Origin of the sequence: Borrelia parkeri, assembly GCF_023035815.1 — a bacterium.
Classification (GTDB): domain Bacteria; phylum Spirochaetota; class Spirochaetia; order Borreliales; family Borreliaceae; genus Borrelia; species Borrelia parkeri.
On sequence record NZ_CP073164.1, the window covers coordinates 57,672 to 115,342 of the forward strand.

Below are 57,671 nucleotides of genomic sequence, written 5' to 3' on the forward strand. Positions count from 1 at the left end.
GATCAATCAATTTTTTCATATCCATGTAATATGCTGATTTAAAAAGCAAAGCATTTTCCCTACTAAGATATGGCATTGGATAATACGTTGTAGCATTACCATAAACCCTAGCTTCAACAGGTTCAACAATAGGCATAAGAGATGTTGTTGCATTTTGAATATAAGATATACTCTGAGTTGGTGCAACGGCTAACCTATAAGAATGATAAAGCCCATGCATTTGGACATCACGCTTAAGGCTCTCCCAATCACTCTTTAGAGGAATCTTAAGTCCACTAAATATCTGTTTTATAACATCTGTTTTAGGAGTGAAATCTTCACTCAAATACATATCAAAATAATTTCCATTATAATATTCACTCTTATTGAAATCTTTAAAAGCACAGCCTCTATCTCTTGCAATATTCATACTACTCTTAAGGGAATAAAAATTTAATAACATAAAAAAGGTACGAACAAAATCCAAAGCCTCAGCACTCTCATAAGAGATTTTATTTTTAATCAAAAAACCATGTAAATTCATAACACCAAGACCAACGGCATGATAATCATTATTTGCCTTCCTTATACTTGGAGCATTTTTAATATCAGCCTTATCAACAACCGATGTCAATGCCCTCATGGCAATATCAACGGTATACTCAAAATCACTATTAATTACATTAACAATATTGAGTGAACCTAAGATACAACTGATATCATATCCAAGCAAATCCTCCTCACCATAATCACCAATAACTGATGGTGTTTGAATCTGAAAAATCTCTGTACAAAGATTAGACATCTTAATTTTTCCAAGACCTTTTAGTGGATTATTTAAATTACATGCTGTTTGGTACATTATATAAGGATATCCAGATTCAAATTGCAGCCTAGCAATACGAATCAACATATCTCTAGCAGAAATCTCTTTTTTCAAAATACGAGGATCACTTGCAAACAAGTCGTATTCTAAGTCAAAATCGATCTCATTCATAAAACGACCAGTTACCTTATAAAGAGAATATGGTGCGAAAGCATAATAATTTTTACCTTGTTTTGCAATATCAAAAAATTTATCTGGAATTATTACTCCTAATGATAATGTTTGAACACGGCTCTTCTCATCAGCATTAATCTTCTTAGTATCCAAGAAATCTTCTATATCATAATGAAAGATATTTAAGTATACAGCACCAGCACCTTTTCGCTGTCCCATCTGATCTGCATAATTAAATCCATCTTCCAAAAGCTTCATAACGGGAATAATTCCTTTTGCAATATTAGGAATACCCCGTATCTCCTCACCCCTAGCCCTAATATTTGAAAGATTTAAAGCCACTCCTCCACCAATTTTTGAAAGCTGCATGGCAGAAGAGACATTAAAAGTAATACTATTAAGAGAGTCTCCCACTTCCAACAAGAAACATGATACAAGCTCACCTCGTACCTTCTTACCAGCATTTAAAAATGTAGGTGTTGCAGGCTGATAGCGTTGTTTGATCATCTCTAAAGCAAGTTTTAAAGCAAAATCAAAACATCCATCTGCTAAAAAGAGACTAACTGCAATTATTCTATCCTCATAAGATTCAAGATAAGTATTCCCATCATTCATCTTAAGTGCATAATCTTTATAAAACTTCGAAGCACTCATATAAGACTTAAACTGAAAATTCTCAAGACTTACAAGATTATATATTTCAAGTATCTGCTCTTCAGAATAGTTTTCATAAAAATTTTCATAAAAATTATTATCAATTAAATAATGCATTCTCTCATTTGGATTTTCAAATTTTAAAGACTTAGAATTGACTTCACTTAAAAAAACACTCAAAGCCTCAAGATCTTTTTCTAATCTGTAAAATCCATCCTTTAAAACCATAATTTCATTATTTAACTCTAAGTGTTTCATTTTTAATCCTTTCTACAAAATTCTCAACATCATGTGATGTTCCTGAAAGTTCAAATCTTAATATTTCGCAAACATTATATTCATTTTTTATTAAATTAACAGCATTGCAAAATGAATCACCCCAATTTCTGTTTCCAGAACCAGCAACTCCAACCATAAGCTTAAAATTATGCTTTAAAAATTTCTCTACCTCAGGTGGAACTTTTCCAAAAGAAAACGTATATGTAAGTAACACATAAGGCCTACTTACGATCTCATCACCTGTAACTACATGAAAAATATCTTTAAGGCCCGTTTTTGCAATAAAACGCGACACATTCCCTGTCTTTGAAGCATAAACTACTAAAATATACTTAACTCCTTTCATAACAAATCATAAATTAAGTTTTTCTTTTAACCGATTTAAACTCTTATCATGTAAATTCAGTTTGGTTAAATCTAATACTTTCCGAATCTCACATACCTCTTCACTTGAGAGCATAACGCCCCCCAAAATATGTCTCTTAAAACTAGCAGTTGCTAAGGGCACTACTAACTTAACAATATCTAATAGGACATTAGCATACTCTCTTATCTCTTTTTGTGCATGTCCTGATGATCTAAGCTTAATAAAATGAAATAAATTATTAAGATCAATTTGCCAGTACCATTCAGTATACAAACTTAAAGGCAGAGTTATTCTTGCAAGCTCCCTGGATACATCATTCTTGATCATATCATTATAAATCTTGTAAGAAGTCTTATAACTCTCATCTAGACCACCTAAAGAGGATAAAGCAATATCATCATCAACAGGCTCATCTGAACGTCCCTGTTTATTAGTAATACTTTGTTTCTTAAAATCTTCCCTGCAAGGAACATAAAACTCTTCTCTCATCAAACTATAACGGCCTGAGACTTCATTAATTCTTGATGTTCTATGTCTCATCCACTGTCTTGCTACAAAGATTGGCGCTTTAACATGAAAAGTAAAAACCACTTGCTCAAGTGGACTTGTATGCTCATTTCTTACCAAATAGTCAATAAGACCAGCATTATCCCTTTTTGCCTTAGAATCTCTATAAGAAACTCTAGCAGAATTTACTATTCGCTCATCACTACCCATATAGTCAACAAGTCTTAAAAAACCTTTATCTAAAACTTTGTATTCCTTATCTAAAATCCCTTCTGCAGCCTCTACATGATCGTGCATATACCCATCCTAATTAAAATTTCTATTTTTTATAAAGTTGTCACCAGAACTTCCGGGTGACTAGATTCTCATATAAGATTTAAGAATAACATTACAATTATTCTGCAATAATTCACGTTATTCTATAAATATCTTAACTATCAAACAACACATCTCATTACACAAAATTAACTTCCCCTTAATAAAAATTAAAAAAACAATTAAAACCAAAGTTAGTAAAACAAATGTTAACACAAAACTACCTAATATTAAATAAGCATTTTTTACGATATAAAGGTACTTAACCACAAATACATCCTCTAATAAGCTAAATTTTAAATAAATAAGCTAAATACTAAATAAATATGCTAAACATTAAATTATTAAATATTGAACTTAAATGAAAAATGAACTTTTAGATATATACTTCTGCACTTGGGGAGGTCAAAATTGCAAAGAACAGCTTTTTTACTACCGTTATTTATAACATCTTGCTTCTTAAGTGATAGTATTATAAATATTAAACCTAAGCTTGAGCAAGCAATCATGCATAATGACAAATCAAAAAAACATTTAAAAGAAGATGAAAAAGAAGATGATGAACATGAAGAATTAACAAAAGAAGAGGCCTCTTTTGAAATACTTGAAGGGACTACTGAAAAATGCATGTGTCCAATCTGCAGTTGGTTTTTGTGTGGATGCCCACCAAAATGCCAAATCACTTGGATGAAAATTAAAGCCAAAGAAATTATTGGGGATAATCAAAAACCACTGGAAGCTTTAAAAGGGAAACTTAGATACTCATATTCAGTATCACCTATCAAATATAATGATAATTACAGTAAGTACGTCATGCCTTTAATATTATTTGAAAGCATGGACGAGAATATTGAAGTAACCTCTTTTAAGTTAATAAATCACACTAACCTAGACTTTAACAACAAAAACGTTTTGGGTGGATTTATTCAAGGTATACCTAAGGTAGAAAAATCATCTGAAGCGGGATACAAAAACGTATATCCTTATGGAATATTAAATGCAATAACTCCAACTGGTGGGGATGAGTTAATATCTGCTTTTACTGCTCTTTACCAAAATGGTAAATGGAACCTTATGAAAGGAGAGATAAAAGTTAAAGACACAAAAACAAACAACGAGACAACCCACAAAATACTCTTAAGTGGTAAATTATTTAATGAATTTCTAAAATCAGTTGTATCTAAACATCAAGGGACCACAACTGCAAATACCAAATTTAGAGTTCCAATTAACAATTAGATTAAAAAACAATAGTTAATTAAATTAAAGTTCATTACTTAAGGTTGAAAAATAAATTTTAAAAAATTCACTTAAAGACAACCTTAAGTAATATATCTGTAATACCCCTGTAACAACTTTTAATAACCTTTAACTATTTTTAAATACCTTTTTGGAAGTTAATTTAATTAAAAAAAGTTAAATAAATTTGTTTTATAAATCAAAATAATTTATTATATAAATCGATAAAATAAAAACATATTTAAAATATGTACTCTAAAAATAAAAGGGGGTAAATATGAAGAGAATAATTATTTTATTACCAATCTTCATAACATGTCATGTGTCGCAAGATCAATATGACAAACCAAATCTTAAATACGCCATTAAATCAGGCTCTACACGCTCTGTTAAGACAAACACTGACACAGAAGACGAATATGACTACCAACCAGAACCACTGCAAATATCTGAGGGAACCTTAGATGTATGTCTCTCTGGTCACGCAATAACACCTAGTAATCACACCTGCCATCTCACTTGGATGAAAAGCAATGTACAAGATATAATTGGAGAAAACGGAAAACCATCATCAGTATTTCAAGGCAAATTTAAATACTCATATGCAGTAGCTCCTATTAAGAATAATGAAAACTACTCTAAGTATGTCATGCCTTTAATACTATTTGAAAGCTTAGTTGAGTATGTTAAAATAGTGTCATTTAAACTCACAAACCACAAAAAACTAAATTTAGATTTTCGCAATGGAAACATGCAAGGAACAAGAGATAAAATAGCTAATCAGCTGGAGATCTCAACTAGAAGATTAGGATATAAAAATATAAGTATTTATGGAGAACTATATGCATTCTTTCCAAATGGAGGAGATGGACTCATAACTGCTTTTTCACAGCATTACAAAAATGGTGATTGGTTCTTCATATCAGGCGAATTAACTATCGAAGACACATTAAGTAAAGAAACAACCACCCACACAATCTTGCTAGATGCTCAATTATTCAATGAATTCCTAAAAGAAGTTATAGCAAAGCATCCAAAAACTAAAACTGCAAATAGCAAATTTAGAGTACCCGTTAGTTAGCGGTACTCATTCACAATAATTAACCTTTAAGTCTAATTAATTTTTAGTAATCATGGTAATCAAAAAAATTAAAAATTACTTGCGTGAAGATTATTTAAATTATATTATTTACATGTATTAATATGACTTAAATCACTATGTATTTACTAACATAGTAGCAAGCATTTAGATAAAATCTTAATGTAAAAATACTTAAAGATAATAATTAAGGAGAATAATAAAATACTAATAAGTGATAAAAATTTAATTTGAAAGGATGTATAAATGAAAAAGATAATTATTTTATTAACCCTACTACTTATAACCTGTAAAATATCCCAACCTAATAAACCATCCATGGCAGAAGAAGACGAAACGGATGAGAATGAGACCAGTTTAGAAAACGATTACAAAGAATCTATTCCTCCCAAAAGAGAGCGTATCCACAGCATACACCGAGCATTTGAACTATTTGAAGACTACTTAACTAATATTTGTCTCCAACCACCTCACATGCCATTAAAATGTAGAGTACAAGTCTGCGGTTTTAGTTGGATAAAAATTAAAAGCAAACATATCGTAGGAACAGATAAAAACATAATACCAGAATTAAAGAATAAAATTAAATACTCATATGCAGTAGCACCGATTAAGTATAATGATGGATACAATTCAAACATTACACCTCTCATATTACTTGAAATTTTTGATACAAACATTAAAATTATATCATTTAAACTTACAAATCATCCCAACCTAGAATTAGATCTTGGCAAAAAAACACATGATGCTAATGTTATTGGCATAATTCAAAGTTATTATAATGAGACTCGAAATTCAATTTTAAGAGAGGCAAAAAACAAAATTAAATCTTACGGAGGTAAAGATGTATACCTTTATGGCATAATGAACATGCCTACATTTAAGGAACCTCAAGTCATTGGCAGCGATAAATTAATATCCATTTTTGGCAATCTTTTTAAAAATCAACAAGGAGAAAGCTTGCAAGCAGAAATCACTATTAAAGACAAAACAAATAATCAAGAGCAAACCTACCAAATACTTTTAAGTAGTAAAATATTTAATGAATTTATAAAAACAATTCTATCAAGACACAAAGGGATAACCAATGTTAATCCCAAATTCAAAGTTCCTGGAGAGGATAAATAATAAAACTTTAAGTAGCACTCAGTAATACTACTTAAGAAATATTACTGAGGATAAATTTTTATCTTCAGTAATGAGATTTATAGATTTCAAGATTTATTTTAAACAGAAACGGTAAATATAAAATAAAACTCAAGTTACAATGCAACAATTTAATTAAACAAATCTAATTAATTAAATAAATCTAATACTCATGCAAAACATCATATATTTCTCTTTTTAAGGATGTAAATATGTTTGAACAATTAGCCATTTTAAGTGACAGATATGCACCCCTGTAACCATTATCACCACCACAAGATATTTTCAAAAATTTTAAATATTCTCTCTGCTTAGTAGCAAGTTGGACTTCAAAACCATCCCTTTTAGGATGTCCACCTGCAAGCTCATATATAGCATCCAGTATGTCATCTCGTACTCTTAATGTCACAACTATATCAGCAACTGCCTCTTTAATCTTAGAAGAACTAAGAACAACTAAAAACTCATAAAATTCATCATCACTGTAAGTACGTACATTTGGAATACCTTCTGCAATTGTAGGATCTGTTAATGCACTTCTTAAAAATCTAACTGCTATTTTTTCTTCTCCTGAAAGATTAAAATCTGTCATTAAATTTTCTAATGAAGGATGGTCAAAGGCAAGACCAATGTCAAGATCACTGCTGGCAATATCATCAAAATTATAACCTATCCCCAAATTATTGACATATTCTTCATCCTCGCAACAACAAAATAGAACCATCAATAAAATCAAAATGTTGAATGCTTTCATATTTCAATATCTCCCTTATATATGAAAAACATATCTCATTAATAATTTATTAAAAATAAAAATAATGTTTTATTTTTTAAACCAAATAAAATAATTGTCAAATTTATAAAATAGAGAAACAACCTACATGATACTAAAAATCCAAATGAAACTTGGAATAAAGATCGAAACAAAGATTTAAATCAAATTTTAAACTTTTTAAATTTACACAACACCCGAGGTATTACCCGTTGCAAGAGTGGGAGCTCCACTGGCATTAACATAAGTTATGCTACCAACCCCATGTGTATGACTTTCAAATAATTTACCATTAATATATACATTGCCTTTAAACTCAATACTATTAGCCTCAATAACTAGAGATTTAAAAGAGATCCTGGTATGATCACCATCACATATCACATTTTTAGAATTAAACGAAGCATCCTCACATACCACATCCAATTCTTTTGCACTGATGCTCAATTTCTGTACATCAATACCTGCATACTCAAGACTTACTGCATTTAAGATATAAAAATAATGTTTATCGAAATAATTATTATCTTTCTCATTAAAGATATTTATGCCACTTTGAAGCAAGATTACCCTATCATCTTCCTTAAGTTCAAGTTTTAAATTTGAGATATTGCGACTCTTAATCCTTAAGTCCTCATATTCTTCAATTACAACAATTCCTTCTTGGGAATTAAAATCAAATTCCTTAATAATTCCAATTCGACAAATAAATACATTATCACGTAAATATTTCTTAGCAGCCTCAAGTGCCAAATCATTACTTAAACTTCCTATCCTTCTAGAAATTTCATAAGTTTTGCTCATAAATTTATCCTACCTATAAAATATTAGATTCATCATAAAGCTTCAATTTTAATGTGCAATCACCCACATTGCTTAAATTAGCACTAGTCTCTTGCACAAAAGCCCTAACAACTTTCCCATACCTATCTATAAATTCAACCCCATCTCCAACCTTAATCTTATCTGTAAAGAGCAGTGTAGTATTCCAAAAATTAATGGCAGATTGGCCCACAAATTTCACTTCTCTTTGAGGAATAAATACAAGTGCATAATCTTCAAGCTTCTTATAAACTCTTTGGTCACATAGTTTATCAAAATTAATAAAAACAAATTTAGTATCAACCTTAAAGTCTAACTCCCCAACATCAACAAAAATCAAATGCACATAGTTTTCAATAAGTTTTTCTATAAATTCCTTCAAAGTAGGAGCATAAAAACTCTCACCTATTATACGATTGCGAGCATGAGGGCCTATGTTAATAATGGCTTGACCTGGAAATGCCAAATTTATTGCCTCTTCTAAAGATTTGCCTATGTAATTTTTAGTATCAAGTTTTTTATTTAAAAACGTATCTTGGGACAGAAGATAAACTTCATACTGACAAATAAAATCACCATTGTCAAAATCAAAATCAATAGGCGCACCCAGATATCCAGCCATAACAAATCTATAATCCAAATCATCCTCATGCGCAAATTTTTTATAGTATATTTTAACAATATCTCCATGCCTTAAAGACTTATTAAAATTTAAAGGCATATTAAACAATTGCAATCGTGCCTTTTTACATTGCAGAGCACTCACAAGGAAATATTCATTACTAATTACAATATTAATAATAGGGGCCCCATGTTTTGTTTCTATAACAAACTTTGGTTTCCGATTTTTAATCTCACCCCCAGCACTATAAAATTCTAGTTTAAAATCATATTGAAATAATAACATAACTCCCTTGATCAACTCCTAAAGGTTAATATTAGTAAACCTAACTACTAACCTCAAGCATAAATAGAATACATAGTAATATTAATTCTCATCTTCCATGTACTCAGATCTAAAACTAACTGGCTTCTCACCAAGTGGCCTAACAATAGGTCTTACAAAATTTTGCCTTATATCACTCCCCGGTCTCTTAAGGCTTGGTCTTGTACTACTTGGTCTAATATTACTTTTCTTAACACCACTTGGTCTTACATTTTTTGCTCTCTGGCTGTCTGGTCTTGAACCTGTCTGTCTTGAACTTGGCTGTCTTGAACTTGGCTGTCTTTGACCCGCCTGTCTTTGACCCGCCTGTCTTGAACTTGGCTGTCTTTGACCCGCCTGTCTTTGACGTCCTAAACTCTCATCATTACTCCTAGGAATAGGTCTTCTCTCTGAACTCTCACCACTCTCTTTAATTACTGGTTCCTCATCATCATAAGACTCTTTAACCATATCACTTGGTCTTGTTTGTCTTAAACCTACTTGTCTCTCATACTCATTCCTGGTAATGGGCCTTTGAGAACCATATCTTTGACCTGCTTGTCTTGAACTTGGCTGTCTTTGACCCGCATGTCTTTGACTTGCTTGTTTTTGACCATTCAAACTACCATTTGAAACACCTAATTTTACACCAAGCTTTTGTGTAATATAATTTTCCACAAACTCAATCTCTCTAAGCTGCAGTTTAATGAATAACTTGGTATAATCTGGATTTTTAATCCAAGTCTTATTACTAAAACTCAAAACTCTATGCCTATATTTATCAAACGCATTTTCCATAGGGATTTCTATTGCCTGTTTAAACCTATTATCAGTCTCAGTAAAAACATCATCATCAAAATACTGTCCATACTCTCTTAAAAATTCATCTTCTACCTGTAAAAAAATATCATCCCTTATCATATTTACAAGACATCTGTAATATCCCTCAAGCTCTGATATTCTTTGTAAAATTTTTTTAGATTTCACATTTTTATTAACGTCATCAACATTAACTAAAACACCATCTAAAACCTCATAACTTGCCTCATAAGCTTCCTCAATTTCCCTATCAAAATTCCAATTGACAAAATCAAAAGGCCTTAAAGGTGCCGCATGAAGATTTAAAAATAAAAATAATGAAAATAATAATACAATATACCTAAATTTAACCATAAACATTCTCCTAAATATAAATTATTATATAATAATATTCTAACCTTTATATGTTAAAAAATTAAAAGTTTTCACTATTTTAATTTGTAAACTAACATTAAGCTCATCTACAAATGCAGTACCTTTAATGCTTAAAGAATTAATAATAGCAGTTTCATGAAATCCTATTGATGCACCATAAATGCTATAAAAAATACCTGCTTTAAATCTTTCCCTAAACTGCATCTTTATAAAATTAGAATCAAATTCTAAAGCACTATTTGCAAAAGGCGTTCTCTTGAGACTATCAACTAAAACTTTATCATAAACAGCAGACAAAATCGCATTGGAAATAGTAATTATCTCCGGGTTTGCCGTAACATTATAACTTACAAATTCACTACGCCTGGTATTCAGATTAATAATGGGGCACTGGCTACTAACACTACTTAAATTTTCCTCAATAGCTCCTGATTTTGGAAATATAAAAAATAATTGCGGAACATATACAAGACCCTTAAAATCAGGTCGAGGAAAGAGTACTATAAAATTAGATGAACTTGCACGACTTAAAATATGATTTACAACTTCCCAAATAAGTAATTTTACATCCTTTACCATATTAAATATCCCCTAAATATCTTTAAAATCCTTTAAGGCATTCGTGAAATTTCACTGCCCATCTTATAGTCCTGCATATTATCTTGCAAAGAAACACCTTGCATGTTAAACATTATAGCGTCTCTTAAACCATTAATGGCCCTCTCCATATTAGTAAAATACATACCCAAAGGCTCTATAATACTCCTCTCTAAATCTATGCCACAAGCCCAACTTAAAAATTCCCTTACCTCTTCTACAAGCATATGCATATCATCACCACGCACATCATTAATTAGTCCGAAACTGTCTGGTCTTAAATCACCTGTAACTCGCCTTTGAGCATCAATTAAGTTTGAATCTATATCTACATTCATACCTGAACTTATACCTGAACTTATACTTGCATTTACGCTCGAATCTAAATTTAAGCATGCATCACAAAGACGCTGTTTTACTCGCTCATCCAAACTCATTCCCGTACCCAAAAACTCAGAAAAATTCTCTCTTCCCCCTACATCATTCTTAAGGGAAGATAAACCATCTCTCAAACCATCTCTCTTAAATAAATCATAAACAACAGATACAGCTTCCGAATTAGCATCAAATTGCCTATTAGTTCCCTTTAGAGAACTTGCAAGTTTAACTGTATCAAAAAGAGCATCAGGTGTACTCTCAACCTTAGATAATAACGATTTAAAACTACAAGTCTTACGAATAAAATCATTCATGTCCACTTGATTATCAAACTTACCCGTGCTTGCAAGCATGTCCTCAATCCTCTTCCTCTCAAAATCACTATAAGTTACATCATTAATTGTGCCCTTGCTTGCAACACTATTCTCTTTTAACTTAAAATTATTAGAAAAATTATTAGAAACTACCATAGAATCTTCATCAAAATCGCTTAAAGATTTAAAAATTTTTAAGTCTAGCATATTTCTATCTAAATTCAAAAGTGAACCTGCACCTGCACCTGCACCACCAAAGTAAGGCAAACTTAACTCATCCTCAGGCTTAAGCTTAGACGGCAACTTTAAATCTGAAAACATAACCCCAATTGAATTATTGTCTCTCTCTACACTTTTTACATCTCCTTTAAAATCTGAAACTTGACTTAAAGCTTTACGTGTCTTAAGTTCTTGCAAACCAATATCAATTCTTGGTAACTCAACTAATAACTCACTCATAAACCTATCATTTAAAATATCTTCAGATTTAAAACCACTAACTATCCCAGGCTCATTTAATACAGAGGTCATCTGTTCCTCTAAAAACTTATTACTTCCTGCAAATTTTAAATGTTCTTCTAAATCACTACTTAAATCGAAATCATAAAATAAATCCTGCATCACATTAGCAAGTTTATCTAAACTCATACACAAAATCTCCTATAAATTTGCAATTAAAAAGTTTTCATACATTTCCTTCTTAAGCTTAAAATTAGCAATCTTATTAATTTCTAAAAGTTCAGCATATTTAAATCGCTTAACCTCAGCAAAAGTGCAAACTCCCATTAAAACGGGAAAATAATATTTGCAATCCTCACTCCTTAAATACCTTAAATAACTAAAATACTCACTTAAAATTGCACTACGATTCATAAACCGTCCTTCAAATTTAATGTCCTTAATTCAAAATAATCCTTAAAATGCTACTTACCACCAGACACCAAATCATTATAATTCCACCTATCATCAATATGTGGATACTTAACAAAAGTTCCACCAGGATCCTGAAAACTCTCAACATACACTAAACTGGGTTCTTTAAATCCTTCTATCTTTTCTACCAAAGCATACTGAACAGCAAAAAAAATGGTGGGAAGCTGATATTTATATAAAAATGAATGCTCCCTATTAGTACTAATAATTTCGTAAAATTCATCAAAAAAAGATTGTGATATCATTAATGTGCTTATTCGCTTAAGAATAGGCAAACTATTAAGTTCTCGTCTTAAAGTCTCTTGACTTGCATCAAATCCTAAAATAGAATCCCAATCATACATAGGAATATCCCTTAAAACATATTCATAAGTCTTATGATTAGTCAAAATCTTTAATTTATATCTCACAAATTACCCCCTCTCAATTTCGCAATTAATTGCGTGAATTATAAAATTTACAGTATCATTATTATTTGCATAAGTCCTACTAGGCACTTCAGAAAAAAATGCACTATTAGAAATAATCTTAAGCCCCATCTGATCATTAAACACTAATGGCCTAAGCTTATCCTTTTTGGAAGTTGAATAGTAAAACTGTTCATTACTAAGTTTAGTTAAAATTCTATAATCAAATGAACCCTTGGTAAGCTCTAAACTAAATATATGAATAATAGTTCTAGGATCCCTAAAGCTTGGAATAGGAACATTCTTCTCTTCAGTGCTGGCAGTAGCCATAACATTAGGAGATGTTGAATATTGTAACTTTCCCCTATCTATGAGCATACCTGCAAAACTAAAAAATACTAAATCCAATGAATAATAATCTTTCATTAGACAGCCTCCTTTCTTAAATAATCATTAATATCATCACTACTTATATTTAAAACCACACTCTTAAAACTATCATTATATTTAATACGAATGGATAAACTTAAGCCCAAAGCATTATCTGCCTTAAGTCCAAATTTAATATCACCAAAAGATACAATAAGTCCACGTTCTTTAAACTCTTTAAATAAACATTCAAGACCTGCGGTGTAAGCATTGGGTCTCCCATCAGCAAATTTTAACTGACTAAGCTTACTATTTTGCCTATTATTACGGTTCCAAATACGAATCAGCTCACGTGTTGATTCATTTTTTAAAAGATAATACGTAAAGGACTCATCAATTGGCCCACCTGAACAGTCTACCCCTTCTTTGAAAGCCAAAACACCATCTCTACCAGTCTCATTAAGAAGAGAATAAAAATTAATATTACTGCCTCTTAAATGACTAATTAAAGTCGCATCATAAATTGGTTTGGCTCTTAATGTCATTCCATAAGGATTAGTTGCATGAAAAATACTAGCCTCATGCAAATATTTAGCCATGAACTTAAGATGCAAATTATCTCCACCACTATCATAAATCAAAATGGCTTTATCCCTCTGGCTTACAGGTAGAACCTCTATAAACTCAGGAAGCTTCTCACTATTAGTTGAGAATACCACAAATTTAGTAAGCCCACTAATCTCATCAAAATCCCTTTTAAAAATATCTCTCACCATTTCTACAAAGATTACAAATGGATATATATTTTTCTTTAAGAATTTAACTATTGTATTTATATCTTTATAAAGATATAAATTAAAAGATCTAAGCCCTTCTGAATTAAAAAAATCACTAAAACTTTGTGCCAAAAACTCACGCTCAAGAATAGCCGAGTTAACTTGCTCTGCTGAAGCCTCAAGCTCCTCTCTAATCTCAATAGACTCTAAAGTCTCTTTAAAGCTTGAAACACTTAAAACAAAATGTCCCTCTTTTAAAACCTCGCTCTTATAAATAAGCAAAGGATTATAATAACCAATGCTATGCAATCTAACTGTATCTTCAATTAAATTGACACTAATTGTATCTTGTGGCATATAATCTCCTATTTTTAAATTTAATTTTTAATCTCAATAACTTGTATGTCTGCTCTGTAAGACTGGGTTAACCCCAAAATTGCCCTTCCGCTATTATAAGCAACATTACTACCTCCCCCATTTAACAAATCACCTGTGGATTTAAGATAATAATTTAAAGACAAATCATATTCATCCTCTAATGATTTTATAAATTCAAATTTGCAAGAATTTTCATGCAAAAAATCCAAGAAACATTCATAAATTTTATGTAAATTAACATAAATTTTAAGATCACTAACATCCCCTACAAACCCCATAAAACAAAGAGTAAACTTTAATCCAAATTCATTAACACTAGAATAAAAATTGCCACTTCTTAAAGCTCGCGGATCTAAGCAATCAAAACCTTTAGGATTTATGATTAACAGGTAAGAATAATCATCTCTTAAGTCAGTTAAATACAAACGATTATAAGAATTGATAACCTCTATCTTGAAAGAATGATGCTTTAAGTAATTTTTAAACATAATTAGTATTTTTGTTAAAAAAGTTTGTGATTCATATAAATTAAGTAACACAAATATTCTCCTTAAAGGATAATTAAAGTTTCTTAAGAATTAAAACGGTATATCCGGTTTTTAAATATACATAATACTTATTCACACTTATAATCTCCATCAAATCTTCATCCACTAGTACCTGATCTTCCAGGTTAAAATCAATAGTATCTAAGGTATAGACCTTAGCGTGCATTTCTTTTATAAAAATATTTGAATCAAAAAGCTCAACCGTATCTTCATCCTTAAATAAAAACACACCATCAAAATTAATAGGGGTCTCTCTTAAAGTCTGTTTCTCATAAGAAGCATTAGTTCTATTCTTAATTAAGTTCCTCTTAAATAAAAACATAGGTCTTGAATATCTTGTAATGCTACTAGTTATAGCTAGACCAAGACCACTCATCATACAACGCCTATTAATGTTCTCTTGCAAGTCTTAATATCTTCTACAAGATTACTAAAAGCAACGCAAAAATCCTTATTTAAAGACTCATTATGCAAAACATAACCAGAATATTCAACCGATATTTCACCCAGTCTCTCGGACTTAACTTTATTACAATCAAAATGCAAAAGTTTGCCTCTCTTTTTAAGTTCACACCCAAGAAAATAATATATAAGCAAAAATATCTTGCTCATATTTAAATCCCCAAGTCCTAAACCTTTGCTAAGCAAAACATTCTCAAGCAAATCTACATATACATTAAATTCGCTAAACTTAAGATCCTCAGACTTAAGCATCAGTAAATCTAGTACCTTGGCATAAATCTTACCCAAATTCTCATTATCCATGATCAGGTCCAATTTATCTTAAGTCTAAGTATTGATTCTTGACTTGCAATGATGCTTCCAATAGAAAAATCTAGAAAACTAGTCCTAAAATTACTACTTGACATCTGTGTATATGCATTTAAAATCGGAGGATGTCCATCTTTTAACACCAAAAGCTTAGAACTTCTTGGATAAATTAACATCTCATCATCTAATAAATTCGTAGTCTCAAGCTCAATATCAGCATCATTATTTATTGAACTTAAAGAGTCAAATAACATGTCCTTATATGAATAATTATTATTACGTAGTCTCTCAAGTAAGAGAGCTTTAACTTTAGGTGTTGTTAATACTTTAAAAGGAACTTTTCTCTCATCTTCCAAATTGATCTTACCCAATTCAGCATTAAAAGCCTTTATTAGATCTAAAGCTTGCGTCACTTTAACAGTTTTATCTATTTGACCTGGAATATTAAGTAACCCATACATGGTTTCTCTATTAGCATCATCAACAAGAAGAGTGCGACGATTCTTCTTATCACTTGAAAAACACAAACCACCTCTTAAGTAATGTGCACTTAAAAGCTTATGTATCTCGGATAATGAATACTTAAGTCCGTCTCTCATATTAATGTTATTAATTGCCTGCACATCTAATTTCCCATCAGGTGCATAATATGTAAAGGCATACTGAAATGGTAAATAGTTAACAAGAACCACTTGTTTTTTAAACTTGATAGTAGCTACAGTACTAAAATCATTTACTCTAAGCGTTGGTTGATCTACTATATTTGAATTCCACTTTATAACCTTTTCGCTTGCAAGCGATATATCACCACTCTCTATTTGTTCATTATCAAAAAAATGATAATATTCAGGGATTGGTTTATCAAGGGACATAGAATCCCTAATAGTATTTATAAATTCTTCATTATTAAATAGACTTTCACTCAATGTTTAGTTTCTCCTTGAATTTTTAACTAATTTTTTTTAATTCAACTTAAATTTAATTATTAACCACTCACAACCTGTGCAGCAGGCATACTTACAAACATAATCTTTGTACCATGAAATCCGGGCTTATCTTTAAATTCATAAGCATCACTTAAAGCTATTGCTTGCACGGGAGTAGAGTCAATAACCTTCCCAAGAAATCCAAGATCATCAAAAGCTAACTTATCCCCAGCTTTAATACTAGAATCTGAGAGTAAAATACACTCAAAACTGCTAGCTGTTGATATTACTGTCGCCGTTTTTGTAGCCTCATCGTAATCTATGCAAATTCCATAAAGATCACTAAGACCTCCATATGCTACTCGAGGTGCCATACCATTCTCAATAACTAGTTTAACTCCTCTTTTATAACAAAAATTAATAGCCTGATAATTTTCTAACTTATCCGCTACAGAATATTGCAATCCTCCCCTATGGGTAAAATAAAAATCAGATGCTCCAAACTGATTGATTTTATCAAAAACAGCTGGATATGTGCTATAGTTTTTAAGTTGTTCCAAAATTGATGTTTGTCTTTTTGTCCTAAGGGATGCTATTTCGTTCTTAATCCTACTCTTTTCAACAGTAGGGGTAACTTCCCTAGGTTCACTCTCGTCTGGCATAAATACTCTCCTTAAAATTTTTAAATTTAACTAAATTTTAAATAATTATCAAAATAACTTAAGATCTAAAACTTAAGATTTAACATTATAAAACTCTTGCTTAATTTGCATCCACTCATTCAACATTGCTTGTCTTAAATCTTTATAATCCTTTATTGTACTATTCGGATTTCGTAAATTTAATACCTCCTTTAAATTGCCCTTACTAAAGGTCATTAAACTATATGAATTATTACTGTTCTTAGATGAATCAATACTTGCATTTGCAAGCCTTAAGAGTATATCCTTAACCCCATCACTTAAATTAAAAATATCAAGATTACCTGCAACTGCCATTATTTGCTTCTCATCAACATATTTCCTTATAAGCTCGCATACTTGAATATCTAAAACTTTATCTAATGAATTCCCAGCACCTAAAAGCTCTTGTGTACTATAACTAAAACTTAAATTATCATCAGCAAGTCTAGTAATCCATACAGCTCTGGCTAGTAATTCATTATTATTAACACTATCAATCTTATTAAGATTATTAACTTTAGTAAAAACCATATTATTATAAGTACTATTATCAGTATCATTAATACTATTATGACCAGTATTATTTAAACTCTCACTAAGAGAAATATCTCCTTTAAGTTCATCTGAAACATTAATATCAGCATTCTCCATTACTAAGCCTCCTAAAATAAAATTTAAAATCAAAAATCAAAATGTAATTTATTCTTTAATATCGCAACCTCATCATCACTTAAAGAATGCGACTTTATAATCTCTAGATATTTAGAATACACATCCAGTAATCTCATATCTCTCTCTAATTTTTGCTCATCACTTAATATGACTAGATCATTAAAACGCATGCTAAGTCTGTAATACTTACTTAACTTAAGATTAACTGAAATCACTGCTGCTTCTTGCACGGTATGCAAAAAATCAATATAATTAGCTCTGTCTCCTTTTCCATCACTTCCCAAACCCTTTACCTGTTCATTAAAACTTCTTGTTAAGGGTTCTTTACTATCAGCACCTATCTTTGCTTTTACAAGTTCAAATGCATCCTTTAAAAATGCAAGATCGTACTTTATAACCTGTAAACTTGCACCCTCATCAGCACTATAAAAAATTCCCTCATTACTCAAACCACCCTTTAGCCTCTCAAACACAAGGTCAATCTCAGACCCAACCCTGCCTAAGCCTTTATTTACACCATCATTACTTTTAAAAAACGTAGAAAATAATCCCTTACCCTTAGTACTAAGACCAATCTGATTCTTAGCATCTTGCAATGATTCCATAAGTTCAACTAGCTGCTCATCTTTATAAAACAAAAAATTATATTGCCCAATGCGCTTTTCAATCTCTGAATATATCTGCTCTAAGAGACAGATACTTAAAAGTAAGCTTTGGGTATAAACTGGAATATGCTCGCCTAGTATATAATCAAAATTTTCATGGATTATAACTCTACTCTTGTGCAAAATAATAGATGTACCATCATCTTGCAGATATTCTAAATAATCACTACTGTGATCATCTATTATCCGATTATAGTCTAAATATTTAAATCCAACTGGCAATTCATCTTTCACACTTTTGCTTAAATCTTCATCTAGCACCTTAGGTTTAATTAAAATATATCCTGCTCCATTAAACCTATAACTTATCATTGCCTCAAGAAGTGCCTCGCTAAGTTCTAAGCTTAAAGGTTGTAAATCACTTAAATCAAATGTGGAGGAATTTAAAAAATCTAATCTAATCCCAGGTCTTAATGCATCTTCTGCTGAATTTTCTATGTAATTCCTAAAAAATAAAGAATACCTGTAAAGCTTCAATGGATCGATTGTATATTTATTAAATAATAAATTTTCAAAATCATTCTTACATTTCTTAAATATCATAAATTAATTATATCAATAATATTTAACTTTGTAAACTAAATATGATTAAATAATAACTATTAATAATAGTTTTATTTAAAAATCATATTCTCTAATAAAATTATCAGTTTCCATAATAAATTTCTTACCATAACTAGAGATCAAAGTAATTTTAATTCTAGGCTGTTTTCGAAGTTTATCAACAAGTCGTTTTCTAAGTCTAATAGTAAAAGTATTACTTACTGGAACTGGAGAAATAACTTCTGTAAGTTTAGAATCAGCTTTAACTTGTTCCATCTGAAAATCTTTAATCTCTGCAAGCTGCCAACTAGGTTCAAAAAGATGAAATATTGAAGGCTCTGCTTTTACTCCATCAAAAATAACCTGCTTAATATTAACTGCTCTATGCTCACCAACTATCTTAAATTCTAAAGAATAATCTGGAAAACCTGCTTCAATTGCTTTGCCATACTCCTCATTTGCGCGCATTATTGTTACCCTGAGTTCTTCCCTAGACACTTCCGTCATGTCTCTTTTTTTGAAATAAATATGACTTATACTCCCAGATTTAAAATCCTCTACATACTCTTTATAACAAAAATAAAATCTATCACAATATGTCTTAACATCTGCTGAGAGTAAAAATACACCTAACACGTAAAATGAAAACCAAAGAAACATTTTTGAAATAACCTGAACAAACATTATATGACTCCTTTAAGACAACTAATTTAAAATATATTCAAAACAAATAACTATGGTAATAGTTCCAAAGTATCAATTAATTTAATTAAATTTGCTGCACTAACTCTAAACTGATACTTTTTCTCTAACTTGCTCTCTTCTTCAATGCAAATAACACAAAATTTTAAGTCTTCTCCCTTAGCAGTCCCAATTAATTTTTTCCATTCAAATTTGCAGCGATTAAAGTCAAAATAAACATTAACACCCCTTCTCCCATCTACCTCAGACACATCCATAGGTCTACCTTTAAGAAAAGAGGAGTCAATATGAATAAAATTTCCATTAAGTTCAATAGTCTTTAAATAAATTGAATGATCACTCTTAAGATTAAGATATATACTAATAATGTCAGAATAAGAACTATAATCAATTACAAATGAATTACCACCATTAACCAAATTCAATTCAATATCTAATGAGCGATCGCAATTACTTAAATAAGATACGGTAAAATCCTGTGATTCTTTTGCAGAAGCATTAAAAAATACAAGTAAACTTGCTACAAATAATAATTTTAAAAAGACTTTCCTTACAAACATGAATCAAATCCTCCAGAAAATCAAATTTTGATCAATCAATTACATTAATAATTTAATTAACATATTGCACTAATCAAAATTAATAAAAAATTAATCAAATATTAATTTCTAAATTAAAGATAAAACATTAAAAATCATATTCTCTAATAAAATTATCAGTTTCCATAATAAATTTCTTACCATAACTAGAGATCAAAGTAATTTTAACTCTAGGCTGTTTTCGAAGTTTATCAACAAGTCGTTTTCTAAGTCTAATAGTAAAAGTATTACTTACTGGAACTGGAGAAATAACTTCTGTAAGTTTAGAATCAGCTTTAACTTGTTCCATCTGAAAATCTTTAATCTCTGCAAGCTGCCAACTAGGTTCAAAAAGATGAAATATTGAAGGCTCTGCTTTTACTCCATCAAAAATAACCTGCTTAATATTAACTGCTCTATGCTCACCAACTATCTTAAATTCTAGAGAATAATCTGGATAACCTGCTTCAATTGCTTTGCCATACTCCTCATTGGCTTTCATAATCGTTTCCCTGAGTTCTTCCCTAGACACTTCCGTCATGTCTCTTTTTTTGAAATAAATATGACTTATACCTCCAGATTTAAAATCCTCTACATACTCTTTATAACAAAAATAAAATCTATCACAATATGTCTTAACATCTGCTGAGAGTAAAAATATACCTAACACGTAAAATGAAAACCAAAGAAACATTTTTGAAATAACCTGAACAAACATTATATGACTCCTTAAAGACAACCCATTTAAAACAAATGACTACAAATAAATATAAGAAAACATTAAAAATCATATTTTTTAATAAAATTATCAGTTTCAATAACAAACTCATCATCATAAACAGAGATTAGAGTAATTTTAATTTGTGGCTGTTCTTTAAGTTTATCAATAAGCCCTTTCCTTAGATGAATAGTAAACGTATTACTTACAGGTACTGGAAATATAACTCCTAAAAATCGTTTATTAACACTAGATGGTCCCATCTGAAAATCTTTAATCTCTGCAAGCTGCCAACTAGGTTCAAAAAGATGAAATATTGAAGGCTCTGCTTCTACTCCATCAAAAATAACCTGCTTAATATTAACTGCCCTATGCTCACCAACTATCTTAAATTCTAAAGAATAATCTGGTGAACCTGCTTCAATTGCTTTACCATACTCCTCATTGGCTTTCATAATCGTTTCCCTTAAGTTTATCTTACCCGATTCCATCATCTCACTTTTAATAAAAAGAATACGACTTATACTTCCAGATTTAAACTCCTCTAAATACTTTTTGTAACAATAAAAATTCTCCTTATCACAATATGTCTTAAAATCTGCTGAGAGCAAAAATATACCTAATACGTAAAATGAAAATATACGAGAAATTATCAAAGTAAACCTAATAAACATTATATGCCTCCTTAAGAACGACTCATTTAAAATAAATGACTAAAAATAAATATAAGTAAACATTAAAAATTATATTTTTTAATAAAATTAAAAGTCTCAATAACAAACTCATCGCCATAAACAGAAAATAGAGTAATTTTAATTCGTGGCTGTTCTTTAAGTTTATCAACAAGTTCTTTTTTTAGATTAATAGTAAACGTATTACTTACAGGTACTGGAAATCTAACTCCTAAAAATCGTTTAGCAGAATCAACAGGTCCCATCTGAAAATCTTTAACCCCTGCAAATTTCTTACCAGAGTTAACAATCTTCAAAATTGATGGTTCTGCTTTTATGCCATCAAAAATAACCTGCTTAATATTAATTATCCTATCCTCACCAACGATACTAAACTTCAGAGAATACCTTGGATAACTCTCTTGAATTTCTTTTTCCGTTGCTTCCCTCTCTTCATCGTTCATAGCCTCGCTCCTAAATCCCTCCTTACCATCTTCAGTCAATTCAGTTTTAATAAAAGAAATATTTTTTATACTTCCAGATTTAAACTCTTCTGCATACTCTACGTCACAATAATGATAATACCAATAACAACGTTGCTTCAAATCTGTTGAGTAACCTTTTAAGATTGGCATCTCTACAATATGTATTTGTTCTACTAGCTCCACAAATTTACTCAAATTTGCTGCACTAACCCTAAACTCATAATCCCTATCAAGCCCACTTTTTTTCTCAACACAATAGACACTAAATTTTAAGTATCCATCATTAGCATCCGCTATTAATTTTTTCCATTCAGCTATGCATTTATCAAATTTTAAATAAAAACCATTATCCCAATTTGCCCCCATATAAGAAAAATCAAGAGACGTGTCGTAAAAACAGATATCTTTTCCATTTAATTTAATCGTCTTTAATTCAATCTCAACATCAGGATTAAGATTAAGATATATTCTTACACCTGCCTCTAAATAAGAGGTATAACTGATTGTAAACTTAGTACCATCACTATTAACCAAATCCAATGCAAAGCTACCTGTACCACTATGATTGCTTGAATAAGATACTGTAAAATCTTCAGATATTGTAAGATTCTCGGAATCTTTAGTACAAGCATTAAAAAATACAAGTAAACTTGCTACAAATAATAATTTCAAAAATAGTTTTCTTATTACCATAAATCAAATACTCTCCTAAATTAAAATTTTACCACTCAACTATTAACCTGAATATATATATCTAAACAATGTCATCATTGTAATATATCCATAAATTTACTCAAATTTGCTGCACTAACTCTAAACTGATACTTTTGCTCAATTTCACTCTCTTCTTCAACACAAATAACACTAAATTTTAAGTATCCATCATTAGCATCTGCAATTAATTTTTCCCATTCAGCCTTACAGCGATTAAAGTCAAAAAAAACACTAGCTGCCCTCATATTTTTTGAAAACACATTAATCGGGCGTTTTGTAAGGTCCCTATCGTCAATATGAATAAAACTTCCATCAAGTTCAATGGTTTTTAAGTAAATTGAATTCTCACTCTTAAGCGTAAAATATATATTCACAAGATTACTATAAGAGCTATACAATATTGAAAACGAATTATCATGATTAACTAACTTCAATTCAAATTTCAATGAGCTATCATCATTACTCGAATAAGATACGGCAAAATCTTGTGATTCTTTGGTACAAGCATTAAAAAATACAAGTAAACCAACTGCAAATAATAATTTAAAAATTAATTTTTTTACTACCATAAATCAAATCATCCCTAAAATTAAATTTTGATTAATATATTTTATTAATCAAATACTAATTACTAAGCTAAAGATAAAGCTTTAAAAATCATATTTTTTAATAAAATTACCCGTTTCCATAACAAACTCATCACCATAAATAGAGATTAAAGTAATTTTAACTCTAGGCTTCTCTTTAAGTTTATCAATAAGCCTTTTCCTTAGATTAATAGTAAACGTATTATTTACTGGAAATGGGAATATAACTCCTAAAAATTGTTTATTAACACTAGATGGTCCAATCTTAAACTCTTTAATCTCTGCAAGTTGCTTACCAGAATTAACAATCTTCAAAATTGATGGGGTAAAAGCTACCCCATCAAAAATAACTTGCTTAATGTTAAAAGCCTGATGCTCACCAACTATACTAAAATCTAGAGAAGAACTTGAAAAATATGCTTCCTGTGCTTTTTTATAATCCTTATCAAGAATATTTTTTAATCTTAATCTTTCCTTTTCTCTAGAAATTCCTGTAGTGTAACTTTTTTTTAAAAAAATATGACTTGTGCTACCAACCTTAAATTTTTCTGTATACTCTTTATAACAATAATCTTCATTATCATAATATGTCTTAACATCTGCTGAGAGTAAAAATATACTTAATACATAAAATGAAAATACACGACACATTATCGAAATAAACTGAGTAAACATTCTGCCTTTCATTCTACCTCCTTAAAACACATATATTTAATATAAATTTTAAATCAACAACCGAGACGACAACTCGAAAGCATCTACCAATTTACTCAAAGTTGCTGCACTAACCCTAAACTCATACTTTCGCTCAATTTTACTCTCTACTTCAACACAAAAAACACTAAATTTTAAGTCTCCGCCTTTAGCTGCATTAATGAGTCCTCTCCACTCAAATTTGCAACGATTAAAATTAAAATAAACAATATTATTCCTTATATTATTCCTTCTCCTATGCATAAAAGACAAATCCATCAGTTCATCTTCGAGCAAATGGGAATCAATATGGATAAATTTCCCATCAAGTTCAATACTTTTTATGTAGATTGAACTATCACCATTAAGCGTAAGAGACGCGGTAGCAGGTCCATCATAAACAACATAATTAATTTCAAATAAATTATCATTATTAATCAAACCCAATCTAACGTTTAATCTGTTATTATCATTGCTTAAATAAAATGCTGAAAAATTCTCGTACTCTTGAGCAAAAGCATTAAAAAATATAAATAAACCAACTACAAAGAATAATTTTAAAATTAGCTTTTTTATTATCATAAAACAAATACTCTCCCAAAATTAAATTTTCATTAATAATTTCATTAATAATAATTAACAAAACATTAATTCCAGTTTAAAAAAAAGCTTTAAAAGCTATATTTCTTGATAAAATTATCAGTTTCTACAATAAATTTCTTATCATTATGAGAGATTAGAGTAATTTTAATTCGTGTTTGTGCTCGAAGTTTATCAACAAGTCGCTTCTTAAGCCTAATAGTAAAAGTGTTATTTATTGACATAGGAAATACAAATTTCAAAAATTTGCAATTAACATCAACAGGCCCCATCTGAAAATCTTTAACCTCTGCAAGCTGCCAACTAGGTTCAAAAAGCTCAAAGATTGAAGGTGTAGCTTTTATGCCATCAAAAATAACCTGCTTAATATTAACTGCCCTATGTTCACCAACTATGCTAAATTCTAGAGAATAATCTGGATAACTTGATACAACTGTTCTCCTACAATCCCCATTTTTTATTCCTGTCCTTAATCTTTCCTTAGATACTTCAGTCATGTCCTTTTTTTTAAAAAAAATACGACTTATGCTACCAGACTTAAACTTTTTTGTGTACTCTTTATAACAATAATAATCCTTATCACAATATGAATCAATTTTTACATCCGCTTTTAAATCCACCTTTACATCTGCCGCTGAGAGCACAAATGCACCTAATATATAAAATAAAAATACACGACATATAATCAAAATAAACTGAGTAAACATTATACCTCCTTCAAGACAACTCATTTAAAATATATTCAAAATAAATGCGATGTATGTAAGCTTGCAAGTATCTACCAATTTACTTATATTATGGTTTTAAACCATATACAGGTTCTATTAAATCAATCAACTTACTCAATTTTGCAGAACTAACTCTAAATTCATACCTTTTCTCTAACTTACTATCTACTTCAATACAAAGTACATAAAATGTTAAATCTCCTCCCTTAGCATCCTCAATTAACGCTCTCCATTTAGGCTTGCAGACATTAAATTTAAGATCAAATCCAGTACTCCATAAGCTATTCCGATTAGAAATACCAATTTTTGACCCACTACCAAACGAAATATCGTAAAAACAAACATCACTTTCATTTAATTTAACCGACTTTAATCTCATCTCACGATCACTATTAAGCTCAAGATATATTTTTACAGAAGTACCATAATCAGTCCTATAAGAAATTACCAACACACTATCACCATTATTTAAATGCAATGCAAAGTAGCCTCCACCACTATAATTGCTAAAATAAGTTGCTGTAAATTCTTGTGATTCTTTTGCAAAAGCATTAAAAAACACAAATAAACTTGCTATAAAGAATAATTTTAAAATTAGTTTTTTTATTACCATAAATCAAATACTCCCCTAAATTAAATTTTGATTAATATATTTTATTAATCAAAACTAATAAAATATTAATTCCAGGCTAAGGGTAAAGCTTTCAAAGCTATATTTTCTAATATTTTCTTCAAAAAATATAACCTATGCTCCCAGACTTAAACTTTTCTGTGTACTCTTTATAACAATAATAGTCATTATCACAATACCTAAGTTAATAACTTTAAACTATATGCTTGTTCAACAAGCTCAATCAATTTACCCAAATTTGCTGCACTAACTCTAAATTCATACCTTTTCTCTAACTTACTCTCTACTTCAATGCCATCTACACAAAATTTAAAATCCCTATGCTTAGCTAAAGCTATCAATTTTTTCCACTTAAATTTGCACATCCTAAAATCAAGCTTAACACCATCACTCCATATTCTGTTCCTACTTGAAATATTCATTGACCCATTCACAATAGATCTATTCCCTTCAAGATAGATATTATCTTCATTTAATTTAATCGCATTGATTTGTATCTCACGATCACTCTTAAGCTCAAGACATATTCTTACCAAACCATTCAAATAAGAATCATAACCAATTGAAAGTACATCACCATTATTATTAGTCAAATTTAATGCAAAATTGCCTGTATCACGCTTATTGCTCAAATAAGTTGCTGTAAACTCTTGTGATTCTTTTGCAAAAGCATTAAAAAACACAAATAAACCAACTACAAATAATAATTTAAAAAATAGTCTTTTTATTACCATAAATCAAATACTCTCCAAAAATTAAATTTTCATTAATAATTCCATTACTCATAAAGTCTTAAAACTCATATTTTCTAATAAAATTAATAAGTCTCTATAACAAACTCTTTATTATCATGTGAGACTAGAGTAATCTTAATTCGCTTATACTCGAAGGTTATCAACAAATCCCTTGGCTAAGCTTAATAGTGAAAGTATTCATTACTGAAATTGTAACAGTGAAGTTCTAATGAGTCTTTTATTAACATCAAATCTCTTAAAAAGATACAATACACATAATACGTAAAATAAAAACATATGATAAATTATCGAAAAAATATAAGGAATATAAGTAAACATCCTGCCTCCTTAAAACACATACATTTTAAATATAAGGTTTTAAATATAAGGTAATAGTTCCAAACTATATGCTTGCTCCACAAGCTCAATTAACTTACTCAAGTTTGATGCACTAACTCTAAATTTATAGTTCCTATTACGCCCACTCTCTATTTCAACATAAAGAACATAAAAATTAACATAAAATCTTAATTATCCTCCATTAGCAACAGAAATCAAAAATTCCTACTTAAGTTTGCACATCCTAAAATCAATCTTAAAACCATCACTCCACATTCTGTCCCTACACATTATCTTTATTTAATTTAATCGCATTGATTTGTATCTCACGATTACTCTTAAGCTCAAGATATAAATTTACATAACAACTAAAATATGCCTTATAAACAACTTTACTCAAATAAGATACTCTAAGCTCCTCAAGCTCTTAAGCAAAAGAGTCATAACAAACAAGTAAACTTGCAACAAATAATAATTTTAAAAACAGTCTCCTTATTAATATACATCACACTTTCCAAAACTAAATTTCATATAAAATCAAAAATAGTTTCAAAACCCATACTTCTTTATAAAATTATCAGTTTCTACAACAAACTTTTTATCATAAGTAGAAATTAAAGTAATTTTAATCCGTGTTTGCGCTTTAAGTTTATCAACAAGTCCCCTTCTAAGACTAATAGTGAAAGTATTATTTACTGGAATTGGGAAGATAAGTTTTGTAAATTCAAAGTTAGCATCAGCAGGTCCCATCTGAAAATCTTTAATCGTTGAGAGTTGCCAACTAGGCTCATAAAGATGAAATATTGAAGCTTCGGCTTTTATGCCATCAAAAAGAACTTGCTTAACATTAATAGCCCTATGCTCACCAACTATATTAAACTCTAAAAAATAAGCAGGATAACCCTCTTCCATTACCTTTTTATATTCTTTATCTGTTGTTGTCCTTACCCTTTCCTTAACAGATTCAGTTATGTCCTCCTCCCAAAAAGAAATACGACTTATACTACCAGATTTAAAGCTTTCAGAATACCGTTTATAACAAAAATAGTCCCTCTCACAATACGACTCAACCTTATCACTAGCTGAAATCAAAAATACACCTAACACGTAAAATAAAAATATACGACACATAATCAAATAGAACCTAATAAACATTAATATGACTCCTTTAAGACAACACATTTAATATAAATAACCAAAACCACGTTCTAAACCATGTACTTGTTCTATCAGATCAATCAATTTATTCAAATTTGCAGAACTAACTTTAAAATAATACTTCTTATCAAGACCTCTCTCTACGTCAACACAAAGAACACAAAATTTTAAGTCTCCGCCCTTAGAATCAGCAATGAGTTCTCTCCATGTAGGCTTACAGACATTAAACTGAAGATCAAAACCATTGCTCCATAAGCTACTCCGATTAGAAACACCATTTGTTGACCCATCTACAGCAGAAAGGTCGTAAAAACAAACATCACTTTCATTTAATTTAACCGACTTTAATCTCATCTCACGATCACTCTTAAGCTCAAGATATATTCGTACAGAACCACCTAAATAAGAGTTATAACTAATTACAAGTAAATTACCATTATTATTAGTCAAATCCAATGCAAATCCGCCTGTACCACTATGATTGCTTAAATAAGATACTGTAAACTTTTCAGATTCTTTATTACAAGTATTAAATACAAGGAAACTAACTGCAAATAATAATTTTAAAAAGAGTCTTCTTACTACCATAAGCCAAATACTCTCCAAAATTAAATTTTCATCGATAAGTATTAATCACATATTTAAATATGTGTCAAAGTCTATACTTAAAACAGATATTAATCAACCCTTACAATAAAAAACTTAAAAAAAATAACTAATCTAAACTTGAAAACACATGCTTCAAAATTCAAAATTTAATTGACAGAAAAAAATTAAACTAATTAAATAACTGATAAAAATAAAAATACCCTAAAGCTTAAAAGCCCTAGGGTAAGGTAAAGCATAAATTGGTATTTAAATTTTATTCCTTAATCTTTGTCTTCAATGTAGCAAAATCACCACCTTTATAAGAAGTACCATCAAGCACTGATTCCATCTGTCTAAATACATAATCAAAAGAATTATCACTGCAATCATAACAATATTCAAAACTATCTGCTAATCTTTGGAAAAATAGACTTAAATAATATCCACTATAATTTATAGAACTAACAGAAAGTCTCATTAAAGCTTCTACCTCAGCATCACTCTTAATGTCACTAGCAGAATGAATTCCAGCTGATCTTAAAATCTCGCTACCGCTGCTCCCACTAATCAAATTCTGAATCTCTTTTGAATCACTAGCATTTGATTTTATAAAATCATACACCTTTTTCATATCTCGTCCCAATTTTAATCTTTTTAAAGAAGAAGAGAGATCCTCTTTTTTTAACCACTTAAAGAATTTTTGGTACATATTCTTAAACTTATCTTGATCAGATTTTGATCTACCATTAATCTTAATAGCACTCCCAACATACTCCTCTAAACTCTCAAAATTCCTCTTCTCATCATCACTAATATATACGCTCACGCCACCTTTGGAATTAATATCTCTTGACTTACAGCTAATACCACGGGAACCATAAGAATGAGCAACTCTTGTTCCTAAAAGAGGAGATATATACTCTTTTGGTTTTTGGTGAGTTTGACTCAAAGTTTTAGCTCTATTTTTTCTTAACTCTTTCACTTTTGGGACTACACCTTGACTAGATTCTGTTACTTTAACGGTAACAGCTTCTTGGGTTGCATCTTTCTTACCTTCTGTTGCTTGAGAAGTTACAGCTTCTTGGGTATCACCAACAGTAACTACTCCACCAGCAGACACATTAATCTCTTCTCCACCCTCTATAACATCAACTTTTGGACGATAATTAACACCATCATAATCTACATAAACAATGTTACCTTGCTCATCAACATAAAAATACTCATACTCATCTTCCATTTCTTCAAGAGAACCTAGCAAATAATCTGCACCGTCAATAACACTCCTAAAGCCATTTCGAAGAAAATCTCCCATTCTCTCGACCTGATGATCATCAAAGTTATCCTTCCCAAGTAAGTTAGCTAAATCACAGCTAAAGGCCAAAATACTTAAGAGCACAACAAAAATTTTAGCAATTTTCATACTCTTCCTCCTTATTAATTGCTAAAAAAATTATAAATAACTTTTAAATATCAAAATAATACAAATCAACAAATTTAAATTTAAAGTAATAACTCAAATTATTATCAAAAAAAGTATCTTGAAGTAAAAGATAATATAAATGTACATACACGTTAATTTGCATATAATAATTTAAAAAAGATTTACCACCCTGCATAAATCAAACAAAACTAAATAAGAACTTACCCTAAGGCCCTTACAAACTTAGAGCAAATTTTTCAAATCATTACATTAATTTGTAGCTTCAATTTTAGATTTAAACTCTAAAACCCCTTCACTTTTATCAGAAAATACTTTCCTTAGATCTTTAAATATCTGTTCTTCAGATTTATCACGACTATTTTCACTATCATAAAGAGTATCTGCCAATGCTTGGAACAACAAACTCACAGCAAATCCACTATAATCACTAGAGCCAAGAGTTTTTTCTATTAAAAAGTCTACCTCTTTATCATTATTTAATTTATCATCACTATTAATATCAATAATAGTACTTTTATTCTCAATATCATCTACAATACTTTGCATCCATTTCTTAAGCTCTGTTGAATCTGAACTTTTTTCTTTTATTAAATTAAATATCTTCTGTAGATTTTGTACTAATTCTTTTCTCTTAGAAGCATTAGTATCACTTGTTTTTAACCACTGAAAGAACTTTTTGTGTCCGGATTCTAATTTACTTTGATCAGAATCTGACCTACCATTAATCTTAATGGCACTTTTAAGATATTTCTCTAAACGCCCAATTATTTGAATCTCATCAGAACTCAATCCCACTGCTACATTATTGCCTTTACTTGTAACATCAGAACTCAATCCCACTGTTGTATCTTTAGCTTCACTTGAAGCATTGGAACTCAATCCCACTGTTGTATCTTTAGCTTCACTTGAAGCATTGGAACTCAAACTCATTACTGACTCGCTGTCTTCACTTGCAACACTAGAACTCTCTCCCGTACCAAAAAACATACGAGCTCCCATGTTTTGGATATCACTTATAACAAAAGTCCCTACATCTTGAAGCACATCAATAACAGTGCCTACGCCTTGCATAGCAGCTGTAGCAAAAGTTCCTGCTCCCTGAATAACATTATCAATTCCACTCATAACATTGTCTACAACGCCACCAACAACATTTCCCAAAATTTTATCTCTTATATCTTGATCAGAAAAATCAGAATATTGTTTTTTAGAATCCTGTGTTTTAGTATCAATAAAACTTCTATCTTGAGCATTAGTAATAACTTCTCCTTCATAACCAGATGCTCTTGTAGACGTTCCTGCTATTTGTAAAGCAGTACTCAACCCTGAACTAGTACTAGTAATTGAATTTATTGAATTTCTATTTTCTGTTACATGGTTAGTAGATATACCTTCCTTGTTAGTAGACATACCACCCTTGCTTTCAACACCTAAATGAGAATTTAAATCAGAAGTACTTACTACTCTTTGAGTACCAGTATCTTCTAAGTTTTGGGAACCCTTTTCTGCTTCTTGACCACTATCATCTCCATTATTCTCACTACCTACAGCTACTTGAACACCAACACTCCCTAGATTTTGAATAACATCATTTTTTATTCCTTCACCACTATCATCTACGTCTCTTTGACCAGCATTTTCTGCTTCCTTAAGCACACCCCCCGATTCCCGGGCACCAGCAATTCCATTCTTAACATCATCTGTGCCTTTTCTTTGTCCACCAGCAACTCCTAAATTTCGACTAAAAGCTTTTTCTATTTCCCTACCACCAGCCGAGACCTCTTTGTCAACACGATCCGGTCTTCGGAAAGGAGAATCATCAAAACCTTTTGTTCCTTGAACAAATCCATCATCATTAGTTAACCAATCACTTGTACTTCCCATATCATAGAATTTGCAACTCAATATCAAGGGACTCAGAAACAAAACAATAATACCAAATTTTTTCATATCCATCCTCATTAAAAACCACACAAAATATTAAGATAATAATATAGCAATAAAATTGAATTTCAAGGAATTTTTAAAATTCTTACTTGAAAAGTACTCAAAATAAAAGGAAATGGGAAAATTAAATAAAAAAATACACCCTAAAATTTGTAAAAACTTTAGGGTATATCAATTAAAACATTAACTTATAGAAGGATCTTTAAGCTCTTTTAAGTCTTTAAGATGCATATCAAAACGCTCTTTTATCCCTTTAAAGATTTGTTCACTAACCTCATCATTATCTTCAAAATCTTGATCCTCAATTTCATCAACATACTCATCGTCAATATACTTGTCTATTTCAGATAATAATCTTTTCAACAATAATTTTACAGCATATCTATTACTATCAGAGTCTTTATCATATTCTAATAAAAAGGATAGACCCTCATCATAAGCATTCTCATTCTTACTATCACCACTAACATCAAGAAGACCTGTTATCTGATTTTGCATATTCAAATCAAGATCTTCTGCCCACTTTTGAACACCTTCTAATTTCTTCTGCATACCCGCTTTTATTTCTTCATCCACCTTCTTCATTAAACTTGTCAATTCTTGTCTTTGAGATTCATTTTTTTTCAACCACTTAAAGAATGCTTGGAGTATACTATTAAATAATTCACTCTCTTTATCTTCTTCCTCATCGTCTTCATCTTCTTCACTTGAATCTATAGTAATGGTATTTGTTGATCCAACTTCAGTAACAGTTTTGCCCTTACTAGGAACTACTGCTTGAATAACTTCCACAGTATTAACTCCTTGATCAGAAAACACGTCTTTAGAACCAGCAGATCCAGAATCAACATTTAAATCAGCAGAAATGGCTACTCCTTCCTTAGCAACAGCAATTTTTGCTTCCTTATTATCATCACTAGCAATTTCCAACGCACCATCCTCTTCTAAGGGTTGGTAACCAGCTCCCTTAAGAATAATCATAATGCCATCAACAAATAAATCACCTACTCCTTGGACAACATCCATAAAAACACCACTAGAATTAGTTGCCCGATCATCTACCATTGAACCTTTATAAAGATTACAACTAAATGTTAATACAACTAAAAATACAACAACAATATAAATTGTTTTCATAATATTCTTTTATTTTTATCTCCTAACCTAATAATTTGCTTAACATCTATCTTTAAATACCAAAACAACAATTTATAACAATAAATTTAATTTATCAAACAAAAACTTTAAAAACAATTATCAAAAAAACATACTCTAAAGTTTTTACAAACTCTAAAGTATGTAAATTAATATATTAACGTACAGAACGAGTAATAGGTTTTTCTAAAGCTTTAAGATGTGTATTAAAAAAACCTTTGATAGATCCTAAAGCTTTTTGATGAACTGAATCAGATGTATTAGAATCAGATGTATCAAAATCTTTATCACCAATATAGTCTCTTATTTTAAGCAATCCTTGCAACAATAGGCTTAAAGAACATTCATTCCGATTGTTAGATAATAACCCAATATACTCTAATACAAAGGACATTAAATCAGTATTATCATCTAGAATTGTTGTTATCTGATTTTCCATATCTGAAAAAATACCATCCACCAGCTGATTATCTCCTTTAACTTTTTCGTCTACCTTTTTCATTAAATCCATCAATTCTGTCTTCTCTTTTTCATGTCTTTTTAACCATCCAAAGAATTTATTTAATTTATGTTTATTCCTAGAGAAATCCTCAGAGGTTATACCAGATAACCCGCTAAACCCAATATCAGAAAAATCTTTTTGAACCTTTTGATCTACATCTACACTGTCTCCTGAACTTATAGACATCTCATTTTCTTTAAGTGATACTGTTGCTTGATCATAAGACACACTAGAGTCCATGATTTGAGAAGCACTACCAATAGAAGTAAAATATTTTGCACCTTGAAACGCAACTGTACAAAGACCCTCAACAACCTGATCTGCAAGACTAGCACCAATCACAATACCTTCCTCAATGACATCAACAACTGTATCAAAAACACTCCCTAAAAGTTTACCACTTGTTGCTTTTGTTATTAAAAATGCAATATTTGCTAAGTCAGTATCAAAACTCAAATCAACATTAAATCCTAATTTACCATCAGCACCAGCAACAACTTTTGCCTCTTGATTATCAGCATCTTCTACGCCTTCTGGTCTTTGGGAAACAGACGTGAGTTCATGAATAACATCCTTTTTTATTAAACCATCATCTGCAAAAACAGATGAATTGATAGACTGAGTGATGGGAGCAGTTTCACCATTAACACTACAACTAAATGTCAATACAACTAAAAATACAACAACAATATGAATTGTTTTCATAATATTCTTTTATTTTTATCTCCTAACCTAATAATTTGCTTAACATCTATCTTTAAATACTAATAACAATAATTTATAGCAATAATTTTAACTTTTCAAACAAAAACTTTAAAAAATTATAAAAAAAATACCCTAAAGTTTATACACTTTAGGATATATCAGTTATCACACATCAATCAATCCGGAAATATCATCAGCATACAAAAAATCATGTCTATTCTCATCATAATTTCAGGTCTAATTTCACAACAACTTAGGCTTCCTTTTATTAATTTACCACTCGTGGTTCCAACCTGTGTTAAAAAGCCAACTCCACCAGCTCGAACTTGATTTTCCTTGTTTATTAGAATTTTCATTCTTATGAGCCTTATTTGTCACTGCTTTTTTACCACCATTATCTGGTTTCTTAGCAGCGGGCTTAACAGGACTTTGAACCTCTTCTTTAGTTACACTGTTAGTTACACTAACGGTTTGTGATGATACTTCTTGAGTAACAACTAAGGTCTCTGGAGCCTTTGATACTCTTTGGCTAGAAGCTACAGTTTCAGTTTCAGATTCAGTTTGAGAACTAATAACTTCAGCTACAGTAGTTCCAGCAACTACAGAATCAACACCATCTGAACTTTGACTATCATCTGAATCTTCTTCATCTGAAACTTCTTCTTGCTCTTCTTCTTTGTCTTCAGAACCTTCTTCTAGACTCTTTTCTTCACCTTCTAGAGCCTCTTTAACTCCAGCAATTTCACCTTCTGTCACTTTAACACCAAAAACTTGTTTTTCCTTAAGAGGAACAACTTTATCAATAAGTGATTTCCCTACTTCTTGAAGAATACTCATCCCAGCTTGGGCACCCTCCGACTTTACCAAAGCATCTGCCAATAAACTTTCAGCAAGGTCACAACCAAATATTAATGTAGTTAAAAATAAAACAACAATATGATTTTTTTTCATAATCTTCTCTTATCCTTATCTCCTTAAGAAATATTTAAAAATATTTTAAATCATAAAATATGAATAAATTAACATATAATATATAGCAAAAAGTTAAAATTTTTATTTAAAAGATAAGGTTAATGCACTAAAAATTAAATGAAAATAAAATTTTAATTTTATTAATGTAATTATTAATTAATGTAAAATATCAAATCTACTATCAGATAAAAAGTTACTAGTCTCAATACTATATTCAACATCATCATGAGAGATTAAAGTAATTTTTAATTTTGCTTGCTCACGTAAAACCCTAAATAGGGCCTCATTAAATGCAATAGTTAAATCATTAACCACCTTAACTGGATATTTACCCAAATATTTTTGATCTACACCTTTATTACAAATAATACTAAAACATGGCTCATCTGATGAATTAAACTCTGGTTTAGTTATCTTATCTTTATATATAGCATCAACTCCATCAAAGACTACATTTTTAAATTTCATTAAGCGTCCTTTATCAACTACCTGAAGACGTAGAGTAAAAGATGGATGAGAAGCAACTATTTTTTCTCTCTCTGAATCTTGCAAAGACTTAAAATCGGAAGAGTCCTCATTAACATACGACTCTCTAAAAAAAATACTCTTGATGCTATGAAAACCAAACTCTTTAAAACAAGTATTCTCCCTTATCATACTAGTATATGGATTTGAAAAATAGTGTTCTCTTGTTGCAAATATTCTATTTGAAACTAAACCGCTTAAGTATATGGTAAAAAAGAGCATGAAAAACACACAAAAACATATAAGCAAGAAAATATATATTTTAAATAAAAATGACCTAATCTTATCCATTCTATTCTCCTCAAAACATATTTTACTAACAAATGCCAAACAAAAACTTTAAAGGGGTTCAAACTTATCAACAAGATCAAAAAACTTCTGAGCACTACTTACACTGCTATTAAAAGAAAAATTATTCTTAACACCACTCTTGCGCTCAATACACTCAACATCAAGTTTAAGACCTTCAGTTTTTGCAAATTCTAACAATTTTAAACGTTCCATCAACCCAGGATTTAAGTAAATCCAACATCCCGTTAGTTCAATTGAATCATCAAAAGGCAAAACATACTGTTCTCCATCGATTTTCAACCGATCATCATAAGATAACAATACCTCTTTAAGATCAAGTTCAATACCATTAAAAGAAACCTTTAAAAGATTAAGGGCCTTATTAGTTTTAATATTAAAATCCAAAACAAAATATTTATTATTATCCTTTTTACTCCTATTAGGATAATCCATATAAACAAACCCTGAATCATTTTTTAAAATCATCTTCGTATGAAGTGTACCTTCACTGACATTATGCAAAACCTCAACCGTTTCTGAAGATGAAGATGAACAGCCAAAAATTAAAAATGTTAAGATAAAAATAATATTTAATAACATAATTTCTCAATACTAATTATATTGCATTACTAAAATTTCTACAACATTTGTATGCCGATTATGTACTCATGAGCACAAAATAACAATAAAATAACAATTTGTATAAATCAACACTCAAATATTAAATTGTACTTAGTTTAATATTAAACTAATAATAAAGATGATAAAATTACAAACTTATGAGATAATAAAAACCTATGCAAAAATGCAACACAAAAAATTCTAACCTAAGTCTACTCAAAAGAATAGACGGTATGAATTAACTTAGAGATAAATTAAGGAGAAATATTTTATGTATAAAAAAATCTTACTATTAATGCCCACATTGATACTTTGCTTACAATGCGATAATGAAAAGACAATAAGTGCCAAACAAAACCAAGAACAAGTTAGGCAACGCATCATTAAACGTAATTCTTATTTAAGCCAATTGAATAACAATGGAGATAACAAACCTGGGGATCTTATAAATCTGTCCTCAAGAAAAGAATTCAAAGAACCATATGCAATGCTAGAAGGAATCACACCCATTACAGTACCTACAAATTATGGATTACAAAACCTAAGAGTATTATGGACAAAAAACAAAGCCATAAGCATTAAAGGATTAGATCAAAAACCCATAAAATCACTTGAAAACAAACTTAGGTATTCCTATTCAATATCACCTATTAAAAGTGAAGGAAAATTTAGTGGGTACATTAAGCCTGTTATACTATTTGAAACAATCCAGTATAATGGTGAGGATATTGAAGTTACAAATTTCTATCTAGATGATGATCCTCAATTGGATTTCAATACAAGAATACAGGAAACATTCATCGTGCTAACAACAATAATTGCCACACCATACAAAACAGAACTCTCAAAAGAAGCTGGATATGATAAAGCAAATCCTTTCTGGGTAGCATATAAAAATAGAGAAGTAATAACGGCTCTCACGCAATCTCAATACATCAAAGCTACAATAACAGTCAATAATAAGACAAAAAATACTATTACTGATTATAAAATACTACTTGATAGCACATACTTTGTTCAGTTAATTCAAGAAACACTTAACAAATATCCAAAAATTAAAACTGTTGCGCCTGCTTTCAGGCTATAATGGGGTTCCTAATGGGTTTTAATAAAGAATTTAAAATTAAAAATACAAAAATTCTACACTATAGATTAATAAACTACAGTGTAGGATCTTGTATCATAACAACGCTAGCTCAGCAATTAAGCAAAGCTGCCACTCAAATATCCTATGATATAGCTAACGACCTAAACAAATTAAGTCTACAAGCATTAATGCATTAACAAAATATGCATATAGTTATGTATATATATTAAACATATTACAAATAAAAATTTCCAAACAAGACACATGCATTTAAATTGGTGCAATTTAAGCAAAATTAATGTTTAAACTGCCAATGTTGTAACTTAAGACTATTACCTATTCTTTAAGTACTTAGGTTTTTTTGGTTCACAAAATGTGAAAGAAAGATAATAATAACAAAGCTAGAATAAAATTAACGCCACAACATTCTCCTTAAACATGCATTGCCTTATTTGTTATTAATAATAAACATATGTCAATATCTAAATAGAGCAAGTATTATTTTTAAAAAATTGCAAAATATAAATTAAGCTTCAATAAAAATTGATAACAGCTTTTAAAAGTCTATATCTACTTAAATAAATTACAAATTAATATATAACTTAAGATATACTTAAATATAGACAAATACAGGCTTAAAAAACAAGACAGAACTCTTAGACTGGCTACTACAACTATAAACAAAACATCTTAAATTATTTACGCAAGCCTATTTATTAATTAATATGCTATATTAATATGGAATACACTTGTGCTTTTCAATCAAAAATGATAACATGATTATAAATCAATTACATTATCGTGTTAAATACAACTCGATAAGAAGGAGAATGTTTAATGAAAAAAATTATTTCATGTGCTATGGTAGCATTATTCACTTTATTAAGCTGTGGCCCAAAAGAATGTCCTGAACCAGTAAAACTCGGAACAGGAACAGGTGATAAATACATAAAAGTTATTCAAGATCACTCAAAGATAACAGCTCTTGCTAAGAACTTTAACGATATTAAGGCTCTCTTAGCTGCAGAAACAACAGCTAAACCTTATCAAGAGGCTAAGTTAGGCGCTGCATTTACAGCTATTGGTAGTGATAATGAAGAAAAATTCTTAAAAGCATTGGCTGCAAAAAAATCAATCGAAATTGCTAAAAAGAATACAGGTGCAAATCAAACTGAAATCGGCAATGAATGGAACGAAATACTTAAAAGTATAGGTTTCGCAGAAGGTGATGCTACTAAAGACGGTAGTTTTGCAAATATTCTTAAGAAATTCCAAGATGCCTTATCATAAAAAATTTTAAGGTTTTTAAGGATTAGTCATAGTCATTTCAAATTTTGAAATTGACAAGACTGGTACAAAAATTTCAAAGAGATTAAAATGAATGCGCTTTAAGCGCATTCATTTTTTATATTTATTATCATATGTAACTTAAATTAGTAATATCTCTTAAAAAAATCTCTTAATAAAAACATATAAACTTCAATGATTAACAACCATGCTAATCACAATTAAATCATAGCGAGATTCACAAATAATTAATAACTTTAATGCAAAGTTTACTTCAAAAACACTAAACAAAACATTTAAAGCCTTAATATTTTTGTTTAGTGCCTTAACTACTTAATAAAAAAACTAATTATCATTTTACAGATCTTAAAATAGCATCCTTATTCTCATCAAGGAAATCCTTTAACTGATTTACAGTAATCAAATTCTTTAACACATTAATATAACCTACAGACATCTTAATAACTTCAAGCTTCTGTATTACAGTTGAATCATTTTGACTGTAATCCTGCTCACCTTCATTTCTAAATACCAACTTAGCATCAGAACTATCGTATTTAATTTCACCTGGCAAAAATAATTTATCATAGTTCTCAGACTTAGTTGCAAAATTTAATTTTAATGCATAAGAATTTTTATCATCAATGTGAATCATCTTATCTTTTTGCTCTAAAGCCTGCTCTAAAATACTTAAATGATCAAAATTTATCTCTAAATTAATATCTTCTCCAAGATTAGTTTTAAATCCTAAAAGTATAATCAATAAATGTCTGGGTTGGAATCCCCTTTTTTTCATTTCATTTAAAATCTCAGGAAAATAATCTGTGCCTAAAATTTTCTTAACAGGATCTGTAACTAAAAGACTTATACTTTTTAATTTTGCATCTTTTATCTTTTCCACAATTTGATTTTTTTGACCACCGGGCTTTATTTGTCCATCTTGAACATTGTGGATAAATTTTACTTTAAAAAAACTAAAATCTATATCCAAATTATCAAAAGGACTTGATAATTTTGCTATATCAAATGAAATAACGGGAAGTTTTAACTCATCAATTATACCTTCTGACTTTTCATTTTTCATATTCTTAAAAACATCACCGTCTACTTTCTTTAAATGAATATATCCAAACTTATCTTTGAAAACCTCTGACATTTCTTCTTGATCATTTTGCAAATTTAAAGTTCTATCTTGCCACATAGCCTTCAAGCTTGTAAAATAACCTTGAACACAAAAAAAGAACACAACAACTAGTAAAATAATAAATTTTCTACTCATTAAACTTCTCCCACCTCATATATTAAATAATAACAACTATATTATTACATATATATATAGCACATAAATAGATGCAATATACTAAACTACACACATTAATGTACTTAAAACTATCTGGGATCATTTTAGCTATAAAGATATAAACCTTTATAAATTAATTAAATAATTATTCATTATATAGAACCATGAAATTTTAAAGAAATACATCTAACAAGAATACAACTTTAATTTTAAGAAAAATATGTGTATATAAAACAAACTGAACTATAATTTTTAAAAAAGTCACACTTTCAATGATTATCCCATTAAAGTGAACTTGAAAAATTACGTAAGCTACGGTTTTGAAACTGTGGCTTTTAATTTACACTTTCCATACTTATTTATACTCAAATCCAATAATCTTAAAGATATCTGCTCTTGGTAAAATGTTTAAGTCTATCTTTATATTCAAGGCTTAAGAGTAAATAACAAGCACTCAAAGCATCAAGAGCATCATCTCTGCCTTTAAAAGCACCACTATAGCTATAAATATCATTTATAACATTTTTATCCGTAATTTTTAAAAACTCTATCTTGCGAGCATTAAATAAGGGTATTAGAGTACATATTCGCACAAACTTATTACTTAAAGGTTTAACTGCTGATATTTTAAAATAATGACTAATGTTCTGTCTAATAGATATCATAATTTTTGTTAAAAATCCATGCCCATCAGTACTATCTCGATCTTCAATATAAAGCGTATTAATATTAAAGTTTTCTGCCAAAACACTAATTGCATTAAGAATCGACCCATCACTTATAGGTTTTCTATCCTGATAAACATAAGCATAATACTTACAACCCATTCTCTCAAGCACACAAATAGCAGTATTGTCCATACCAACAGAAAATGCGGGATCAACATACATGATTGGACTTTTAAATGTATAATCTTCATTTAAAAGAACTTCATTAAAACACGAATCAGCACTAGCAGTCCATTCTCCTAAGAGTACTCGGGCCTTGTACGCAGATAAATTTTTATAAATCATTTCCTGTGTTTCAATAAAATCTTTCGAATTTAAAGGATTATCATAAATACTAAAATTATATGTCCTATATACATCGCATCTATCAATATAATCGGTCTTAAAATAATGCGCAGGATTATCAGGATTAGTATCAAAAATAATGATGGCTGGTTTTTGTCTAAGCCTTTTCATTATCTCAAGCAAAGTCTCTTTATGCATTAAGGTCGCCTCATTGACATATACCAAAGAAGAATTACTACCCCTAATCTTAAAGAAAGAATCACTATTTTTCCCACCATAAACATTAAGTGTCAAACCCGAAATGGTGCATGAAACATTGCGAGAAACCTTTAAATCATACTCTACATTTAAAAGATTACATATTTTCTCTATCTGTTTAAGCGTATTGGTAAGCAATGTACCAATTGAACTTCCAACAATAAAATTATTAGTATCTTTATGATAATAATGTTTATTTTGAATCAAAAACTTAACCAGCAAATACGATGCTAAAAATGTTTTGCCACTAGATATTCCACCATTAAATATTATTTTAGAGCAAAAATTATTATTTATATCCTCCACTATACTTCTCTGTTTAAGAGTTAAATACTTCTCTTCAAACGAGTTAAAATCAATTTCTCGTTTTTTATTTTGTGAAAAAGTGGCAATATTAATATTAAATTTTTGTTTAAATTTTTTTTGCAATTTAATAAAAACTGATAAATCATTTAACTCCAAAATCACCCCAACTTCAAACCTTTATCAAAAATCTCTTTTAATTTAATCAAACACTCATAATCTTCTCTCATATCATTTAAAATAAGCTCTCTAGATATACGATCCCTCTTATAAATCTTTTGCCTTAAATCTAATTTAAGTTTTTTACATAAAATTTTATCATCACTATTACTTATTTCCCTCTCTAAATTTAAAATTTCTTCATTAACATCAATTAATTTTTTAAAAGCAGATCTCAGAGTAAGTTTTTTATACTTAAAATGAGAACTTACGTAAGAATTGGCAATGCTATAAAACGATTTATAAAAACTGTCACGCTCTCCTTCAAGTCTATAAGCTTCACATGTTGCATCTCTGGCAAGGGTATCCACATCAACATCACTAGAAGACACAGAAGAAGTCTCAGTATTGCCTAGACCACTTGCAATCTCACCTAAAATATTAAGTTTAACTTTTAAAACGGTAGACTCACTAACATCCAAAACTTTTGCAATATCAGCCGTACTTAAATTTGACTTGAATAAAATATTATATTTTACTTCTCTATTTTTAAATGTCATTTAAATAAATTGTAAACAAGTTTTTACAAAAATACAAGATTGAATACAATTCAAATTAAATAAAATTCTTAAAAATTTCTTACAAAAAAATTTATTATTAAGTAAATTATTGTGACACGAATTTTGATATATACAAAATAGATATTGGTTCTAACCAATATCTACAAAAAAGGAGAAAAGTATAATTAAAAAATTAATTCAAATTAAGCCTCATTTCCAAAACTATAAACCCTAATATTAGTTATAATCCTAACATAAAAGACAGGTTTAAAATAGAGAAATTAACAATAAATTTTATATCAACTACATATTAACAGATATCACACTTTTGATTTAAAATAAAATATAAAAATTAACAAAATACTTCGAATTTCCATCATAAATATGATATTCTCAAATAGGGGCTTAAAGCCCCTATTTGAGAATCCATGAAAAAATACTATTATTGGTATACCAAAAATAAAGGGTTTACTAGAAACTCTGGTCTCAAAGTCCCTAATAAACCCTTTAAGGTAACAGGTCCTTATATTAAGAGTGACACATTGCATGTCAATCTGTACTAACTATAATATATAACAATTTCAAACATTTTGCAAATATTTTTTAAAGTTTTTTTTGAAAAAAATAAAAAATAAAACAAAAAATTGGTTATACTGAAAGCTCTCCTCAACTCATTTACTTCAAAAACCAATTATATATCATAATATATCATAAATAAACACTTGATTATTTTTAAATAAACTTCAAAAAGTTAATACAAAAACATTAAAATGTTAACTCTAACATCTATGCCTTAAAATATATCTTAAAATAAGTGTTCTAAAATAAATATTTCAACATCAAAACTTTTTGATATTACATGCTAGGTTCATTCCTAAAACCTTTGACCTCCCCATATCATTAAATTATTTGCAAAAAATCTTTAGAAATAAATCCAACACCATAAATCTACTGCTCTATTTTTTCCCCTTCTTTGAAGACTCAAACTGTTTTTTTATTTTTGCTAAAAACTCTTTTTCATCCGAAAAAACTTTCTCCAAAAGAAAACTTGTAAGCTTGGAATTACCTTTATAAAATGCATAGGCATCCGGACATTTAAGCTGAAACCTTAAAGGTCTTAACGGATTTTGTTTAGATTTTTTTATATTAACACCTTCTTTATTTCTTAACAAAAACATAGTTCCATTAATCCCATTGTTAATAACATACTTTTCTTCCACAATTCCCTCTTCAATCGCAGTAGCTATCTTTAAATATTTATAAGTTTGAGTTCTTGCAAGTCTGTAATCTTTGGCAAAATCATCAAAATTGGCATAATTATCAAGTTTGTAATACTCATTATCTTTAATCTCTTTTAAAACCTTCATTGCCTCAATTTTACAAAAAATCTCTTTTTGAAAATTAATCTTTAATCTTTCTTTAAGCTTGTTATAGTGAATAGATATCTGTTCTTCAGGTGTAATCTCTTTAGCTAAATTCCTCTTATTAACCTCTATGCCCATTTCTAACCCTCCTTTGCTTTGTACGTACACTAAGTGTACGTAAGTTATAACTTTAGCTTAAGCTATAAAGCCTATCTTATTCATCAAAGTTAAAAGCGTATCTTGGTATTCCTTTATGTAATCTTTACTTAAATCAAAAACATCATTCCGAGCAATTTTCCTATTTAAATCCTCCCTCTCAGATATTGTACCTAAAAAATTATCATTTTCTTTCAAAATATTTAACAATTCCTTGTGTGTATTATTCTTTTTAAACTTGGTATTAAGTAAATAAATGGGAGCTTTTATAGATAATTTATCTATGAAAAAATTAAATAGATCTAAACTCTCAACTGCCCATTTCTCTGCCGTAATTGGTACTATTATATAATTGCTACATACTAAAGCATTAGTTAAAGTAAAATCTAAGCTAGGATTAGTATCAAGTATTATGTAATCATACTCAAAACTCAATAACTTTAACTGTTCCTTTAATCTGAATTCCTTGTATGGAATGGCCTCTGAATTAAATTTGTGCAAAGTTAAATAACTTGGTATTAAATCTAAATTACTACTAATATTTACAATAGCATTATCAATATGAAGATTTGATATTAAAACTTCGTATATGTTCCGATTAAATAAATCTACACCACATTCTTTTATTATTTTAAAATAATAACTGGTAGTTGATGCTTGTGTGTCTATGTCGATAATTAATACCTTAGAAGACTGCGATAAAAGCGTTGCAAATATTAAACTTGTAGTGCTCTTACCTACCCCACCTTTAATTGATGCTACTGTAATTACTTTTGTCTCTTTTGTATCCATCTTGGAATGATACCCCCTTCCGGCAATTTTTTCCCATAAAATGCATAAAGTTCCCTCTCTAATTCTAGGAGTATGCTTAGTAAAGTCTGATAGTAGGAACTTCCAACCTTATCTTTTTTTAATAAATTATGCAGCCCACTTAAATAACAAAAAACCCCACCTTTTTTAAATCTAAATTCTATGTACTCACATTTCCTTAAAGTATAAGTCTCTCTTTTATTGAAATTCTTTACCAAAAAGGCCTTGTCTAATTTCTTAATTCCATAATAAATACCAAAAAAATCATCATCATCTCTGATAGAAAATAAATGAAACATGCTTATATCTTCTATGTTAAAAATTCCTCTAAGAGAGATGAAAAACTTAGTTGGTTCATTCTTACTTATTCCAAATGTATAAAAATCGTTGAAAATCTTAGTGTGATATATCCTGCGGTTGTTAATCTCTTCGACTTTAGAGAAAATATTATGTTTCCCCTTTTGTCTGTTATTGGGATCTATCTCCTTTTTTTTCTGCTTCAATAACTCTAGTAAAGCCACCATCCTTCCTTGTCCTTGGTATCATTAATTTCTTACTTTATTATTTTAAGCAATTCGTAATAATATGTATTATCAACTACTTTGCTATACTTTAACTCATCTTTGGCGTTAATAAATTTCTTTAAGGCCGGTATTAATACGCCAATCTCTACCTTGTACCTCAGCTGTTCTAATAATATACTAAAAATATTGTTTTTTATATCATCCGCTTTGATTTCTTGCTTCTCACAAGTCTTGGTATTGATTTTGATTTTCCTTATTAGACGATCTAAATCCTCATATTTGTCTTGTTCTATTATAAAATGGGGCTTTTCTTTGTAAGCTTCGTATATTTTACCGATTTCTTCTCTTAATATTGCTTCATCGTAATTTTGTCCCTTAAGTTCTCCTTCCCTTGCATTTAGTATCTCTTTAAGTTTTTTTACCTTGATCTCTCTCTTATTCCTCTTGCTTTGGAAACTTTTACTTAGGTATCCTCTTTCTTCTAAAAAGGCTCTAATACACCCTCCCTGACCTTTCTCAATTGCATCCTTTATTAGGGATAAATCCTCCCTCTTAAGAGCACTTAAGAGGGTCTCATGTCTTTTTATTTCCTTTATAATTTCAATCTTCCTTGTCTTATCTATTTTTAAGTTTAATAAGAAGAAGGGAAGATCAATCTTGAAATTGCATTTACTTATGTATTTAATCAGTATGTCTTGTTCACTCTTATTATTATTATTACTATTAATACACTCCCATTTTAGACTCCCATTTTCTTTTTCGTAGTTAGCCACCCTTTCTTTAAACCTGTTTATCTTCTCTTCCTTTATGTCCCTGAAATGTGAGTTTATCTTGGCATGACATTCTTTCTTTGAGTATTGTAGAGTATAATAAACTTCACTTCCGCATTGTTTGCCTAAATGTTTGCAGTAGTTGCGTGTGATTTTAAACTTTTTCTCAAGTGCGTATAAATAATTCTGTAATGTTTTAATCTTGACTGTTTTTTGATCGTTTCTCTTTAAGTTGCCATTGAAAAAATATAAAATATTTTTTTGTGTGTATTGATTGAGTTTTAAGTTCATGAAATTAAGTGTTGATATGAGTACAATCAAGTTGTATTGATATCTATTGGTTTTACCCTTTATACTTTTGATCTTCACTGTTTACTCCTAATATAAGTATTTATAAATCTTAAGTTAATTAATAATACAATTTATCTTAAAAGTAAATACTTGTTTTAGCAAATATGAAAATAAATTAATATTTATTTTTTATAGTGTTAAATATTAGTTTTGTTTTTTCATTTGTTTTATTTATTTGTAAAATACTTTACAAAGTTATGTTTTTGCTATATCATAAGATAAACAACTTATATTAAGAACAAAAAAGTACTAATAATATTTATTTAAAATTAATTAGAAATGGACGAGCCTTGTTAAGGGCAAGTCATGTTAATTCTCTTTAACCTTATAGTGTTCTTTATTTTTGTTGAATTTTTACTAAACATATTTATGTATTTTTTCTTATCCTTACGTACTTAAAAACTTAAAAAAAACTTAAAGACTTAAAAAAAAGCCCCTATTTGGGACTTTTTTATAAAAGAATAAAGATTTTAATTGTTTTTTAATTTTACTTACTTTTAAATTCACTTTTTTAATTTACTATATTTTTTGTATACGGCAAAAGCTATGGGTTTTGTATTGTTTATGTAATGTTGTAAGTGTTTTATGTTTTCTTGAATTGCTTCTAATGTGTGGTCTGCTCTTAAAACAGTGGCATCTAATAACTTAAATGTTGGAAAATTTTGATCCCTAAATTTTTGCTTAGTGCGAGTTAAAAATGTTTCTAGATACAGTGCATAACCTGCAAGCTTTGCTTCATATATGCTTAACTTTTTAAGTGTGAGCTCGGTAGGTGTTTTAGGCTCTTCTGGTAATGTAGCTATGGAAGTGCAACTAAATATCATACTAAAGATAATGAATTGCAATAAAATCATTAGGTTTAGAATTAGTTTTTTGTTCACTTTTTACCTCCTTTTTTGTCTACTCTCTTATGTTCTTTTATGTCCTGCTCTAGTTCTTCTTTGAGTAATTGGGCCTTAGTTGACATAAGATTATTACGTTCAAGTCGTAATTCTTCAATTAAAGCAGGATCAGCATCAGTGTTGATTGCATCAGTAAGTCTCATAATCTTATTAAGTATGGTTTCAAGTTCAAGAATTATTTGTTTGCATTCTTGAGCTTCCATTTTTTGCAGTGAATTTAAGTAAAGAGTATTCATATATTTGTAAATATCGATGGCCTTTTTTATGCCTATCTCAAAAATTTGGTCATTTGGGGTATCACTATATCCAAGAAATTCCATTAGATTTTGAAGGAAAATTATTCCTAAATTGGTGTTATTTTTGTTTAACATAAATTATTCCTTAAATTTTTAATTTTATTTTTTTTTGTCAAGAAAATGCTTAATTATCTTAATTATTTCGTTCATGACAGGTCTTAATAGTAGCGTTAAAGGTATTAGTATGAGTAATACAAAGCCCCCAAGGATTATAAGTTTTGTCTCGGCAATATTTGATAAGAATTCAAAGACCGTATTCATATTGTCCTCCATTTTAAATGTGTGTTAGATGTATTATTCTGTATTTGAAAGATAAACCACTCAATTTTGTTATATTGATATATTAACATAAATTTAACAAAAATTAAATGTTCAAAACTACATTTTAGTAAGATATGGAACATCTTGAGTTGAATTATTGTTTAACAAGGCATATTCTAATTTATACCATCCTTTAAGCAGTGGTAGTGTTATATTGTGTTGTTTTCCACTGTAGAAATATAAAATTGTATGTTGTGATGTATTATTTTCTGAAAATTTAAGGTTGATACTTTTTGTCATATTATTATTAGTATTTGTAGCACTTTTGATCTCAAGGGTTATGTTAAGGTATATGGCTTTATCTTTCAAGCTTCTTGGAAATCTTAATTCTACTTTTTCACCCGGAATGTCTATATTTAATGACTTTTCAGCGAATTCGTTATAAGAATAAAAAGTATCACTTGTGGCTGATACTCCCCAATATTTAAAATCTTCAGGCGTTCCTTGTAAATGCTGGTATGTTATTAATCTTTTTAATGCACCTCTGTTTCTACTGAATACAATAAATTCTATTTCTTTATCTTCGGAATTATTTGAGCCTATTAATTGTGCTGCAAAGTTTAATTCTCTGTGAAGATTATTCTTCTTTACATAGATCTGACCTATTGAATTATTTACTCTTTGGAAATCATCTATTCTGGCAAAAGTCTGTGTTGCATATTCTTTAAGTTTTTCTAAATTGGTGGTTTCTGTAAAAATTTCTTTTAAATTCTCAATTAAGGTTTGAAATTCAACTAACTCAAAATCTCGTTTGTTTGGATTATAGGTTGATATTCTGCTTGCTTTTATATTATTTCCAGATATCTTTAAATTTTCAATTAATGTTTCCTTAAGTTTGTTAAGGAGATCATTAAATTCAATACTATTTGGTTCTGTTTGAAGTCCTATTAGCTTAGAGATTATCTTTAAATACATTTTCTCTATGTGAGATTCGTATTCAATCAGCTCTTTAGATATTATTTCTCTTATGACCTTTTTGAAATATTCAAATCCTCCGTAAAATGTATCTTTTTTTATTTGCTCAAGTAAGTTTTTGTATGTAATTGCATAAGTTTCTTCAACAATATCGTCAATAGGAAATAGGTCGTTTTCATTGACTTTGATTTTTCTGTTAAAATCTTTTATTTGTATTATTTCTTCTGTTTCTTCATTTTCATAGGTCATATAACCTCCTTATTTGTTTAAAACAATATAATATGTGAATTTTATTTTATTTCTTCATCATAAGTATCAAAAATTTTAATAGTCCTTCCAGCAGGAATTAGGGATTTTATAAAACCATATATTGAGTTTTTAAAGTCCTTTGGAATATAGTTAGATGCAAGTTTTTTAAATTTTCCTTTGTGTTTAACTATAATAATTTTTAATTTTCCATTAATTTTGCCAGCTATTTTAAATTTAATAGGTGACCTAATATTGTCAATTAATTTGATAATAATCTCTCCGGGTGTGTTTGGATTGACAGTTACTTCAACTCTTGCGTGCAAAAAGGCCTTGAAGAGTAAATGAAAACTCTCATCTGTGCCTATTGATTTTATTGCAAATATTAATGCTTTAAGAGAATTGATTAGGTCTTTTTTAAGTCCTTTTTTTAAGTGAAATGCATTAAATAGTGATAGCATCATCAATGCAATGTATCTTGAATTGATGCTTCCTTCTACATTAATTGTATCAAAATTTTTAAGTAGTTCTTTAAGCTCCGCTAATAGCTGTTTTTTGAAGTTAAGTTCGCTTTGTATGATCTTTGCAATTTGTGTATTTTGTAAAAATTGTGGTATTGTTTTCATTACCTTATTCTCTATCAATTATGAGTCTTAAATTTTCATCAAGAGATATCAGTTCATTTTCTTTAATTTCAACATCGGTATTGAAATTAAACTCAGATTCTTCAATGTCTGTTATTTTAGTCTCTAAGTTTTCTTTTATGCAAACACCAATGCGCATGCTTTTAATTCCTTTAATTATGCTTACAGGACTTAAGAAATCTTGGTGCCTTAATGAAATGCCCATATCTTTATATTTGTCTTTTATGATTTTTTTGTAAATTTCTTTTATTTGTCCAGCTACTTCCTTATACATTGCCTCTGTTTCGGTTTTGTATAATACTTTTAAATATGCGTATTTAATTATTCCTAAGCTAAACTTATATGCTTTTTTTTGCCCATTTTTGTTTAAAAACTCAAGTTCTATTTGTCCTTGAAATGCTGTGCCACTTGGAGCAGTATAATATATTGCTTGCCAAATATTCATCTGTGTTTCATTATCAATGATTTGATTTTTTCTGTACTCAGCTTTAAATATTATGTGAATCGCAATTGTTCCTGATGAACTTATGATATTTGCATATTCTACATGTGGAATTGCTAGTAGTGCTTGTTTTATTGCTTCATAAGTTGAACTTTTGGGTATGCTTAAGGATTCTTGTAAACTTTTAAAGTATTCTCCTCCTTCTTTAAGTGTTGCAAATAGTTCATTTGCAACTTTAATTATCTCCATATCGATTGCAGAACTTGGGTAGTTTATTATGTCAAATATTGAATTTTCTTTTATTGAAATATTATATTCTTGTTTAAGTATATCTTTTTTTATATTTTGTATCTCTTCTATTGATTTTGTAAGAACCCCAAGTTCTTCATCAAATATTATTTTCATATATTATATTCCATACTTAGCGTATCCCCTGCTAGGAAAAATTGTAATGTTATTTTTTGATTTTCTTTTTTTGTTCTGATATTTAATATGTCAATATTGAGACTTCTTAAAGTATTTGCAAAAAAAGTTTTAATATCTTCCTCTTTTTGTGTCTTTAAGAGTTTTAAAAAAAAAGTGAAGTTAAGACCGTAGTTTTTATTATAAAGACTACCAATGGGTGTTTTTAGGTATAATAATAATTTTTGCTTTTGTTCATCAAGCCCATCTACTATTTTTAAATCATTGTCAAAAAATATATTAAATTCATTATCTATTTTAATATCCATTTTTAATTGCCTTAAGAACTTAATTATAGCATATTTAGCAAAAATAATACATAATTTATATTATTTTTGACAAATATCTGAAATAGTTTAATTTTAGATCTGTGAGTTTAAGATAAAAAGAAAGACCCAATGGCAATCGAGTCTTATAGTATTATCTTTTTCGTATAGTTTTGAAATATTTATTTGCTTTTGTATAATTTTAAATTAATTTTAATTTAAAAGTCAATATTTTTTTATTATATTTATAATATTGTGTTTTTATAATTTAATTAGTTTAAATTATACTGATTAATTCTTAAGTAGTTTTATGAGTTTGTACTGCTTAAAGAACTTCTTAACTAGTTACTGTGTGGCTATATTTTTTTGGGAAGCGTAATATTTTACAGTATGAATTATTTGTGAGCATATGTGAACAATTAGATTGTTTTATTTTACGAAAAAATTGATTTATCTTAAAAAAAGAGACTCTTTAGTTTTAAAGAGTCTCCAAGGTGAGAAGAATATAAAAATGAGATTCGTTGGTATTTTTAAATAAAATTCCATTTTCATTACTTTAAATTTTAAGTTAGAACAGATTATTTTTGGATGTGAAGCTATCCCTTTTCTTTTGATATAGATTTATCTTTTGTGTTTTCTATATTTTTAAATTCAGATTCCCCATGGTACCTATCTTTTAAAAAAGTACCACATGAGAATCTTAAGAGAATAAATGAAGATAATATTGTTTTATACACTTTACGACACTTTAACCTTATAATCGTCTTCCTATTACATGTCCATATTATACATATTTAATTAATAATCTGCAATAATAAAAGTATAAAAAATGAATATTTTTTTTAAATATTTAATTTTTTAAAGTATTATGAGCACTAAATATTTTATCTTAAAAATAAAAATTGCCACCATATTTTGGTGGCGATATTGATGTGTAAAGCTTTTAAGAGCAACACCTGTTTTAAGAAAGATTGTATATCTTTTTTTTAGGAGTTATTAAAGCTTATAAAATTTTGTTTTTGCTTTCTTGTGCAAATTTTTACCATTTGTTTTCTTGATTGTATCCGTCTTTATAATAATTAGGTTGTTCTTCAGTATCTTCATCTAAAGACTCACATGAAAGCATTCCAATTAATATCAGAAATATGAATATGTATTTTTTCATCTTTTATCCTTTATCTTGAAATTATACCAAGTATATTTTGATACTTAGTATAATTTAAATATTATCAGAATGTATTTTGAAAGTCTAGGGTTTTGATTCTAAATTTTTTGTTCTTTAATTTTAAGTTTTAGATAAATTATCTCTAAGGTCTTTAGTTTGGGAATTAATTGTTATTTTATAATTTTAACAGACAAACACTATTTAAGTATTTGTCTGTTTGATTAATTGAAAAAGCTTAGATTTTTTAATTTGTTTTAATTTTACGTTGGTTAAATCTTTTACTTGTAATGAATTTTTTTATTTCGGTTGAGGTTGAAAATTGATCAACAATTTTTTTGAGTTTATTTATTCCTTTTATGTTTATAAGCTTAAAGATTTCGTCTCTGTGTTGACGAGTGCTATGATCATTTATGAATTCTTTTGAGTTTTTACCTATTTTTGTTTTGTAGAAGTAATAACCCTTATCTGATTCAGATTTGTTATCTATGAAGAATATGAATGAAAAACTTTGTGGTACTTTATCTGCGTCTTTATTTAGTGCTTTTGAAAATGCCATTATGTCATTTCTAATTCCTGAAAAAGCTATGTCTATAGTTTTACCCTCTGGATTTTCAAAACTTAAGCATAGATCGATAGAGTTTAGCTTGTATTCTTCAACTTCGGAAAAATCTTTGAGATTATTGTTAAATGCGTAATTGGGAAAGAATAGTTTGATTTTTTTTAGTTTTCCAGATTGTTCATTTCCTGGGTGAATCGAGTTATATTCTGTTATACGATAAAATTTATGATACATAAAGAGATCGAAATTAACGTCATATTCTTTAATATAGAACTCGAAATAATAATCGTTTCTCTTGCTATCATCGCCTTTAAAGATTACTAAATCATCAAATAATTCATGTTTTGGGGTGGTTTGTTTAAACTTTTTTGTATGGTCTTTAAGATTTAAGTTGGTTAGATTTAAATTATCAGATATATTTCTTTTCAAAACTAATTCTGAATAATTTTGATTTCTTTTGGGATTTAGAGTACAATCACTCAGACTTAAGCCTATCCATATAATTAATATAGTTTTAATAAACACGTTTGTTTGCAAAATATTCTCCTTTACTTTAGAGTTAATTGTTGATTAATTTCATTATACATATAAATGCATATATTAGATACTATTATATGCATAGAAAAAATGTGTATAAGTCATAATATATTATTTTATTCGTAAATTACGAGTATATGCAATGACATTATGATCAATAATGATTATTCGAATTTTTATAACCATTAAAAATGATGTTTCAGCCGTTATACAAAAGAAGTAATTAGTGTTTAATAAATACGTGGGTATTAATGCTTTAGATACTTTAGGTCTTATTATATTGTAGTAATTATAATACAATATAATATATATTATAATAATGTATTCTATATAAAAATATATTTTATATAGAATTTGAAAAAAGGAGATGTTTATATGTTAAAGGTAAGATATCGTATTTCGTTACTAGTATTAATATTGTTATTATTGCTAGTAATGAGTTGTAATAACAAAGGTTCACAAGAGGCTGTTGCGGTTGGGGGACCCTCGACTATAGAAGAAAATGTAGAAGACCCCAAAGGACATGATGCAGGGAGTTTAAGTGCCGAGCTTGATAATCTTCTAAACACTTTTGGAGTATCTGAGGCGGGCAAGAGATCAATTATTAGGATTAAAGATGTGGTAACTGATGCTGGTATTGGTAGTATTGAAAGTTACAGGAGTTATACTAATTCTGAGCTTTATACTTTGTTAAATGACTTAGGTGCTGCTAAGATTTGGGAAATTATCAAAGCAGATTTAGAGCTTGTTAAAACCCAAAAAGAAGCTCTTGAGGCTATAAATAATGTTCATAAACCCAAAGAAAGACAAAGTTTGCAAGTTAGGTTTGATAGTAAGAAAAATGAGTATCCATTGCATTTAAAAGGGTTATTTAATGAATCTGATTTTAATGCTGTGTATAGAAATGTTATAGGTGATAAATATGTTAATGAATTTACTGCGATTAAAGCTGAGGCTACACGAATTATAAAGAATGGGGATGTATATGAACTATTTTCAGTTCAGGAAAGGGTTGCAATTGATGAGATACAAAATATAGTAACTGATGCTAGTCTTGTTCAAGATTACAAGACGTATAGTAGGGATGAGTTTAATAATTTGTTAAATAGTTTAGGTGATGTTAAGGTTAATGAAATGATAAAAGCTTATTTAAGTGTTCAGGAGATTCAGAGAGAAGTTTTTGACATTATTAACAATGTAAAGGACGAGGATATAAAACGAAGATTGCAAGCTAGATATGATGATAAACAGAAAGAGTATCCGTTGCATTTAAAAAGGTTATTTAGTGACTCAATTGCTGATACTGTGTATGGTAGGGTTATAAGTGATAATTATGTTTCTGAATTTGTTGCGATTAAAGAAAAAGCTATGCAAGTTATGGGTGGCTTTGATTTATATGAAGGGCTTCCATCTCGGGAAAAGTCCGTAGTTGATTTTATGCGAGGGATAGTAACTGATGCTAACATTGGTAATGTTAGCGATTACAAGACTTATACTGTTCCTGAGTTTTATGCTTTGTTAAATAGCTTAGGTGATGCTAAGATTCGGGAAATGATAAAATTTAATTTAGATATCTTTAAAATCCGAGAGGAAATTGAGGCAGCTATTGCAGGTCTAACTGAAGAGAAGGTAAAACAAGCATTGAACACTAGACTTGCTGATAGTAACAGTGAGTATTTACTTAGTGTAAAAGGGGCTTTTGGTGCATCTGTGGCGGATATTATATATCATCGTTTTGTAAATAATTTTTATATTAATATTTATAAAGATTTGAAAAATAAAGTCGAAGATCCACGGGTTTTAGATGTATACACATGGCTTTCTGATGAGGGAAAAGGCGTAATTGATGAAATACAAGGTATAGTAACTGATCCTAATCTTGGTCGTGCTGAAGGTTACAGGACTTATACTGATTCTGAGGTTAATAATTTGTTAAATGACTTAGGTGATTCTAAGACTGGGGGAATGATAACAGCTTATTTAAGGGGTAAAGCCATTCAGGAGATAGTGTTAAAGGCTATAAATGCTGTTTCTGCAGGGACAGCAAAACAAAACTTGCAAAATAGATTTAATGCACATAAAAATGGATATGCGTTGCATTTGAAAGGGTTATTTAATAGCTTAAGTAGTGATACGGTTTATAATAATGTTGTACATGAGAAATATTCTGATGGATTTCTTAGGATTCAGGATTCTATTAGACTCATTCCATCAAATACAGCAGATAGTACTGTAAGTAGTAATTAGTACTAATTAAATGAGTTCTTAGAGATTTCTTGACCAGAGTAATTAAGAAAAGTTTTAAAAAGTTTTAAGCCTTAAATTTAAAATGTTTAGGGCTTTTAATTTATATATATAAATATGGTGAGTATTAATGCTTAAAGATTGTGATATTATGGTAATATAATGTTATTACATTGTAATAAAATAATTATTTTACAATTTATTTCATTTAATTATACAATCATCTTGTAATTTGTTTCATTTAATAATTATGTTAAGTTTAGTTTTGAAGAAGGAAATATTTATATGTTAAAAATAAGACATTTGAGTATGTTACTAATATTAATAGTAAAACTATTATTAATAATATTAGTAATGAGTTGTGATGTAGGATCTAAAATGAATCCTGTAATTGAAAATATCGTGGCTATAACGCGGCCATTAAGAGGATTGAGAAGAAGTGTTAGGATGAGAAATGATTTTGGTGTAGTAGATAGCAATTTAAATTTTAGTCTTAATAATCTGTTGGATGAGTTTCAGATACTTGATACAGAGAGACAGGTAATTACATATATTCGAAGTGTGGTATCTAGTCCTGTGATTGGTTGGGATGAGGATTATAAAACCTATAGTGATCATGAGTTTTATAATATGTTAAATAGTTTGGGTGCTAGTAGGGTAAAGGAAATAATTAAAGTTAATTCCAAAATTTTTCAAGCTCAAGAGAGAGCTACCAGTGCTATTTTAAATCTTAATGAAGATACAGTAAAACAGCAATTACAGGATAGCTTTGATACTAAGAATAATGAGTATGAACTGCATTTAAAAGAGGCATTTAATGAATCTATGTCTAATGATGTGTATCTTAAGATTGTGGGTAGTAATTATGCTGATAAGTTTGACGATATTAGACACCGTGCTATAGAGCTTGGGCCTAAAGGTGTGTATGTATGGTTATCTGTTGAGCAAAAAAAAGCAATTGATTATATGAAATCTATAGCAATGTCTTCTTTGGTTGGTGAGGATAGAGGTTTAAAGATATATACTAGTTCTGATTTTGATAACTTATTAAATGGGCTTGGTCTTTCTAAGGTTGAGGAAATTATAAAAACTTATAACCAGGTTATTAGTGCAGAAAATGAGGCTTATGAAGCTATAGAGAAGATTAAAACAGAAAAATTCAAAGAGGGATTGTTATATGCTGTTTCTGTGGCACATCGAATTGATTCTTATCAATTGCATTTAAAAGAGTTATTTAATGATTCTACATTTGAGAATATATATCGTAACTTTATTAAGAATCGTTATTTTAGTGAATTAAACACTCTTTTAACCAATGTTATAAATAATGCTAAAATTTTTGTAGAGTTTGAAAAGTTTTATGAAAAGCTCTCAGAATATG

At 29.1% G+C, this 57,671-nt stretch carries 64 protein-coding genes (2 of these 64 cut by a window edge); 8 read left to right on the top strand and 56 right to left on the bottom strand.

The window, feature by feature from the left end; all coding sequences use genetic code 11:
• The 3 genes in view from nrdE to thyX are tightly spaced (at most 6 nt apart) and all read right to left on the bottom strand, a layout consistent with a single transcriptional unit that may run on beyond the window.
• Positions 1-1,891, bottom strand: partial view of a class 1b ribonucleoside-diphosphate reductase subunit alpha gene (gene nrdE, locus bpSLO_RS05530; RefSeq protein WP_246989942.1) — the 5' portion only. It extends 185 nt beyond the left edge of the window; the window shows 1,891 of its 2,076 coding nt (coding positions 1-1,891); it begins with the start codon at positions 1,889-1,891; its stop codon lies off the left edge, out of view.
• Positions 1,869-2,258 carry a class Ib ribonucleoside-diphosphate reductase assembly flavoprotein NrdI gene (nrdI, locus tag bpSLO_RS05535; RefSeq protein ID WP_032493065.1) on the bottom strand — a complete coding sequence of 130 codons (390 nt, stop codon included), beginning with the start codon at positions 2,256-2,258 and terminating at the stop codon, positions 1,869-1,871. The genes nrdE and nrdI overlap by 23 nt, the downstream gene beginning before the upstream one ends.
• Before the next feature lie 6 nt (positions 2,259-2,264).
• A complete protein-coding gene (thyX, locus tag bpSLO_RS05540) occupies positions 2,265-3,083 on the bottom strand; it encodes an FAD-dependent thymidylate synthase (RefSeq protein WP_246989943.1) in 819 nt (272 codons plus the stop codon).
• 429 nt (positions 3,084-3,512) lie between these two features.
• Between thyX and bpSLO_RS05545 the strand changes: the two genes are divergently transcribed.
• The 3 genes from bpSLO_RS05545 to bpSLO_RS05555 all read left to right on the top strand — a co-directional run bounded on the left by bpSLO_RS05545 (position 3,513) and on the right by bpSLO_RS05555 (position 6,570).
• A complete protein-coding gene (locus tag bpSLO_RS05545) occupies positions 3,513-4,340 on the top strand; it encodes a S2/P23 family protein (protein WP_246989944.1) in 828 nt (275 codons plus the stop codon).
• Between the two features lie 277 nt (positions 4,341-4,617).
• Positions 4,618-5,421, top strand: coding sequence for a hypothetical protein (locus bpSLO_RS05550; protein ID WP_025375872.1), 804 nt, complete (start codon positions 4,618-4,620; stop codon positions 5,419-5,421).
• A 336-nt stretch (positions 5,422-5,757) separates the two neighbouring features.
• Positions 5,758-6,570 (top strand): hypothetical protein, encoded by an 813-nt coding sequence (locus bpSLO_RS05555; protein WP_032493066.1) that lies wholly within the window; start codon positions 5,758-5,760, stop codon positions 6,568-6,570.
• Between the two features lie 181 nt (positions 6,571-6,751).
• Here the strand turns inward: bpSLO_RS05555 and bpSLO_RS05560 are convergent, their stop codons facing one another.
• From bpSLO_RS05560 to bpSLO_RS05740, 37 genes are all read right to left on the bottom strand, one after another.
• Positions 6,752-7,342, bottom strand: a complete 591-nt coding sequence (locus tag bpSLO_RS05560) for a BTA121 domain-containing protein surface lipoprotein (RefSeq protein ID WP_246989945.1) — start codon at positions 7,340-7,342, stop codon at positions 6,752-6,754.
• Between the two features lie 204 nt (positions 7,343-7,546).
• Positions 7,547-8,164: a DUF777 family protein gene (locus bpSLO_RS05565; RefSeq protein WP_025375874.1), complete on the bottom strand. Its 618-nt coding sequence runs from the start codon at positions 8,162-8,164 to the stop codon at positions 7,547-7,549.
• A 13-nt stretch (positions 8,165-8,177) separates the two neighbouring features.
• A complete protein-coding gene (locus tag bpSLO_RS05570) occupies positions 8,178-9,089 on the bottom strand; it encodes a DUF693 family protein (RefSeq protein ID WP_246989946.1) in 912 nt (303 codons plus the stop codon).
• An 81-nt stretch (positions 9,090-9,170) separates the two neighbouring features.
• Positions 9,171-10,280 carry a hypothetical protein gene (locus bpSLO_RS05575; protein WP_246989947.1) on the bottom strand — a complete coding sequence of 370 codons (1,110 nt, stop codon included), beginning with the start codon at positions 10,278-10,280 and terminating at the stop codon, positions 9,171-9,173.
• Between the two features lie 39 nt (positions 10,281-10,319).
• Positions 10,320-10,880 (bottom strand): DUF792 family protein, encoded by a 561-nt coding sequence (locus bpSLO_RS05580; RefSeq protein ID WP_025375877.1) that lies wholly within the window; start codon positions 10,878-10,880, stop codon positions 10,320-10,322.
• 32 nt (positions 10,881-10,912) lie between these two features.
• Positions 10,913-12,238 (bottom strand): hypothetical protein, encoded by a 1,326-nt coding sequence (locus bpSLO_RS05585; RefSeq protein ID WP_246989948.1) that lies wholly within the window; start codon positions 12,236-12,238, stop codon positions 10,913-10,915.
• A gap of 12 nt (positions 12,239-12,250) precedes the next feature.
• Complete coding sequence (locus bpSLO_RS05590; protein ID WP_025375879.1) at positions 12,251-12,463, bottom strand: DUF1322 family protein; 213 nt, start codon at positions 12,461-12,463, stop codon at positions 12,251-12,253.
• A 50-nt stretch (positions 12,464-12,513) separates the two neighbouring features.
• The gene (locus tag bpSLO_RS05595; RefSeq protein WP_025375880.1) at positions 12,514-12,933 is read right to left on the bottom strand and encodes a DUF1473 family protein; all 420 of its coding nucleotides are present in this window, start codon (positions 12,931-12,933) and stop codon (positions 12,514-12,516) included.
• Between the two features lie 3 nt (positions 12,934-12,936).
• Positions 12,937-13,356 carry a DUF1463 family protein gene (locus tag bpSLO_RS05600; RefSeq protein WP_020282300.1) on the bottom strand — a complete coding sequence of 140 codons (420 nt, stop codon included), beginning with the start codon at positions 13,354-13,356 and terminating at the stop codon, positions 12,937-12,939.
• The gene (locus bpSLO_RS05605; protein ID WP_246989949.1) at positions 13,356-14,432 is read right to left on the bottom strand and encodes a DUF787 family protein; all 1,077 of its coding nucleotides are present in this window, start codon (positions 14,430-14,432) and stop codon (positions 13,356-13,358) included. Before bpSLO_RS05605 ends, bpSLO_RS05600 begins: the two co-directional genes overlap by 1 nt.
• Before the next feature lie 20 nt (positions 14,433-14,452).
• Complete coding sequence (locus tag bpSLO_RS05610) at positions 14,453-14,992, bottom strand: DUF764 family protein (RefSeq protein WP_025375882.1); 540 nt, start codon at positions 14,990-14,992, stop codon at positions 14,453-14,455.
• Positions 14,993-15,014: 22 nt separating this feature from the next.
• The gene (locus bpSLO_RS05615; RefSeq protein WP_246989950.1) at positions 15,015-15,407 is read right to left on the bottom strand and encodes a DUF1506 family protein; all 393 of its coding nucleotides are present in this window, start codon (positions 15,405-15,407) and stop codon (positions 15,015-15,017) included.
• Positions 15,377-15,766, bottom strand: coding sequence for a DUF3890 domain-containing protein (locus bpSLO_RS05620; protein ID WP_032493070.1), 390 nt, complete (start codon positions 15,764-15,766; stop codon positions 15,377-15,379). Before bpSLO_RS05620 ends, bpSLO_RS05615 begins: the two co-directional genes overlap by 31 nt.
• 2 nt (positions 15,767-15,768) lie before the next feature.
• On the bottom strand, positions 15,769-16,698 hold the full coding sequence (locus tag bpSLO_RS05625) for a hypothetical protein (RefSeq protein ID WP_025375885.1): 930 nt from the start codon (positions 16,696-16,698) through the stop codon (positions 15,769-15,771).
• A gap of 59 nt (positions 16,699-16,757) precedes the next feature.
• Positions 16,758-17,360, bottom strand: coding sequence for a DUF228 domain-containing protein (locus tag bpSLO_RS05630; RefSeq protein WP_246989951.1), 603 nt, complete (start codon positions 17,358-17,360; stop codon positions 16,758-16,760).
• Between the two features lie 72 nt (positions 17,361-17,432).
• Complete coding sequence (locus bpSLO_RS05635) at positions 17,433-18,032, bottom strand: DUF1357 family protein (protein ID WP_246989952.1); 600 nt, start codon at positions 18,030-18,032, stop codon at positions 17,433-17,435.
• A 29-nt stretch (positions 18,033-18,061) separates the two neighbouring features.
• The gene (locus bpSLO_RS05640; protein ID WP_025375888.1) at positions 18,062-19,261 is read right to left on the bottom strand and encodes an anti-CBASS protein Acb1 family protein; all 1,200 of its coding nucleotides are present in this window, start codon (positions 19,259-19,261) and stop codon (positions 18,062-18,064) included.
• A gap of 75 nt (positions 19,262-19,336) precedes the next feature.
• Entirely contained in the window at positions 19,337-19,945 is a 609-nt protein-coding gene (locus bpSLO_RS05645; RefSeq protein ID WP_246989953.1) for a hypothetical protein, read from the bottom strand.
• Between the two features lie 50 nt (positions 19,946-19,995).
• On the bottom strand, positions 19,996-20,523 hold the full coding sequence (locus bpSLO_RS05650; protein ID WP_025375890.1) for a hypothetical protein: 528 nt from the start codon (positions 20,521-20,523) through the stop codon (positions 19,996-19,998).
• 127 nt (positions 20,524-20,650) lie between these two features.
• Entirely contained in the window at positions 20,651-21,259 is a 609-nt protein-coding gene (locus tag bpSLO_RS05655) for a hypothetical protein (protein WP_246989954.1), read from the bottom strand.
• 62 nt (positions 21,260-21,321) lie between these two features.
• A complete protein-coding gene (locus bpSLO_RS05660; protein WP_025375892.1) occupies positions 21,322-21,933 on the bottom strand; it encodes a hypothetical protein in 612 nt (203 codons plus the stop codon).
• A gap of 62 nt (positions 21,934-21,995) precedes the next feature.
• Positions 21,996-23,108 (bottom strand): hypothetical protein, encoded by a 1,113-nt coding sequence (locus bpSLO_RS05665; protein ID WP_025375893.1) that lies wholly within the window; start codon positions 23,106-23,108, stop codon positions 21,996-21,998.
• Positions 23,109-23,182: 74 nt separating this feature from the next.
• The gene (locus tag bpSLO_RS05670; RefSeq protein ID WP_025375894.1) at positions 23,183-23,698 is read right to left on the bottom strand and encodes a hypothetical protein; all 516 of its coding nucleotides are present in this window, start codon (positions 23,696-23,698) and stop codon (positions 23,183-23,185) included.
• A gap of 81 nt (positions 23,699-23,779) precedes the next feature.
• A complete protein-coding gene (locus bpSLO_RS05675; protein WP_025375895.1) occupies positions 23,780-24,403 on the bottom strand; it encodes a hypothetical protein in 624 nt (207 codons plus the stop codon).
• 36 nt (positions 24,404-24,439) lie between these two features.
• Entirely contained in the window at positions 24,440-24,991 is a 552-nt protein-coding gene (locus bpSLO_RS05680) for a hypothetical protein (protein WP_246989955.1), read from the bottom strand.
• A gap of 89 nt (positions 24,992-25,080) precedes the next feature.
• Complete coding sequence (locus bpSLO_RS05685) at positions 25,081-25,716, bottom strand: hypothetical protein (RefSeq protein ID WP_246989956.1); 636 nt, start codon at positions 25,714-25,716, stop codon at positions 25,081-25,083.
• An 88-nt stretch (positions 25,717-25,804) separates the two neighbouring features.
• Complete coding sequence (locus tag bpSLO_RS05690; RefSeq protein ID WP_025375898.1) at positions 25,805-26,350, bottom strand: hypothetical protein; 546 nt, start codon at positions 26,348-26,350, stop codon at positions 25,805-25,807.
• A 197-nt stretch (positions 26,351-26,547) separates the two neighbouring features.
• Positions 26,548-27,102 (bottom strand): hypothetical protein, encoded by a 555-nt coding sequence (locus bpSLO_RS05695; RefSeq protein WP_246989957.1) that lies wholly within the window; start codon positions 27,100-27,102, stop codon positions 26,548-26,550.
• 888 nt (positions 27,103-27,990) lie between these two features.
• The gene (locus bpSLO_RS05700) at positions 27,991-28,596 is read right to left on the bottom strand and encodes a hypothetical protein (RefSeq protein WP_025375901.1); all 606 of its coding nucleotides are present in this window, start codon (positions 28,594-28,596) and stop codon (positions 27,991-27,993) included.
• A 27-nt stretch (positions 28,597-28,623) separates the two neighbouring features.
• Positions 28,624-29,187 (bottom strand): hypothetical protein, encoded by a 564-nt coding sequence (locus bpSLO_RS05705; protein WP_025375902.1) that lies wholly within the window; start codon positions 29,185-29,187, stop codon positions 28,624-28,626.
• 274 nt (positions 29,188-29,461) lie between these two features.
• A complete protein-coding gene (locus bpSLO_RS05710) occupies positions 29,462-30,610 on the bottom strand; it encodes a hypothetical protein (protein ID WP_246989958.1) in 1,149 nt (382 codons plus the stop codon).
• Between the two features lie 270 nt (positions 30,611-30,880).
• The gene (locus tag bpSLO_RS05715) at positions 30,881-32,515 is read right to left on the bottom strand and encodes a hypothetical protein (protein WP_246989959.1); all 1,635 of its coding nucleotides are present in this window, start codon (positions 32,513-32,515) and stop codon (positions 30,881-30,883) included.
• A gap of 246 nt (positions 32,516-32,761) precedes the next feature.
• Complete coding sequence (locus bpSLO_RS05720) at positions 32,762-33,715, bottom strand: hypothetical protein (RefSeq protein ID WP_246989960.1); 954 nt, start codon at positions 33,713-33,715, stop codon at positions 32,762-32,764.
• 175 nt (positions 33,716-33,890) lie between these two features.
• The gene (locus tag bpSLO_RS05725) at positions 33,891-34,940 is read right to left on the bottom strand and encodes a hypothetical protein (protein ID WP_246989961.1); all 1,050 of its coding nucleotides are present in this window, start codon (positions 34,938-34,940) and stop codon (positions 33,891-33,893) included.
• 273 nt (positions 34,941-35,213) lie between these two features.
• Positions 35,214-35,891, bottom strand: a complete 678-nt coding sequence (locus bpSLO_RS05730) for a hypothetical protein (RefSeq protein ID WP_246989962.1) — start codon at positions 35,889-35,891, stop codon at positions 35,214-35,216.
• A 177-nt stretch (positions 35,892-36,068) separates the two neighbouring features.
• On the bottom strand, positions 36,069-36,728 hold the full coding sequence (locus tag bpSLO_RS05735) for a hypothetical protein (RefSeq protein ID WP_025375907.1): 660 nt from the start codon (positions 36,726-36,728) through the stop codon (positions 36,069-36,071).
• Positions 36,729-36,776: 48 nt separating this feature from the next.
• Positions 36,777-37,328 carry a hypothetical protein gene (locus tag bpSLO_RS05740; protein ID WP_025375908.1) on the bottom strand — a complete coding sequence of 184 codons (552 nt, stop codon included), beginning with the start codon at positions 37,326-37,328 and terminating at the stop codon, positions 36,777-36,779.
• 292 nt (positions 37,329-37,620) lie between these two features.
• Here bpSLO_RS05740 and bpSLO_RS05745 point away from each other — a divergent pair, with 292 nt between their 5' ends.
• The 3 genes from bpSLO_RS05745 to bpSLO_RS05755 all read left to right on the top strand — a co-directional run bounded on the left by bpSLO_RS05745 (position 37,621) and on the right by bpSLO_RS05755 (position 39,726).
• Positions 37,621-38,436 (top strand): p23 cell envelope protein, encoded by an 816-nt coding sequence (locus bpSLO_RS05745; protein WP_246989963.1) that lies wholly within the window; start codon positions 37,621-37,623, stop codon positions 38,434-38,436.
• An 11-nt stretch (positions 38,437-38,447) separates the two neighbouring features.
• The gene (locus bpSLO_RS05750) at positions 38,448-38,633 is read left to right on the top strand and encodes a hypothetical protein (RefSeq protein ID WP_246989964.1); all 186 of its coding nucleotides are present in this window, start codon (positions 38,448-38,450) and stop codon (positions 38,631-38,633) included.
• 664 nt (positions 38,634-39,297) lie between these two features.
• Positions 39,298-39,726, top strand: coding sequence for a hypothetical protein (locus bpSLO_RS05755; RefSeq protein WP_241763483.1), 429 nt, complete (start codon positions 39,298-39,300; stop codon positions 39,724-39,726).
• A gap of 349 nt (positions 39,727-40,075) precedes the next feature.
• Here the strand turns inward: bpSLO_RS05755 and bpSLO_RS05760 are convergent, their stop codons facing one another.
• The 16 genes from bpSLO_RS05760 to bpSLO_RS05830 form a co-directional block, all read right to left on the bottom strand.
• Complete coding sequence (locus bpSLO_RS05760) at positions 40,076-41,002, bottom strand: hypothetical protein (RefSeq protein WP_025375911.1); 927 nt, start codon at positions 41,000-41,002, stop codon at positions 40,076-40,078.
• A gap of 401 nt (positions 41,003-41,403) precedes the next feature.
• On the bottom strand, positions 41,404-42,756 hold the full coding sequence (locus bpSLO_RS05765; RefSeq protein WP_246989996.1) for a PBSX family phage terminase large subunit: 1,353 nt from the start codon (positions 42,754-42,756) through the stop codon (positions 41,404-41,406).
• Between the two features lie 2 nt (positions 42,757-42,758).
• A complete protein-coding gene (locus bpSLO_RS05770) occupies positions 42,759-43,316 on the bottom strand; it encodes a hypothetical protein (protein ID WP_025375913.1) in 558 nt (185 codons plus the stop codon).
• A 956-nt stretch (positions 43,317-44,272) separates the two neighbouring features.
• On the bottom strand, positions 44,273-44,818 hold the full coding sequence (locus bpSLO_RS05775; protein ID WP_025375914.1) for a chromosome replication/partitioning protein: 546 nt from the start codon (positions 44,816-44,818) through the stop codon (positions 44,273-44,275).
• Positions 44,819-44,875: 57 nt separating this feature from the next.
• Positions 44,876-45,628, bottom strand: coding sequence for a ParA family protein (locus bpSLO_RS05780; RefSeq protein WP_246989965.1), 753 nt, complete (start codon positions 45,626-45,628; stop codon positions 44,876-44,878).
• Positions 45,604-46,170: a DUF226 domain-containing protein gene (locus bpSLO_RS05785; RefSeq protein WP_020282339.1), complete on the bottom strand. Its 567-nt coding sequence runs from the start codon at positions 46,168-46,170 to the stop codon at positions 45,604-45,606. The genes bpSLO_RS05780 and bpSLO_RS05785 overlap by 25 nt, the downstream gene beginning before the upstream one ends.
• A gap of 29 nt (positions 46,171-46,199) precedes the next feature.
• On the bottom strand, positions 46,200-47,309 hold the full coding sequence (locus bpSLO_RS05790) for a plasmid maintenance protein (RefSeq protein ID WP_025375916.1): 1,110 nt from the start codon (positions 47,307-47,309) through the stop codon (positions 46,200-46,202).
• 485 nt (positions 47,310-47,794) lie between these two features.
• Positions 47,795-48,172 carry a BBA14 family lipoprotein gene (locus bpSLO_RS05795; RefSeq protein WP_246989966.1) on the bottom strand — a complete coding sequence of 126 codons (378 nt, stop codon included), beginning with the start codon at positions 48,170-48,172 and terminating at the stop codon, positions 47,795-47,797.
• Positions 48,169-48,564 carry a BlyB family putative holin accessory protein gene (locus bpSLO_RS05800; protein WP_025375918.1) on the bottom strand — a complete coding sequence of 132 codons (396 nt, stop codon included), beginning with the start codon at positions 48,562-48,564 and terminating at the stop codon, positions 48,169-48,171. The genes bpSLO_RS05795 and bpSLO_RS05800 overlap by 4 nt, the downstream gene beginning before the upstream one ends.
• A 24-nt stretch (positions 48,565-48,588) precedes the next feature.
• The gene (locus bpSLO_RS05805; protein WP_032493074.1) at positions 48,589-48,750 is read right to left on the bottom strand and encodes a BlyA family holin; all 162 of its coding nucleotides are present in this window, start codon (positions 48,748-48,750) and stop codon (positions 48,589-48,591) included.
• Between the two features lie 117 nt (positions 48,751-48,867).
• Positions 48,868-49,974 (bottom strand): DUF685 domain-containing protein, encoded by a 1,107-nt coding sequence (locus bpSLO_RS05810; protein ID WP_246989967.1) that lies wholly within the window; start codon positions 49,972-49,974, stop codon positions 48,868-48,870.
• A gap of 41 nt (positions 49,975-50,015) precedes the next feature.
• Entirely contained in the window at positions 50,016-50,597 is a 582-nt protein-coding gene (locus tag bpSLO_RS05815) for a DUF735 family protein (RefSeq protein ID WP_025375920.1), read from the bottom strand.
• Between the two features lie 4 nt (positions 50,598-50,601).
• Positions 50,602-51,462 carry a DUF276 domain-containing protein gene (locus bpSLO_RS05820; protein WP_025375921.1) on the bottom strand — a complete coding sequence of 287 codons (861 nt, stop codon included), beginning with the start codon at positions 51,460-51,462 and terminating at the stop codon, positions 50,602-50,604.
• The gene (locus tag bpSLO_RS05825; RefSeq protein WP_025375922.1) at positions 51,459-51,788 is read right to left on the bottom strand and encodes a DUF2634 domain-containing protein; all 330 of its coding nucleotides are present in this window, start codon (positions 51,786-51,788) and stop codon (positions 51,459-51,461) included. Before bpSLO_RS05825 ends, bpSLO_RS05820 begins: the two co-directional genes overlap by 4 nt.
• Before the next feature lie 1,036 nt (positions 51,789-52,824).
• Positions 52,825-52,950: a hypothetical protein gene (locus tag bpSLO_RS08010; protein WP_277812825.1), complete on the bottom strand. Its 126-nt coding sequence runs from the start codon at positions 52,948-52,950 to the stop codon at positions 52,825-52,827.
• Between the two features lie 244 nt (positions 52,951-53,194).
• Positions 53,195-53,938: a hypothetical protein gene (locus bpSLO_RS05830; protein WP_246989968.1), complete on the bottom strand. Its 744-nt coding sequence runs from the start codon at positions 53,936-53,938 to the stop codon at positions 53,195-53,197.
• A gap of 483 nt (positions 53,939-54,421) precedes the next feature.
• On the opposite strand from bpSLO_RS05830, the gene bpSLO_RS05835 reads away from it, so the two are divergent.
• A complete protein-coding gene (locus tag bpSLO_RS05835; RefSeq protein ID WP_246989969.1) occupies positions 54,422-56,293 on the top strand; it encodes a BTA121 domain-containing protein surface lipoprotein in 1,872 nt (623 codons plus the stop codon).
• Between the two features lie 282 nt (positions 56,294-56,575).
• Positions 56,576-57,671, top strand: partial view of a BTA121 domain-containing protein surface lipoprotein gene (locus bpSLO_RS05840; protein WP_246989970.1) — the 5' portion only. Its footprint extends 398 nt past the window's final position; the window shows 1,096 of its 1,494 coding nt (coding positions 1-1,096); the start codon lies at positions 56,576-56,578; its stop codon lies off the right edge, out of view.

Coding starts and splice junctions, on each gene's coding strand:
- bpSLO_RS05720 (WP_246989960.1), bottom strand. CDS start 33,715: ATGAAAACAATTTATATTGTTGTTGTATTTTTAGTTGTATTAACATTT.
- bpSLO_RS05635 (WP_246989952.1), bottom strand. CDS start 18,032: ATGGAGAATGCTGATATTAATGTTTCAGATGAACTTAAAGGAGATATT.
- bpSLO_RS05725 (WP_246989961.1), bottom strand. CDS start 34,940: ATGAAAACAATTCATATTGTTGTTGTATTTTTAGTTGTATTGACATTT.
- bpSLO_RS05575 (WP_246989947.1), bottom strand. CDS start 10,280: ATGGTTAAATTTAGGTATATTGTATTATTATTTTCATTATTTTTATTT.
- bpSLO_RS05550 (WP_025375872.1), top strand. CDS start 4,618: ATGAAGAGAATAATTATTTTATTACCAATCTTCATAACATGTCATGTG.
- bpSLO_RS05560 (WP_246989945.1), bottom strand. CDS start 7,342: ATGAAAGCATTCAACATTTTGATTTTATTGATGGTTCTATTTTGTTGT.
- nrdI (WP_032493065.1), bottom strand. CDS start 2,258: ATGAAAGGAGTTAAGTATATTTTAGTAGTTTATGCTTCAAAGACAGGG.
- bpSLO_RS05715 (WP_246989959.1), bottom strand. CDS start 32,515: ATGGGAAGTACAAGTGATTGGTTAACTAATGATGATGGATTTGTTCAA.
- thyX (WP_246989943.1), bottom strand. CDS start 3,083: ATGCACGATCATGTAGAGGCTGCAGAAGGGATTTTAGATAAGGAATAC.
- bpSLO_RS05605 (WP_246989949.1), bottom strand. CDS start 14,432: ATGCCACAAGATACAATTAGTGTCAATTTAATTGAAGATACAGTTAGA.
- bpSLO_RS05820 (WP_025375921.1), bottom strand. CDS start 51,462: ATGAAAATAATATTTGATGAAGAACTTGGGGTTCTTACAAAATCAATA.
- bpSLO_RS05655 (WP_246989954.1), bottom strand. CDS start 21,259: ATGTTTGTTCAGGTTATTTCAAAAATGTTTCTTTGGTTTTCATTTTAC.
- bpSLO_RS05775 (WP_025375914.1), bottom strand. CDS start 44,818: ATGGGCATAGAGGTTAATAAGAGGAATTTAGCTAAAGAGATTACACCT.
- bpSLO_RS05645 (WP_246989953.1), bottom strand. CDS start 19,945: ATGTTTGTTCAGGTTATTTCAAAAATGTTTCTTTGGTTTTCATTTTAC.
- bpSLO_RS05730 (WP_246989962.1), bottom strand. CDS start 35,891: ATGAAAAAAAATCATATTGTTGTTTTATTTTTAACTACATTAATATTT.
- bpSLO_RS05805 (WP_032493074.1), bottom strand. CDS start 48,750: ATGAATACGGTCTTTGAATTCTTATCAAATATTGCCGAGACAAAACTT.
- bpSLO_RS05815 (WP_025375920.1), bottom strand. CDS start 50,597: ATGAAAACAATACCACAATTTTTACAAAATACACAAATTGCAAAGATC.
- bpSLO_RS05680 (WP_246989955.1), bottom strand. CDS start 24,991: ATGATAATAAAAAAGCTAATTTTAAAATTATTCTTTGTAGTTGGTTTA.
- bpSLO_RS08010 (WP_277812825.1), bottom strand. CDS start 52,950: ATGAAAAAATACATATTCATATTTCTGATATTAATTGGAATGCTTTCA.
- bpSLO_RS05755 (WP_241763483.1), top strand. CDS start 39,298: ATGGTAGCATTATTCACTTTATTAAGCTGTGGCCCAAAAGAATGTCCT.
- bpSLO_RS05760 (WP_025375911.1), bottom strand. CDS start 41,002: ATGAGTAGAAAATTTATTATTTTACTAGTTGTTGTGTTCTTTTTTTGT.
- bpSLO_RS05800 (WP_025375918.1), bottom strand. CDS start 48,564: ATGTTAAACAAAAATAACACCAATTTAGGAATAATTTTCCTTCAAAAT.
- bpSLO_RS05690 (WP_025375898.1), bottom strand. CDS start 26,350: ATGGTAATAAAAAAACTAATTTTAAAATTATTCTTTATAGCAAGTTTA.
- bpSLO_RS05750 (WP_246989964.1), top strand. CDS start 38,448: ATGGGTTTTAATAAAGAATTTAAAATTAAAAATACAAAAATTCTACAC.
- bpSLO_RS05620 (WP_032493070.1), bottom strand. CDS start 15,766: ATGGATAATGAGAATTTGGGTAAGATTTATGCCAAGGTACTAGATTTA.
- bpSLO_RS05705 (WP_025375902.1), bottom strand. CDS start 29,187: ATGGTAGTAAGAAGACTCTTTTTAAAATTATTATTTGCAGTTAGTTTC.
- bpSLO_RS05700 (WP_025375901.1), bottom strand. CDS start 28,596: ATGTTTATTAGGTTCTATTTGATTATGTGTCGTATATTTTTATTTTAC.
- bpSLO_RS05665 (WP_025375893.1), bottom strand. CDS start 23,108: ATGGTAATAAGAAAACTATTTTTGAAATTATTATTTGTAGCAAGTTTA.
- bpSLO_RS05675 (WP_025375895.1), bottom strand. CDS start 24,403: ATGAAAGGCAGAATGTTTACTCAGTTTATTTCGATAATGTGTCGTGTA.
- bpSLO_RS05810 (WP_246989967.1), bottom strand. CDS start 49,974: ATGACCTATGAAAATGAAGAAACAGAAGAAATAATACAAATAAAAGAT.
- bpSLO_RS05585 (WP_246989948.1), bottom strand. CDS start 12,238: ATGAGTTTAGATAAACTTGCTAATGTGATGCAGGATTTATTTTATGAT.
- bpSLO_RS05785 (WP_020282339.1), bottom strand. CDS start 46,170: ATGGTGGCTTTACTAGAGTTATTGAAGCAGAAAAAAAAGGAGATAGAT.
- bpSLO_RS05695 (WP_246989957.1), bottom strand. CDS start 27,102: ATGGTAATAAAAAGACTATTTTTTAAATTATTATTTGTAGTTGGTTTA.
- bpSLO_RS05555 (WP_032493066.1), top strand. CDS start 5,758: ATGGCAGAAGAAGACGAAACGGATGAGAATGAGACCAGTTTAGAAAAC.
- bpSLO_RS05670 (WP_025375894.1), bottom strand. CDS start 23,698: ATGGTAGTAAAAAAATTAATTTTTAAATTATTATTTGCAGTTGGTTTA.
- bpSLO_RS05740 (WP_025375908.1), bottom strand. CDS start 37,328: ATGTTATTAAATATTATTTTTATCTTAACATTTTTAATTTTTGGCTGT.
- bpSLO_RS05570 (WP_246989946.1), bottom strand. CDS start 9,089: ATGTTATTATTTCAATATGATTTTAAACTAGAATTTTATAGTGCTGGG.
- bpSLO_RS05590 (WP_025375879.1), bottom strand. CDS start 12,463: ATGAATCGTAGTGCAATTTTAAGTGAGTATTTTAGTTATTTAAGGTAT.
- bpSLO_RS05745 (WP_246989963.1), top strand. CDS start 37,621: ATGTATAAAAAAATCTTACTATTAATGCCCACATTGATACTTTGCTTA.
- bpSLO_RS05685 (WP_246989956.1), bottom strand. CDS start 25,716: ATGTTTACTCAGTTTATTTTGATTATATGTCGTGTATTTTTATTTTAT.
- bpSLO_RS05770 (WP_025375913.1), bottom strand. CDS start 43,316: ATGACATTTAAAAATAGAGAAGTAAAATATAATATTTTATTCAAGTCA.
- bpSLO_RS05780 (WP_246989965.1), bottom strand. CDS start 45,628: ATGGATACAAAAGAGACAAAAGTAATTACAGTAGCATCAATTAAAGGT.
- bpSLO_RS05580 (WP_025375877.1), bottom strand. CDS start 10,880: ATGGTAAAGGATGTAAAATTACTTATTTGGGAAGTTGTAAATCATATT.
- bpSLO_RS05565 (WP_025375874.1), bottom strand. CDS start 8,164: ATGAGCAAAACTTATGAAATTTCTAGAAGGATAGGAAGTTTAAGTAAT.
- bpSLO_RS05650 (WP_025375890.1), bottom strand. CDS start 20,523: ATGTTTGTAAGGAAAGTCTTTTTAAAATTATTATTTGTAGCAAGTTTA.
- bpSLO_RS05825 (WP_025375922.1), bottom strand. CDS start 51,788: ATGGATATTAAAATAGATAATGAATTTAATATATTTTTTGACAATGAT.
- bpSLO_RS05640 (WP_025375888.1), bottom strand. CDS start 19,261: ATGATATTTAAGAAATGTAAGAATGATTTTGAAAATTTATTATTTAAT.
- bpSLO_RS05660 (WP_025375892.1), bottom strand. CDS start 21,933: ATGTTTATTAGGTTTACTTTGATAATTTCTCGTATATTTTCATTTTAC.
- bpSLO_RS05630 (WP_246989951.1), bottom strand. CDS start 17,360: ATGCCAGACGAGAGTGAACCTAGGGAAGTTACCCCTACTGTTGAAAAG.
- bpSLO_RS05600 (WP_020282300.1), bottom strand. CDS start 13,356: ATGAAAGATTATTATTCATTGGATTTAGTATTTTTTAGTTTTGCAGGT.
- bpSLO_RS05835 (WP_246989969.1), top strand. CDS start 54,422: ATGTTAAAGGTAAGATATCGTATTTCGTTACTAGTATTAATATTGTTA.
- bpSLO_RS05735 (WP_025375907.1), bottom strand. CDS start 36,728: ATGGATAAGATTAGGTCATTTTTATTTAAAATATATATTTTCTTGCTT.
- bpSLO_RS05710 (WP_246989958.1), bottom strand. CDS start 30,610: ATGAAAATTGCTAAAATTTTTGTTGTGCTCTTAAGTATTTTGGCCTTT.